The following is a 45,539-nucleotide window of genomic DNA, read 5'->3' as shown; positions in this document are numbered from 1 at the left end:
ATCATTTGGTGTCGTTAAGTTCCTATTTGAATTAGTAACTCACCGTCAAACCTTTGACTTTCCAAAGCTTTTTTCCTATGGCGGTTTCTCACAACTCATTTAGGACTGCTATATATAGCCATGAGGGGGATTATGGTCAGACAATTGACATGATTTACAACTGGTTTTGGTTTTAATAAACCCATTTTTTATAAACCTAACCTTTAATAATTAAGCGATTATCAACTTGTCTGTTATTATTTTTAATGGATTTGAAAAGCCAACAATCCATCTGATTAAGAAAAACTATTATTAAAAATTCTTTAAGCGAGGGGAAACTGAGACAAATCCAGACCAAAATATAGTAGAAGTATCTCGTTGCAAGGGGGTTAAAATTTTGCTCTGCTGATAGTGGCAAAAAAGCGTTATAGTGCTTCTCGATTGAGTCAACTACACTCAATGTCTAACTTCCAACAGAGTTCCCGGAATCGAGCAAGGGGCTAACTTCTAAGCCTCTCTCTGATTCCAAACAAAGAGCAAAAGTGTACTGTATACAAATGAGAACTGCTATATTATTTTTCTTTTATCTAAAGTGACACAAAAGAACTACTCACTGTACTTATAGTCTCATAATACCCGCAGAATATTTGTTTTCCGACATCTGGAGAGCGAGAAATAATCACAAGGAAATGACGCATGAACGCCTTTGAGTTCGAGATTACCATTCAGAGCAAGTCAGGTGTTAGTAGCTGGCCTATTGTTGTCAGGTGTAAGCAACCGGACGGACTAACTATCCATTCAAAAGAAACCCTACAGCTAAGTCAGGATAACTTTCACCAACTCACCCAACAGCAAGAAAACGAGAAAGAATACGGTACCTTACTAGGCAAAGCCCTGTTTCAAGGGGAGGTGCGCGAAACATTTATTCGTGCTTTATCCAAAAGCAGCCAGGACTCCCCCTTGCGAATTCTGCTCTCGATTGAAGCGGCTGAAAATGACGAACTCAAAATATTGCATTGGGAAAGGCTGTGCGCCCCGATTGATACTGACGGAAGTTGGCATCTTTTAGCCCGCGATCAGCGCGTTCCCTTTTCCATTTATATTCCTACTATTATCGATCGCCGCTTTCCCCCGATTGGACGGCGTGACTTACATGCCCTTGTACTAGTAGCAAGTCCCTCGAATATCGGCAAGTTTCAATTAGCACCTTTTGATGTGGAAGCTGTTTTATCCGGAGTCAAGGAAGCGCTTGGTGAAATTCCTCACGATATTTTGGCAAATAATGTTGCAGGTGCTATCGGACCCCCGACGCTACAAGAACTTTCCACGCAACTAATCAATGCCAAAAAACCATACACATTACTGCACTTTGTCGCCCACGGCAAGCTACTTGATAACGGAGAAACTGTTCTGTATTGGGCAAAAGCCGACAATCAAGTTCTGCCAATTACTGGAGAAGAATTACTCTCAGAGCTAAAGAATATTGGCAATCATCAAAGGAGTTTACCGCACTTTGCCTTCCTCTGTACTTGCGAGAGTGCCGATCCTAGAGCAGAAGCAGGATTAGGTGGATTAGGTCAAAGATTGGTGAGAAATTTGGGAATGCCTGCTGTAGTAGCGATGACTCGCAAGGTGAGCGTAGAGACAGGCTTGGCTCTAGGACAGAACTTTTACCGACGACTGAGAGAGTCCGGAGAAGTAGACATAGCGCTACAACAGGCAACAGCCGGACTGGGAAAGCGCCACGACATTACGGTTCCGGCTTTATTTAGCCGTTTGGGTGGGCGTCCCTTATTTAGCGATCGCCTCGACAATCGGGATTTAACAGACGAGGAAATCGAGTATGGGATTGCGAAGCTAAGCAAATTCCTCGCAGAACGCGCTCCTAATGCCTCCGTACTCAAGCAGCGGTTTAAAACGCAGGTAGAGACGCTCAAAGATACCCAAGGAGCCGAGTCACGCACCGCCCGTGAAGAGCGCCAGCAGGCAATATTAGAGATCGATAACTTGTGCGATCAAGTTCTGGAAATTAGCTTTGATGCTCTCTCCGCTTTGGGTAAGGAACCACCACCCTATCAGGCTGAGTGTCCTTTTCCGGGTCTATCTTCCTTTGCTGAGGAACAATTCCACAAGTTCTTTTTTGGGCGCGATGAGCTGATTAGAGACTTACAAAAAGAACTGGCGAAGGATAATTTCTTAGCGGTTATCGGTGCTTCGGGCAGCGGCAAGTCATCCGTAGTGCTAGCAGGACTGATTCCGAAGCTGAAAGAGCAGGAGCCAAGCCTACAGTCGGTTCGTATCACGCCAAGCAACGAGCCGCTGAAACAATTAGAAATCCTGTTAAAGGTATCCCAACAGCCTTCGGTACTGGTGGTAGACCAATTTGAGGAACTGTTCACCCTTTGCGAGGATAAAGCCAATCGCCAAGAATTTATCGACAAGTTGTTACACCTTGCCGAGCGGCGGAAGGTTGTAATTACGATGCGGGCGGACTTTTTAGGAGAGTGTACCTTCTACCCCGAACTGAGAAAGCGGATTGAAACCCGACAAAAATTGGTTGGACCGATGGAACCTGCGGAACTGATTACAGCGATGAAGATGCAGGCAGATAGGGGAGGGTTGCGCTTTGAAGCTGGTTTGAGCCACTCGATTCTCAATGATGTGCAAGGAGAGCCTGGGGCAATGCCACTGCTGCAATATGCGTTGCAGGAACTGTGGAAGCGGCGGCGGGGGCGCTGGTTGTGCGATGAGGAGTACCAATCTATCGGTAGAGTTCACCAGGCGATCGCGAAAACTGCCGATGATTTTTACAATAGCCTACCAGCCAAGGAACAAGAGCAAGTCCAGAATATTTTCTTGCGCTTAACTCGCTTGGATAAGAATGCCGTACAGGAAGAGAAGCGACGGGACACCCGCCAGCGAGTGGAGTTAGAGGATCTGGTGCCAAGCGGGAGCAATCTGGCCCAGACAAAGAAGTTGGTACAGCAGCTAGCTGGTGAGGGGGTACGGCTAGTCGTTACCAGTCGGAACAAAAGTACCGGGAAGGAAGAAGTAGAAGTCGCCCACGAAGCTTTAATCCGCTATTGGCCTACGTTGCAGGAGTGGTTAAGCCAGAATCGGAGCGACTTGCAACTGAGAGAGAGCATCAATCAGGCGACGGAGGATTGGTATAACCATAAAGAGCAACCAGACCAAGAAAGTTATCTGATTCATCAGGGCGGACGATTAGAAGACGCCCAAATGCTCTTGCAGCACCCAAAATTTGTGCATCTGAATCAAGAAGAGGCGGCATATGTCAACGCTTGTTTGGAATTGCGCGATCGCATTCGCAAGCAAGAAAGACAACGCAGACATCGCTTGCTTTTCGCTGCGGTCAGCTCAGCTTTTGTCCTTGCAGGATTTGCAATTTTTGCTGGATATCAGTGGCGACAAGCAGAAATCGAGCGAATTCAGGCGTTAAGTGCTTCCTCAGAAGCTAAGTTGGAAGTGGATCAATTAGAGGCATTGATAGGAAGTTTACAAGCTGGAAAAGAAGCTAAGCATCTGTGGATATCAAAAGCAACCTTAATAAACGAAGTCAGGGGCAGGCTGCAAAAAGTAACTTCTGAAGTCAGAGAACTCAATCGCTTAGAAGAGTATGAACGCTCAGTTACAGATGTCAGTTTTAGCCCAGACGGTCAGATCCTGGCGAGTACTGGAGTTGATGGTACAGTTCGTTTGTCAGATTTACATGGTAAAGAACTAATCAAATTTTTAGGGACTAAAGAGCGGATTAGAAATGTCAACTTTAGTCCCGATGGTCGGCTACTGGCAACGGGTGCTGAAGATGGAACGGCAAAATTGTGGGATTTGCAGGGGAGAGTATTAAGAGAATTTCCTAGACAGGAAAAGGGGGTATTTAACATCACTTTCAGTCCTAACGGTCAGATTGTCGCCACTGGTTCTGGGGATGGCATCGTTCACTTGTGGAATTTGCAGGGAAAATTAATCAAAGAATTTCCTGCCCACAATATCGGTAGTAATAAAAAAGTCTGGGGTATCAGTTTCAGTCCTGATGGTAAGACTCTCGCTACTGGTTCTGGAGACCGCACCGCCAAGTTGTGGGATTTGAACGGAAAACTATTAAGCGAATTTAAAGGGCATAAAGATACGGTGTTTAGTGTTAGTTTTAGTCCCAATGGTCAAAAACTTGCTACCGCCTCTAAGGACAGCACTGTCAAGTTGTGGGATTTGAAAGGAAAAGAGTTGAGAGAATTGTCAGGACATAAAGACTGGGTGTTTAGCGTCACTTTTAGTCCAGATGGTCAGAATCTTGCCAGTGGTTCAAAGGACGGTGTTGTTCGCTTCTGGGATTTGAATGGAAAACTCTTGAAGGAATTTAAAGGGCATAACGACTCAGTTAGGAGTGTTATTTTCAGCCCAAATGGCAAGCTTTTGGCAACTGCGGGATACGACAACACTGTCCGCTTGTGGAATTTGCAATATCGCCCGCAGCTAACTGATTTTAAAGGGCACAAAGGGGCAGTGTGGAGTATCAGTTTTAGCCCGGATGGCGAGAGCCTAGCGACGGCTGGAGCTGATGGCACTGTCCGCCTGTGGGATTATTTATCAGGTGAGCAATTGGGGGAATTCAAAGGTCATAAAGGTGTAGTTTGGAAGGTGAGTTTTAGCCCAAATGGCAAACTTTTGGCTACATCAGGACAGGATGGCACCGCTCGCTTATGGAGTTTATTTGGTAAGCAACGGAGAGAATTCAAAGGTCATAAAGGTGAAGTCTTAGGTCTGAACTTTAGCCCGGATAATAAACTTTTAGCCACATCAGGAGAGGATGGCACTGCCCGCTTGTGGGATTTGTCTGGTCAGCAATTAAGAGAATTAAAAGGTCATAAAGGAAATGTACTGAGTGTCAGTTTTAGCCCGGATGGGAGACTTTTAGCGACTTCAGGAGCGGATGGTATAGTCCGCTTGTGGGATTTGTCTGGTCAGCAGTTAAGGGAATTCCCAGCGCATCGAGACTGGATCAACAGCGTCATTTGGAGCAATGATGGTCAGAAACTGGTTACAGCTAGTAGCGATCGCACTGTCCGCTTGTGGGATTTGGAAGGTCATAAATTAAAGGAATTGAAAGGTCATATAGGTGCGGTGCTTAAACTCCGTTGGAGTAACGATGGTAAGCTGCTAGCAACTGCCGGAGCTGATTCAACTGCTCGTCTATGGGATGTATCCGGTCAAGAGGTAGCCGTATTCAAAGGTCATAAAGGTGAAGTCAAGAGCGTCGGTTTTAGTCTTGATGGCAAGCTTCTAGCTACGGGTGGTGAAGATGGAACGGTTAAGTTGTGGCGGGTGGAAGGATTAGATGAGCTGATGGTGAGGGGTTGCGCTTGGGTACGAGATTATATTAACAATCCGAATACGGAACTCGATCCGAAAGAACGTCACGTTTGTGACGGTATCGGCACTGCTAGTAATTTACCAAAATCCAACTGAGACTATGAGCTGTTACTTGAAAGTTTGAAAGCTGCGCGGGAATTTTACGGCACAACTTTTTTCATTTTCATAGTTGCGATATTGGTGCTCGCTGCGATCGCGTTATTAGTTCAATCCCTTCAACACATCCAAAAGGTTGCTAGCTAGTGACATTGCTGTTTGCATTTCGGTGCTATTAGCTGGAGCTTTTTGTACAGTATTGATAAATTGCTCTAGTGATTCAAGTAGTTGATGAAGCTGCTCTGGAGCAGGCTCATTAACTACTTGCTCTTGATTTTCCTGCGCCTCTCCCGACTTATTGGAAGGCAAATGCACAGTTTCAATAGTGGGGCACTCGGCACTCGCATCCTTACTGCTATTAACCACCAGCCGCACTGCTGGATCGCCACTAATCGCATAGTTGCGGGCGTTGTTGTTAGCCGTCCACATACCAGCTAAACTCTGATTATTGGGAGCCGTGCCAAACTTGATCTCTTCTAATTCAACATTCAGGTCAGAAGAAATTTCGGTATCCCGTCTTCATGGCATCTTTGGTTACTCCCCATACTCCTGATATATCAGCTTTTACTGTATAAACAGTCTCTGAATAACAACAGAATATTTGCGGTTCAACATCTACTGAAGAGCAAAAAATAATGGGAGGAGATAACGCATGAACGCCTTTGAGTTCGAGATTACCATCCAGAGCAAGTCAGGCGATAATAGCTGGCCCATTGTTTTAAGATGCAAGCAACTGGATGGGCTAACCACCCATTCCAGCGGAATTCTCCAGCTCAGCCAGGATGACTTTTACAAGCTGACACAACAGCAAGAAAACGAGAAGGCATACGGCATCATACTGGGCAAAGCCCTTTTTATAGGAAATGTGCGTGATACCTTTGTCCGTGCCCTGTCTATGAGTAGTCAGGACTGCCTCTTAAGAATTTTGCTTTCTATTGAAGCTGCTGACAACGACGAAGTTAGAATATTGCATTGGGAAAGGCTGTGCGCCCCTATTGATACTGACGACAGTTGGCAGCTTTTAGCCCGTGACCAGCGCGTACCCTTTTCACGCTACATCCCCACTCCTATCGATCGCCGCTTTCCCCGGATTGGGCGGCGGGATTTGCGGGCGCTGGTGCTGGTAGCAAGTCCCGCCAATATCGGCAAGTTTCAATTAGCACCTTTTGATGTGGAAGCTGTTGTATCGGGGGTGAAAGAAGCGCTGGGGACAATTCCTTATGAGATTTTGGCAAATAATGTTGCCGGTGCTATCGGCCCACCAACGCTACAAGAACTATCTAAGCAACTGACTAACGCCAAGAAGCCATACACCTTGTTGCACTTTGTCTGCCACGGTAAGCTGATTGATCGGGGAGAAACTGTTCTGTATTGGGCGCAAGCCGACAATCAAGTTCTGCCAGTGACTGGGACAGAATTGCTGGACGAGCTGAGCAACATAGGTGGTCGGACGGGCTTGCCTCACTTTGCCTTCCTCTGCACTTGCGAGAGTGCCGACCCAAGAGCAGAAGGGGCATTAGGCGGATTAGCTCAGCGATTGGTACGAGATTTGGGAATGCCTGCCGTCATAGCGATGACCCGCAAGGTGAGCGTAGAGACAGGCTTGGCTCTAGGACAGAGCTTTTATCGACGACTCAGAGAGTCTGGAGAGATAGACACGGCGCTACAACAGGCAACAGCCGGACTAGGAAACCGCCACGACATTACTGTGCCAGCCCTGTTCAGCCGCTTGGGTGGGCGTCCCTTATTTAGCGATCGCAGCGAAAATGGCGAGCTAACCGACGAGGAAATCGAGGATGGCATCGGGAAGCTGCGGGAACTGCTCGCAGAGCGAGCACCTCATGCATCTGTGCTTCAGCAGAGGTTTAAAACGCAGGCAGAAAAACTGAGCAATACACGGGGAGCAGATTCACCGGTTGCCCGTGACGAGCGTCATCAGGCTTTAGAGGAACTCGACAACATCTGTGACCAAGTCCTCGATCTCAGTTTCGATGCTTTGGCAGTAGGTAAGCAACCACCAGAATACAAGGCTGAGTGTCCCTTCCCTGGATTGTCTTCCTTCGGCGAGAAAAAATACCACAAGTTCTTCTTTGGGCGCGATGAGCTGATTCAAGAGTTACAAAAGGAACTGGAGAAGGATAACTTTTTAGCCGTTATCGGTCCTTCAGGCAGTGGCAAGTCATCGGTAGTGCTAGCTGGGCTGATTCCTAAGCTTAAGGAGCAGAACCCCAGCCTACAGTGGGCTTACCTAACACCGGGTAGGGAGCCAGTCAAACAATTAGATAGACGATTAGAAAGGCTATCGAAAGTATCAGAACAGCATTCAGTACTGGTAGTAGACCAATTTGAGGAAGTTTTTACCCTTTGTGAAGATAAAGACGATCGCCAAGAATTCATCACCAGATTGTTAACCCTTGCCTCCCGGCGGAAAGTTGTCATGACGATGCGGGCAGACTTTTTAGGAGAGTGCACCTTCTACCCAGAGTTGAGCAAACGGATTGAAACCCGACAAAAATTGGTTGGACGGATGCAACCCCCTGAACTGATTACAGCGATGAAGATGCAGGCAGACAAAGCGGGACTGCGCTTTGAAGCGGGCTTGAGCAACTCAATTCTCGATGATGTTCAAGAAGAACCAGGAGCGATGCCACTGCTGCAACATGCTTTGCAGGAGCTATGGAAGCGGCGACATGGACGGTGGTTATGCGACGAGGAGTACCAAGCCATCGGTAGAGTCCAGCAGGCAATAGCTAAAACTGCCGATGATTTCTACAATAGCTTGCCAGCTTCTGAGCAGGAGCAAGTCCGGAATATCTTCTTGCGCTTAACCCGTATGGATGCGAGTGCCGTCCAGGGAGAGAAGCGACGGGACACCCGACGGCGAGTGGAGTTAGAGGATCTGGTGTCAGCAGGTAGCGACCTAGCAGTGACCAAGAAGTTGGTGCAGCAGTTAGCTGGTGAAGAGGCGCGACTCGTAGTCACCAGTCGAAATGAAGCGACAGATAAAGAAGAGGTAGAAGTTGCCCATGAAGCATTAATCCGCTACTGGCCGAGGTTGCAAAAGTGGTTGGACGAGGACAGAACCAACCTACAACTGCGGGAGATCATCACTCAGGCAGCACAGGAGTGGAAAAACCATAAAGAAAACAGAAACGATTATCTAATACAGGGAAGACGATTAGAGGAAGCCGAGGCACTATTGAAACAACCCAAATTTTTGAGCCAACTTGAGGCTGAATATGTGAAGGCTTGCGTAGACTTGCGCCAATCACGACGTAATTGGAGGATAGTCCGATGGATAGCTATCCTATTAGCTCTACTAGGCGTGGCAACAGTTAGCATTGGCATAATCATAAAATCTAGTTTGAAGCAGAAAAAAAATGTTGTGTTTGCATATCCCGGACAAACAATTGATGGACGTACACAATATGTATACCAATATCCTGAACGTGGAGAGGGGACTATTAACCAAATTCTCCTAGGCATCAATAATGACAAACGTGCTCAAGCTTGTATCAATGCTGGATCTGTAGTCTCCAAAGGAGATGAATTCTTTAAACTAACAGCGCCGAAAGAGCCAGGAGTTTATTACGTTCGATTCCGGTATGCCCAGGAGTTCGGATGTAATGAAAGGGCAAAAGACTGGTGGACGATGGGCGGTGTTCCTGATGAGAAGACTAATGTTGGGATTATTATAGTGCTTGGTAATCCCCTTAACTTTGCCATCTATCCTCAAATCTTTTATAGCTATTCTAAGAATGTGCCCGATCTAGTCAGCGATGGGGATTTGAGTAGCGGTAAATACATTATATTAGGTGACTTCAAGCTCTCCGGCGATGACGGAAAGACGGGAGCATCCCAAAGGTTTATAGCAGGTTGCGATTATAAACAACCCGTTTTTCACAAGCATCTAAGCCCTAATCAAAGATTAGAAAAAGGTGAGTGTGTGGCTTCAGAAAATAGTTTTTATTACCTTAAAATGCAAGACGATGGAAACCTTGTCCTGATTAAATCAAATGGAACACCTCTGTGGGCAGCTGGAACCAACCCGAACGGTAGTTACACTGTAATGCAGGACGATGGAAATTTAGTTGTCTATGACTTGAATAACAAGCCACTTTGGGCTTCTCATACGAATGGTTCTCCTGACCCTCAACTCTCGGTTCAGAATGATGGAAATGTAGTAATATATCAAAATTCAAGAGGAAAACCCCAGCTTATATGGGAAACTAAAACAGCAGGCAGATAATACTGCGAATGTAATACCAGCGCGCCGGTGTTATGTATCATATCTTCGTTAGCACTGTTTAGGGATCGCTGCTTGTAGTAGGCGCTAAAGTGCGTCAGGGTCAGCATCTAAGTACTTTCGTGCTCACTACGAATCCCCAACGCCGATTGCTCGCTGCTTTCTCCCTATTGGGCGGCGTGACTTGCGGGCATTGGTGCTAGTAGCGAGTCCCTCTAATCTGGGGAAGTATCAATTAGAACCTTACTATCTGAAGAAGCCCAGAATTAATCTCAGTGAGAGCGATCGCCATCTTTGTGATGGTATTAGCACTGCTAGTAGTTCACCCAAAAAGTAGGGAGCGTCAAACCAAAACGAGGACGCAAGTCCTCGTTTTAGTTTGACACTCCCTAACAACTTGAAAGCTGCGTGGGAAAAGTCCCGGCAGCCGTTTACTTAGGTGCGATCGCTATTAACTCAATCCCCTCAACACATTCAATAGATTGGTGGCTATTGACGTTGCTGTTTGCAAGCTTTCGGTATTATTAGCTGGAGCTTTTTGTACGGTATTGACAAATTGCTCTAGTGATGTAATTAACTGCGTCTGAGCCTGCTTCAGGGCAGCTTCATCAACAACTTGCTCTGGAGTTTCCTGAGCCGCCCCCTGTCCCGATTGGTTAGAAGGCAAAGGTACAGGTAGTTGAATAGTGGGGCGCTCAGCAGTGGCATCTTTAGTATTACTGACCACTAGCCGCACTGCTGGATCGCCGATAATCGCATAGTTGCGGGCGTCGTTGTTAGCCGTCCACATACCAGCTAAAGTCTGATTGTTGGGAGTCGCGCCAAACTTAATATCTTCTAACTCAATGTTAAGGTCAGAGGAAATTTCGGCATAGCGCTCGTCAAAATACTCCACTGCCGATCCAACTGGATGACCTTCTAGCAGGCGCTTCACACTACTTTGAAAGACTGCTATCTGCCTGCGAGTATCGCTAGAACCCCGAATATCTGACCAAGAGAAAGAACAGCCCCAAGCTCGATCTATATGACCAATTACAGCTAGGGCACCTCCCTTGGGATGGCTCAGGAGTTTCTGCGGCAAGCGGGCAAGAAACGGATATGGCGCAATATCGGGTCGTTCAGAAAGAAATTGGGAGTGACCGTCGAATTCATCCTTTTGGGGACAGCCAGCACCATAACAGGCAAAGTGAAAAGCAATCATTCCTAAAAGCCGCGCTTGTTCGCCAATATCGTCCCCAGAAAAGTAAAAATCTTCCGGGATCGGCTTTCGCCCCCATTCGCGACCAGGCCAGTCTTGGCACAGTAGTGCCCCTTGGTGGGGTATCTGTCGCGGATCGCCATTGGGAAAACCCATGCCGTGACTTGCGGTGAAAAGCAAACTAGGCGTTTCGCTGCCTCCTAGCAGTTGCCCCAGACGAGCCTTAGTTGCTTCTTCTTTAAGAATCGTTTTCACATTCCAGTTGGAATGTTCCTCGACAACCCATTCAGATAACGGCTGAATCAGGTCTTGAGTGCTGAGATTAGTAGCAGCATCTCCTGGGTTGCATACGCCGAAAAAGGCAGCGCTTGGGGATAAGGATAGGTTGCCAGTTTCCGCTTCTACTACACTGCGAGCGTACTGCGCGTACTCCTGTGGCGTATCAAAATAAATGCGACCTACAGCATACTGAACGCTAAGCTGGGACTGAAAGCGATAGGGAATTGTTACTGGATCTCCGACAATCATCAGGTAGTAAGGCATTTTATCCGGATCGGCTGGACCTGGCCCCACTCCCTGACGTGACAGAAACTTATTTTTTGACTCGTACTGATTTTTTGCTTTGTCGTAACGATAACCTCTAGCACCGCTGTATTCCTGGTAGTAATGCTCGTGCTTTTGAGTTGCTTGTTTTTTACGATGATCTAGTAGCTCGCTAAGTGCCTCTCGGATTGCCGGATCGGCATCGTAAGCGAAGATTACTCCCCAACCTGTTTCAGCGAGGTTTTTTGGGTCTACTCCCTCTATTGGAGCAAAATCAGGCTCTTCTTTTTGTCGCTTTTTGAACTGGATATCTTCTAAACTTTCTGGATCGAACTCTTCGCCTTGGGCGATCTTAGCTACTTGCTCGGCAGTCAAAGGAGGCAGCAAATAATCGCCACTGGCTCCATTAATTCCATTGAAGAATAGCAGGTCTTCGGACATCTCTTTGGTTCCTGATAATTTTGAGCGACTAACACCGCAAGGCTGTTGGATTGACCTTTTTTCCCACTCTTGTGTCGCAAGCACAGACGCATCTGTCTTCCCGCTTGCCTATATAGGCAAGCAGGGTTGGGGAGGTTAGGCGATCGTCCGAACAGTCTTAACGGCTTAACTAAGACTGGCGGTTAACTGCCAGAAACTGCCGACCACAGCACATGGGCTACTTCCGGTTTGGCAAAGTCGTTATGGGCACCAACAAACTTGTCTGTCACGTCATTAATAAACTTGCTGCTTTCCAGGTTGTAGACTTTACCCGGTTTAAACTGATAAGAGGCATCAGAACCGAGCATATTTATGTCTTCTACTGGAAAGCCGTTTCCGCAGAGACCAAAGCAGCCAATTCCGCCATATTTAGGCAAACCACCGGCGGCAAAGTCCACACGACTAAAGACAATCTTTCCAGCTAGGGGGTACATCTTGCCGACTGCATAGTCGAAGTGAGATTGGGTCGTAACAATTGGACCAGCGACTTTACCTTGAACGATGAGTGGATTAAAGTAACCAGGGCGATTGCGTTCGTAGGAAATTTTTGAACAGTAAGACCAGAGAGACATCGCTCCTTGAACCAAGACCAAAGAATTAACTGGCCGGACTAATTTGCCCTGACCTTTTGGACCGGCAAGGGTGGCAGAGACAAGAACGCATCCGAAACTATGACCCATCAGATGGAATCGCACAGTTTCAGGAGTGTTCTGTTGAAGTGCTTTTAACAAGTTGAACCCAGCGCTTTCACCGATTTTGCGAGCGCGGTCTTTCATCGTCCAAAAAGATAGTAGCCGCAGGGGAGTTAGAAACTTATCCCAGTCAAAGCTGCTGCCAGCACTGAAGCTGACGGGTTCTTGGTGACTTGCTTGATAGATGCCTTCCGGATCGAAACCTTCCCAATCCGAACCTGGTGCCCCACCCCCACCTTCGCTACCCAAACCAGCCTCTTGGTTCAACACTTGGTAGGCGTTTACTACCTCTGGCGGTAAGGTATCGGGTTCGCTGTCTTCCAGCCCCTTCCTAAAAATTGTTTGCAGTGCTTGCCGCGCTTCCTCAGTGTTAGCAATGCGTTCAGCATATTCATCAACGGCGCTATCGACAGGATCTGCATCGTTCACGCCAAAAGACACCGAAGCACTTGTCAAATCTTCATTGCCCCAAGGCTTGCTGGGCCAATGCACTCCGATCATTAAGGGACGAAACGGTCGCGCCTGTGTGATTTTTTCGAGATCGGCTGTTTGTTTAGCCATCGCGCCAATCCATTTGTTGTACTGATCTCGCGCTCCGGGAATGTCACCCATCCAGCCGTGGCTCATGATGAATACATCTGTGATTGGTTCGCTAGCAAGTGCTTCCAAGATTTTTTGGCTCATCAACTCGCCATGTTCATCGCGTTCTTTGCCAGATGCATCAAAAGCGATCAGGTAATACTTTAAGGAAGTTCCGGGTACTGTTTCGATTGGCATTTATAAATTCCTCTGCTTAAAGATTTCTCTCCAAAGTTAGGTGCCAAAACCAAAAAACGAACACTACTTGTAAAAAAACTTTGCAGAGTCTTGCTCAGGCAGTCCCTACTTCAGTTAGGATCGATTCAATGGGAAAGTGGTTGTTCAACTTGACTGGTAGTATAAATTGCCGCGCTCCTCGTCCGCTCAGGACAGCCGACTCAACCAGGATGTCGTATCGCCTACCCATGTCGTTAAGTAACTCTGGCTTGGGTGCCAAGTAATACTATTTCACTTTATTAGGACTTACGTACCAGTAACAGAAAAATGAACCGCCTAAGAGTTGTGAAGCGCTCTCTTCGCTTTAGACGCTCTCGTACACGTTGGCGTAGCCTGCGAGCAAGCGCATAGGAATAAGAGTTTGAGAGGTTTTTGCGTCACTCCTGTTTATGTCTAACACATATCCATCTATCGCAATCCTATTTGAGTTTGGAGATGCCAACCCTTGAGATCCCCGACTTCTTTCTCGAAGTGGGGGGTCTCGCCTTTAAGAATCATTTAGAACTGCTATATTACCCCTTTTTAATCGGATTGGGGGAATCGTAAATGTGGCATCAAAACAGTGAATTGGTATTACTCAACAATTCAATTTCTTGACGGTTACTGCTGAAGGTTACTGGCTGAAGAAGCTCTACAGGGTTTGCCAGCCGAATCCACAAAGTAGCAATTTCCCGCCCCGAAATTACTACTTAAAGGAGCCTGAGAATTTTCAGGGGCTTGAATGCATAATTTACCGAGATCCACAGTTCTCCCATCTTCAGTTTGTAGATAGCAAACCGGAATATCTATATTTGAAGCTGGCACGACTGGATAGGGAGAATCTGCCTGTAAAGGGAGGCTAAAAGCTATACCAGGAAACAATGAAATGAGAGCAGTAGATACGGTAGCTGTTAAACGAAAGCATCTGAACATTGGGTTTTCTTAACTTTTAATGGTTGAGTTGATGGGTGAAATATTAGATTAAAAACGGCTAAAAAACTTTGGTCAATGTAAAATTGGAAATCACTCATTACTGTTGCCAATATTTCATAATTCAATTTAGATCGCCATACCTACTTAGCGGGATAAATGTCAATTTTTTAGAGAACGGGTTCGGCAAGTGATGCAATAGGAGCGATCGCTAACACGCCACGCTTTATAGCCGCACCAACCCGGTTTGCATCAAAGCTTGGGTGGTGATGCCTACACCCAAAAGGGCAATGACTAATGCACTCACCGCAGGCAAAATCCTCACAATCCGCATCTGAATCGGTAGCCGATCGAAGAAGCGCTTGCTGTAAACAAGTAGCAATCCCAACCCAGTTAGCACCCCTGCGAGTCCTAAACTAAATGTCAACACCAGCATCAGTCCAAAGCCGATCCGTCCCAGTGCGATCGCGCTTAGCAGCAAAACCAAGGCTGAAGGACACGGCACCAAACCGCCTGAAATACCTAGGGCAAGCAGGTTACGCCAGGTAACGGGCGATCCATCCGCGCCAGGGGGTAAGTGTGAGTGGTCGTGGTGGGAATGCTCGCCGTGGTGATGAGGTTCGTGAGGGTGGTCGTGGTGATGAGGTTCGTGGTGATGAGAATGGTCGTGGTGATGAGGTTTGTGGTGATGAGAATCGTGGCTGTGATGACTGTGGGAATGGCTCTGGGAAGCTGAAAAGCTAGGATGCTGATGTGCAGTCGCTGATTTGTCGCTTTGATGACTCCGCAGGCGGTTGATGAACAAATTGAGACCAATCGCCACCACCATCAAACCGGAGAGGACACTGAGCCAGGGATATAACTGATCGGGCAGGATGTACTGTGAGGCGAACAGCGCGATCGCACCCAAGGCAAACACGCCGGTAGTATGGGCGATTGTCGTCGCTAACCCTAAAAATAGGGCGTGTTTGGGGGTAGCATGGGAACCCACCAAGTACGCTCCCACAATCGTCTTGCCGTGACCGGGAGAGAGGGCGTGCATTGCACCCCACGCAAATGAGCCAGCGATCGCAATCAGCAAGCTTCCCCCACTCAGCCACGCCAAACCAGGCGGCATTAATGAAAATGTCTGGTTTGTGGGGCTGAAGATAAAGTTTTGCACCTGTCCGGAATGCAGAATCGTTGCAAGGCAAGTGGCGGTTGGCACTCCAGGCAGAAATAGATTGTAGTGAATTTGGAGTCCTTGAACCGGCTGAGACCAGTTGTAGGTCAGCTGTAAGCTGCTGTGGGTGCCCGTAGTAACTTTCAAGTTTGGCGGTAGGGCGCTGGTTTCGGATGCGTTAATGGTGAGGGTAGCTTTTTGCTTCTGGTTATCGCTGAGGCGGATGCGATCGCTTAAGAATGTCTGCAACTGAGTTTGATGAGTGCGGACTTCATCGGGTGACAGCTGACTATCCTGGTTGTCATCTGCAAATGCCATCAACCCTGTGGGAAAGGTGAGTGTCATTTGAGTTTCAGTCTCGCCCACCATAATCTCCGCTACTGACAAATCAGCCCAGTGAGAGTAACTGGGGGTAGCAGCAGCGAACCAAAGTAATATCGCTCCCAAAAACGACAGCAGGCTCAGCGTGCCGTATCGATGCCACTTTGCGTTCATTGATTCACCTCGATTGCAGAATTTGAGTTAAGTCTTTGCGATCGCTGTGTCTGTTCGTCAAAAGTCGGGTCGATTTCTTCAGCTTTTTGGAAATAAGCGATCGCTTGGGAATTATTCCCCAATGCCTGCTCGATTGTGCCTGCGCGAGCAAAAATTCCCGCATCACGAGTGCCTCGCCCTAGCGCTTCGGCAACGACCTGCTGAGCTTCCCGCCAGCGTTCCGAACGGCAAAGCGCCCAAGCTAGAGTATCCAGTGTCTCTGCATCGCGGCGGATAGCGACTTCTGCCTGCATTAGGGAAAGCGCTTCCGCGAAGTCCTCGGAACGCCCCCGTTCCAGTAACAGGCGTGCCAGTTCGCGCCTATGTCCAAAAGAAGTGATATTTTGATGCTGGCGGATTAACGCTTCGGCTTTGTCCCATAACTCCTGAGCGCCTGACTGGTCGCCCTGCAAATGCTTCACCCGTGCCATGCCCTGCAAGGCAACGTGATCGAACACATTCTGGTAGGTTGGGGAAACAAAGACCTGGGAGTAATGACGCTCCGCGGCTCGATACTGTCCGAGTCGAGTCTCTAATTCTGCCAGATTGACTAATGCCAAGGGATATCGCGGCAGGATGCGTAAAACTTCCTGGTAAAGTTCTTTGGCAAGTTGATGGTTGCCCCGCTGGAAGTAAAACCGACCCAGCAACGTCCGCGTCCAAGCCGAACTGCCTGTCTCGCCCGGTTCTTCAGCAGCTAGAGCTTGCTGGAAATCTTGAATAGCTGCTGCATCTTGACCTTGTGCAACTTTTACCAAAGCCCTAAGTGTCAAGGAGCCTAACGTGGGAATTTTATCTACTAAAGCATTCGCGACGCGGTTGGCTTCATCCACCTTGCCCATTGCCAAGTTTGATGTAACCAGCAGCGAGAGTGCATCTTCATTTCCAGACTCGGTTTGCAGTACCTGTTTTGCCAAGCGAATCGCTTCTGTGAAGTCATGTTTCGCTTCCGCAATCCGAGCCAGCACCAAAATGGCACCTTGATTATCAAAGGATAAATTAGCGAGCGATCGCTTTGCCGACTGCTCTGCCATGAGATACCAATTAGCATCCCCCGTCGCCCGAGCCATCTTCAGATAGGCTTTGGCTAAGGCGGTTCGATCTAATCCGTCCCCTGGATTTCGCCGAATCCGTTCCTGATAGAAAGCAATTTCCCCTCCCAAAGCGGCGGTGATATTGTCTGAGGGTGATTGGGAAAAGGGATAACGATAAGGAGCGTCGAGTTCAGCACTGGGATTCCACAAACGCCACCCTCCCAAAACTCCGGCAATCGGTAGCGCCACCAAGAGCGGTATCCACCAACGCTTCAGCACAAGACGCCCACTCAACCCACCTTTCAAGTTTTCGGATTTGTAATACTCAGCACGTTTCATGCTTCTGTCTCTAAGCTCGGTTAACCTCTCCCCCAACCCATCCCTTAGTAGGGGACGGGTTTTCAGTGATTCCCCCTCCCCCGTAAAAAAGATTGATTGGGCTTCCCTCTCCTCTTGGGAGAGGGTTAGGGAGAGGTGAGAAGGAGGTTAGATTTTCATCACTGATAATGTACGCAGTTCATCACTCCTGACCTAGTTGGGTAAAGCCAAATAGGGGAATGCGGGTTGTAACGGCTTGTGTCCTTGTGCTGGATTACCAGGTGCGCCGTCGTAGGACACGTTATCACTCGTAACCTTCCCCTCGGTGACGACGCTTAAGGTGATGTCGATGACATCATCTTTTATCAAGCGACCCCGAATCGGACTACCTTTGGCATTCAGGGCGTTGGCGTATCCGCTGGGTCCCCTGGTGTCGATTCGCATCACGTCTGGTAGAAAGGCACCCAACAAGGCGTTCGCTCGTTGCTCGGTATTCCCAAAAGCTAACAGCGTCTTTTTCGCTTCCCCGACGATTGGCCCAGCGATATTCGCAGCCGGTTGTTGACCCGCCAGAGCAGCAGCTTCAAAACCAGGACTAACGGTGTTTAGGGCGTTCAGGAAGTCGTTTGTGACGACTAGACCCTCGTTGATCGCCGGTCGAGCTAGTCGCTCAAACTGAGTAAATTTGCCGTTTGCTCCGGGCACTGAAATGGTTTCCCAGACATCAAAAGTCGTTGCGGAGGTTGAGCCTTGTAAGAATTTAATCGGTACCCGGACTGCGATCGCGTTGACGTTGTATCCTTTGGTAAAATCAACAGCCTGTTCGGGCGGACGGAACCCAGAAACTGCGGGACCGATGCCAAGAAAAGCAGCGCGAACCCGAAAATATTGCTCAACGTCGAAGAAGAATGGATCTTCCCGGAGTCCCGCAAATACGGCTAAGTTAGCGCCACCGCCGGATACCTGATTAACGATTGGCGGCGCACTGGGGTTGGGATTCAGCGGGGTGGTGCGGAGGTTCTTGGTTTGGAGAACAATTGCACCGTCCCGGATAGCGGTCATCGTGATGGTTTGTTGGCGATTCGCATCCGGTGGGCTAAAGGTGAATTGTAGAACTACATCTTCCTTACCCGTGGGAGTGGCATCATTATTCCCCACCCGCGACACTTTGAACTCGTACTTCGCTCTGGTACTGAAGTAATACTGCTGACGCGCTAGCGATCGCGGGTTCGTATTCATAATCAAGACCAGATCGTTTTGAGACGCATTCGGGTTCTGATCTTTTTCCCGGAATACAAACAGGTCAGTTAAATTAAGGTTGCGTCCCTTGGCATCTACCTCACCATCATCATGGTCAGAAGCTTTGAGATAGAGAGGTGTCATCCCAGCGATCAAAGCTAATCCTAAAACAAGTACGCCCAAACCGATTGGGTTTCTTAAACCAAAGCGACGCGAAGGTTTTTTGGGGGAAGTCGCAATTTTGTTGAGAGGAGCCGCAGTTTCTTTCACAGGAACACAAGTTTTTTGCTTCATTTCAGTTTTTCCTAAAGATGTATCCATTCAGTCACTTAATTGGCGCGGAATGGGGAGGTTTATCTTCTTTTGAATTGCTAGGCTTCAAAGAAGTACGGCTCAGAGCTGGTTATGGATTCTTCCGAAAGTTAAAAATCAATCTTTAACTTGTTTTGGCAATTCTATTACCACTAAATTTTCGCTCTTTCCCTAACCTCTGCATTGAGGAAATCGCAATTATCAAAAATACAGTGATAAAACAAATCCCTGTTGGTTTATTGGCGTCCCACCAACAAAGGCACGATTGCACCTTTCCTCAATAACCAACCAGAAAATGCTGGGAACTCAGCTAGTGATTTTTTGTTTTTTTCTATTGTTTTTCACATGAGAAACTGCGCCTAAAGTACCCAAAGCTAAAATGCCTAATGTTCCAGAGGGTTCGGGAATGCTTGCCGTGCTACTTTCAGAGCTAGTTGTAACTCCGGTTAGTGCGATCGCGTATCTTCCAGTAGTAGCGCTCTTACCTGTAAAGCCGCTCAAGGAAAGGTTTCCACCCGAACCCATCGGTTCTAGAGTTCCATCCGCTCCAGCCGAGAAAATTTTCCCAGATGCACTTACAGGATCGTAACCAGAGCTAGCAATCGCTAAATAGTAAATACCAGATTGAGCGGGAGAAAACCCACCTGAGGATAAAACTGATTGTGAATTTAAGCCGGGGATATCGTCATTTCCATAAATGCCCTTACCAGCCGCATCAAACAAGAATAACTGCGGATCTTCAAGCAGCTCGGTCGGGGTACCTAAAACATTATCAACTGGGAGTCCTACCAGCGTATCTAGGTTAATTGTTGTCGCCGAGAATGTCTGTCCTCCGGTCAGAAAAATTTGGAATAAGTCAGCATCATTATCAGAAAGTGTCCCAGTAATAAACTCTAGTATTTGCGACCCTGATGGGATAATTTTTGCTGTATTTAGAGTCTTCCCAGCATCACTTTTCTCTGTGAATGTGGCAGCTTGGGCATAAGCTGATGATAACCCTGTAACCAGTACCGATATGGCGGTTATCTGCGCTAGTTTTTTCATTGGCGGCTTCTACCTCAGTGGAATCGGAAGGATTCCCTTTTTGATTTCTTGACTAAAAAAGATACGGCGATGGATTGGTTATGGATTGTTTTACAGCTCAATATATGTCTCAAGATAGAGAATGAAACTAGAAGCGCGAGTCAAAGAAAAGCAAAATCCAGCAGGCATTTCTTGCTCTTGGTTCTGAAAAACGCCTTAGATATTTCTGTTGAGCCTGTAACTTGACTCATCTGTAAATTTGCTTTAAAAATCTATCTCGTGATAGATACAAACAAATAATTGGGTAGCAAGATTAGTGAAAAATGGGGAACACATTTGCCCAATTGAAAAGAAAGCGATCGCAAGTGCAACACTCACATCACCCGCCGTTGCATAACACCGATGAGCGATCGCCCCTGCTATCAGAGAGTCGTGGGATGTCAGATGGATAATTGTTACAGTGGTTAAAATCTGGTGTAACTATCGTCGCGTACTCTCATTTTGTCCCGTAAAAAATCCCGCAATCAAATCCAAAGCAGCCAAAAGGCGCATCCCCTCAAGCGTCTGATTGACTATGGACGCAACTATCGTGCCCAAATTTGGCAGGCGACTGTTTGCTCAATTCTCAATAAAATTTTTGACTTAGCCCCACCCGCCTTGATCGGTGCAGCGGTGGATGTGGTGGTGAAGCAACAAGACTCGCTAATTGCACAATTTGGCGTCAAAGATGTTTTTTGGCAACTCCTGATCCTAAGCTTCCTCAGCTTCATTATCTGGGGACTGGAATCTATCTTTGAGTACGCCTATGCCCTGCTTTGGCGCAATCTAGCCCAGAATATTGAACACGACTTGCGCCTCGATGCCTACAGCCATATCCAAGAGCTGGAACTGGCTTATTTTGAAGAGCGCAGCACTGGCGGTTTGATGTCTATCCTGAATGACGATATCAATCAGCTGGAACGCTTTTTGGATCGAGGAGCGAATGAAATCCTCCAAGTAGCGACGACGGTTGTAATTATTGGCGGTGCCTTCTTTATTCTGGCTCCCAGTGTGGCTTGGATGGCGATGCTGCCGATGCCGTTTATTCTGTGGGGTTCGATTGTCTTTCAACATCGCCTTGCTCCCCGCTATGCCGAGATTCGAGAAAAAGTCAGTCTGCTCAACAGCCGCCTCTCGAATAATTTGAGCGGGATGACGACGATTAAAAGCTTTGTCACGGAAGACTATGAAGCGAACAGGATGGCAGTCGAAAGTGAAGCTTATCGACAAAGTAACCGGAGAGCGATCGCCCTCTCGTCAGCTTTTGTCCCCTTGATTCGCATCATTATTTTAATCGGGTTCACGGCAACGCTGTTAATCGGCGGGATGGACGCAGCTGCTGGCAGATTGTCTGTGGGTACTTACAGTGTATTGGTATTCCTAACCCAGCGGTTGCTCTGGCCTTTGACGAGATTGGGAGAAACGCTCGATCAATATCAACGGGCAATGGCTTCTACAAATCGGGTGATGAATCTGCTGGATACACCGATTGCGATTCATTCGGGACACATTTCCTTACCCGTCGCTTCAGTGCGGGGTGAAATGGAATTAAAAGATGTCACTTTTGCCTACAATGGGCGAAATCCAGTCATTCAAAATCTCTCTTTACATATTCCCGCAGGTAAAACAATCGCCATTGTCGGTTCTACTGGATCGGGGAAGAGTACCTTAGTGAAACTGTTACTGAGGTTGTACGAAATTCAGTCGGGAACGGTGACATTGGATGGGATTGAATTACGCGATTTGAAATTAAGAGATTTGCGTTCCTGTATTGGTTTAGTCAGTCAGGATGTCTTCTTATTTCACGGCACGGTGAAAGAAAATATCGCCTACGGCAGTCCTGATGCAACTGAAGCTGAGGTAATCGAAGCGGCTAAAATTGCCGAGGCTCAAGACTTTATCTTGCAACTTCCCCAAGGTTACGACACGATTGTAGGTGAGCGGGGACAAAAGTTGTCAGGTGGGCAAAGACAGCGGATAGCGATCGCGCGTGCCGTTTTGAAAGATCCGCCGATTCTGATTCTGGATGAAGCCACCTCCGCCGTAGACAATGAGACAGAAGCAGCCATTCAGCGATCGCTCGAACGAATTACCGTCAATCGCACCACGATAGCGATCGCTCATCGCCTCTCCACCGTCCGCAATGCTGATTGTATCTATGTGATGGAACAAGGCTTCTTAGTAGAGCAAGGACGACACGAACAACTATTAGAAGACCAAGGAATTTATGCCAGCCTTTGGAAAGTGCAGACAGGCATCAAAAACGGCAAAAATTAGCAATTAGATTTAAAATAAATGGCACTAAATTAAGCTGTCTGCTGGGTTTCACTATCGTTCAACCCAACGCTCTACAGCGGTTGCTAAACATCCAAAACTCGGATGAGCCGCCGGTGCTAATTAAACCTAGCACCGAGACTTTTTAGGTTTCTGCGCTGCTGCTCCGTTAACCCAATTCCTTTTCCAAAATTGCAATCTTCTACCACCGCACCTGACCATATTGTCTCATTAAGAGTTGCACCCCTCAAATCCGCATTTCTCAAATCTGCTCCAGTGAAATTGGCAAATAAAAGGTCGGCTTCTAATAAACTGCTTCCCCTCAAATTTGCCCCCGATAAATCACCCCGGATAAAGTTAACGCCATCTAACTTCAAGTTAGATAAATCCGCTCCCCTAAGATTCGGGAACTTCACGCGACTTGTATCTCTAAAAAAATGCATTACGCAAGCTACATTTGCTTCTGTTAATGGCATTTTAGTTAAAAAATCAGCATAACGCGCTATCCCCAAGTCTTTGAGACTCTGCAAACGTTTTTGGGGATTTTGTGCCAGAAATTGAGTGCAAATAAAAAGAAGGTCTTGCGTTGGGGAGTTCAGCATGGCTTCAGATAAAGGAATCTTAAAATTAAACATCTCTGACTTTAGGCAGACAGTTCCACTAACTTTAGGATGATTCCAGAAAAGAAATTTTCCTTCTCACGGTATAAGATGCAGCGGATTCCTCGTGCAAAAATTAGAAATATGAACACACTTGAACGTCTCGAAAATCTCAACCACATCCGCAGACTTAGCCGCCTGATGGATAATGCAATCCGAATCCCAGGCATCGGCTTTCGTATTGGTTTAGACCCAATTATTGGTCTGATTCCAGGTGCCGGAGATATCATCAGCACCGGGTTTTCGGCTTACATCATCTATTTAGCCGCCCGCTTCGGCTTACCGCGTGAAATCCTACAAAAGATGATATTTAATATTGCCTTAGAAGCCACAGTCGGCTCGGTGCCTTTGGTGGGAGACTTGTTCGATGCATACTACAAGTCAAATATCCGTAACTTGGCGCTTTTAGAGCAACATCTTCAGGTGGCTGAACCCGAACTGAATGAAGTTACCCCTCTTCAGACTGTAACGAGCATAAATTGATAGTAACGAAGCCGGAAGGAAGCGCTTCCTTCCGGCTAAAAAGCCATTTAGACTATCGTTCAATCTTGACAGAAAGAATTTTGTCTCCCTGACGAATCGCATTGACTACATTCATGTCTTCAGTTTTACCAAAAACTGTGTGTTGTCCGTCTAAATGAGGTTGAGGAGCGTGACAGATAAAGAATTGACTTCCACCCGTATTGCGCCCTGCATGAGCCATTGATAGACTTCCTGCCTGATGCTTATTGGGGTTAATTTCACAGTTGATTTTGTAACCTGGACCACCTGTTCCCGTTCCCTGCGGACAGCCGCCCTGAATCATAAAGTTAGGGATGACTCGGTGGAAATTAAGACCGTCGTAAAACCCTTTTTCAGATAAGTCAACAAAATTTTTCACCGTGTTCGGTGCATCTTTGTCAAACAGCTCCAAATTGATTGTGCCTTTGTCGGTTTCCATAATCGCGCGAGTCATAGTTTCTCCTTTTCTAATCCCTTCGGATGATTGATTGATGTGGCTAGGAATATGCCACAAACAAACTATATTAGAACAAAAACACTCTATCTTTACTTTATCTAATTTTAAAACTGTAATCCTTTGACGCTGCTACAGATTTACTGTTCTGACGCATCTAGCTCGAAGCATATAGCACAAGTGGTACGCTCTATGCGAGTGTCACCTAGCCATCAAAAGCTTTTGTATAATAAGTTTATTTATCACCTGCTTAGGTAGCTTAGGGTCATGGTAGGCACTGGAACCAAGCTCACACTACAAGACTTTCTGGCTTTGCCAGAAGGGGATGTAATCTATGAATTTATAGATGGTCAGGTAGTGCCTAAAGTGTCTCCAAAATACTTTCATTCAACTGTACAGTTTGCTTTGATGGTTCTGATTCGTGCCTGGTGCAAAGGGCGTGGACGAGTTGTTCAAGAGTGGGCGGTGCTGTTGAAACGGAATGGTCAGGATTGGGCACCTGTACCTGATGTAACGTACATCTCTTCTGAACGGCTACCCGCTAGTTGGAAGCGTAACGAAGCCTGTCCTGTGGCTCCTGAACTGGCAATTGAGATAATGTCTCCAGACCAAACTATAAAAGAATTTGAAGACAAGGCTAAGGACTACTTTGATACTGGGGTGTTACGAGTTTGGATTGTAGATCCTGAAGCCATAAGTATTAGAGTTTTTTCTCCAGATAAAACAAGTCAACTCTACACTGATAGCGCACCAATTATAGATTCATTATTTCCTGGATTGGAAATCACACCAAAACAAGTTTTTGAAGAAGCAGAAGTACTTTAATTTTAAGTAGCGATCGCTAAACTAAGAAATATTGCTTATTTCGGGCTTTGCCACCAGTCTTTTAAATAGCGCTGAAGCTGCCTCAATACTTTGGTTATCCTCTAAAAATCTGAAAGCAGAAGCAGCTAAATAAGACGGATTTTGCTCAAAAGCAATCCAACGCCGTCGCAAAGCCTCAGCCGCCGCGCCAGTCGTATTCGATCCAGCAAAAATATCGAGGACTGTATCTCCTGGATCGGTGAGGAAGTTAATAAAAAACCTCGGCAGTTTTTGCGGAAACCGCGCCGGATGTGCAGCAATTCCAACGGCTTTGCAAAGTTGAATGTATCGAGAATTGCTTTCACTATTAGGAATTTGCAACAAGTTAGAGGGAATGGCACCGCCGTTATTAGTAGCAAAACCCGATCCAATATCGTGACCTGAAGGACGTGCTTTGGGTTTATAGTATTTTTCAGGATTCTCGTGTAGCTTTTTCATTCGTTCCGAATAAGGAACAAGTACGTTACTCACATTCGCTTTAGGATAGTCAGTTTTTGACAACCACCAGACAGTATTGACAGAATCCTTCGCGCGGATCTTACGTTTATTCACCCATTCAATCGGCGAAGGTAACTTAGAAGGGTTGTGCCAAAAAAACTCCTCAGCTAAGCGAAAATCTAGCTGATCGCAGAGTTTAATTAAAATCCGGTAATTGTAGAGCGATCGCACTGGACGTTTACTTTGATAAGCACCACCCAGATCGATGACAAAACTTCCCTGCGGTGATAATACGCGATGCACTTTTCGACAGAAGGCAAATAGCCAATCGATATAGGCTTCTTGCTCAACATTTCCATAACTTTTTTCGCGTAGCAAAGCAAATGGAGGAGAGGTCATTACTAGATCGATTGAGTCAGATTCAAGGCAGTCTAGCAATTCAAGCGAATCACCAATATAGGCAGCGCCGTAATTTGTAGCGTACAAAGGTTTCTTTAGATTCATCGCTGCCATTTTTCACGAATACTTTCAAAACAAATTGTATAATTAAATCAATTATCAGCAAATACAAGCTCTTTATAGCTTGTATTACGTTATAAATAACATAGGCGTAAAGTAAGAGGTCACAATATGAACAGAGATAATCCAAAAAAGGGAAATAATCAGGAGAAAAATATTGCCTCTCCTTCACCTAGCGAACCAAAACAGGTTCCTCACACGATTGATATAGATGGGAAGCGTCCAATCGCGCCAGATAATATTCAGATTGAAGACACTCTTGACGTAGATGGACACCGACCGATTACCTCTAGTAATCTTCAGTTTGAGGACACCCTTGACGTAGATGGACACCGACCGATTGATCCAAGCGATATTCAGGTTCGTGAAACCGTGGACATTGATGGAAAGCGCCCAATTACTTCAAATGATTTTCAAGTTCAGGGCACTGTTGACGTAGATGGGCACCGTCCAATTGGCTCTAGCAATCTTCGGATTGATGAGACAATGCATATAGCTGGAAACCGCCCAGTTGCTTCAAATAATCCGGACGATCTTGATATTACAAACGATTACATGGATTAGCCTTTATAGGCTTCTTTTTACCCTTTTCATCTACCGTGCTGCATTAAAAGCCATCTGCCAGAAATCCTGCTCTAATTCAGCCACCTTTAAAAAGGCTTCTTCGGCTTGATGCTGAACGGTTTCTGACGCAGTTTGCAGCACTTCATCTGCTTGCTGTTCCAAGAGTTTTACATATTCCGTAAAACCTGGATTTCCCCAGCGGTCGGCAAACTCAGCATAGGGATCTGGCATGACTCCTGGTAATTGCCAACCTTGATTGTAAGCAAGCTCAATTGCCCATAGTGCTGTCGCTTGAACTGGGTGTGGCATTGCCGAAAGACTGTGCATATAATCACAGTATTTTGTGCAAGTTGGTTGTTTTTGGGTATTGAGATTCAATTGTCGTTGAGAGGCTTTTGCTTTGAACCAGTTGAGTTCCTCTTTCAGTGCGACTAATCCACTCAGAATGACATCAAAATGAGCGGGCGGCGCAACTGCCAAAATTTGTGCCACCATCCGTGTGAACTCTACTACAAAAAGATAATCTTGTACCAGCCAGGTGTTAAATTGCTGCGGCTGAATGGTTCCTAATTTGCACTGCACTAGGAAAGGATGCACCGTTGCTTGGTGCCAAACTTGAGTATGTTTTTGAAGAAGTTGTTGACAGCTTAAGGTCATCTCTATTTTAGATTGTGGATTCGCAGTTTATTGAGATATTGAGTATTAATACTTAATTTTAGTAGGTTTTAGCGATCGCCTTTTTGTTTAATTTCTTAACTTTAGACCGAGCTAATTTTCAGACTTTAGAGAGAGTTATTCTCCACGGTTTTTTATCCACATTGAGTATAGAGCGTTAACGATACAACGTTACAAAACTATAAGCAAAAGTGTACTTACAACGCAACCTCTCATAGAGGTAATCTTTCGACTTTGAAGGCGTAAATACCATGTTTCAAAGTGTAAAAATGATGCTAAATTTGTCCAGCACACAATTTTGTCTTGCCAAAGTTCCAGTGGCTCCGAGTGGGATTCAAGCCGCGAATACCCCCATAAAAGAGGCAACACTTGTTTTTTCAAGCCCACAGTTTTTTGTTGCCTTGATTGCCGGAGTATTAATGGCCTTTGCTTTCCAATTTTTGTTAACTAATTTTTCTATTGCTGCTGGGATTTCATCCGCAGAGAATCCCTTAGATGCGGATGATGATGATACAGAGACTTGGGGCGAAAAAGTTCGTAGCATTGAATCTAAGGTAGGAATTTGGACATTATTGACGGTCAATATTGCCATATTCATTGCTTGTTTTCTGGCGGTGAAGCTGACTCTGATTAGCAGCGTCATTTTAGGTGCAATCACTGGCGTCGTGATTTGGTCAGCTTATTTTTTGCTGCTCCTTTGGGTGAGTTCTACGGCGGTGGGTTCCTTAGTTGGTTCGGTCGTGAACACTGCGGGTTCAGGGATGCAAGGGGTGATGGCTACAGCCAGCACTGCGCTTGGTGGGAGTGCGATAAATAGGCAGATTGTTTCTACTGCTGAAGCATCCGCCGCCGCCGTTCGCCGGGAATTGAGTTCGTCTCTCGATCCGGATAGCTTGCGAGAAACAATTAAGGATTACTTTACAGATTTGCAACTGCCAAAGCTAGACATCAATAAGGTTCGCAGCGACTTAGAAAAGTTACTTAGCGATGTTGATGTGAAATCTATTGCGGGGAATGACGTTTTACGCAATGTCAATCGCCAGACTTTTGTGGATTTAGTGAGTAGCCGCAGTGATTTCTCTAAGCAGGATGTTAATCGGATTGCGGAGCAATTGGAAGTTGTTTGGCAGAAGGTATTAGGTCAACAACAGGGAACAGAAAAACCAACGGAAACAGATCCGCAGGTTGAATTACTCAACTTTCTGAAACAAGCCGCTCCAGAGGAGTTGAAATCTAATGAGCTTTCTGCCAAGCTTTCTCAACTTGTTGGAGTTGGACAAGGCAAATCAGAGCGCAGTCATGGCAATGGCTTGATGGAACACTCCATGCAGTTGGGTGTAACTGCGTTACTGGGAGAAGTCATGAAGCGGACGGATCTCTCCGATTTAGATGTGGAAAAAATTTCCAGCCAGTTGCAACATTTGAAAGAGCAAGCAACTGAACAAGCTAAAACGGTTGGGACAAAAGTTGCCGATAAGGTGCCTGCGCCATCTTTTAGCACGATTAAGGCGGATGTAGAAAACTACTTGCTAAATTCCAAACCTTGGCACTTGAACCGAGCAACGATTAAGCAGGAATTTAGAGAAGTTATTTACGATTCGGATGCAGCTCCTGGAAAAGTTCGGCAGCAGATAGAGCAATTGAATCGGGACTATTTTGTGAGGGTGTTGGAAGCACGGGGTACTTTCACCTCCGAGCAAGTCGCGGATATTGCCGAGCAGATGGATAGTATTCGGCAGGAAGTTTTTGAAACCGTCCAGGGTGCGGAATCTCAAGAACAGTCGCAAGACCTTCGCGATCGCGTCGAACATTATCTGCACTCGACGGGGAAGGAAGAACTAAACCCAGAAGGCATTGAGCGCGATTTCAAAGCACTTCTAGAAGATCCGGATGCTGGAATTGATGCTTTAAGCGATCGCCTCTCGCAATTTGACCGCGATACTTTAGTGCAACTCCTCTCTCAACGGGAAGACTTGAGTCAAGAGGAAGCCGATCAACTCATCGGTCAGTTGGAAAGTACGCGCGATCGCGTCTTGTCTCAAGCTCAAGAATTGCAAGATCGCGCTAAATCTGAAGCCGAAGGACTGTGGCAAAGGGTAGAATCCTATCTGCGCGATACTCACAAAGAAGAACTGAATCCTGAAGACATCAAGCGAGAGTTGCAAACGCTTCTCAATGACCCTCAGGCAGGACTTGCCGCACTCCGGACGCGACTTTCTCACTTTGACCGCGATACGCTGGTGCAATTGCTCAAGGGACGCGGCGATCTGGGCGAAGAACAGATCGATGGCACAATCCATCAGATCGAATCGGTGCGAGAGACTATTCTGCACGCACCGCAACAATTAGCCGGTCAAGCGAAGGATCGCTACGACCAAGTGACGAACCAGATTGCTGAGTATCTGCGAAACACCAACCTGGAAGAACTCGATCCGCAAGGCATCCAGCAGGATTTGGCAAAACTCCTGAATGACCCGAAAGAGGGAAGTTTGGCCCTGAGAGAACGGCTGTCTCACGTCGATCGGGAAACCTTGGTGAAGCTGCTGAGTCAACGAGAAGACTTAAGCGAAGAGCAAGTCAATCGGGCAATCGATCGGGTGCAAGAGGCGATTCACAGCATTGTCAAAGCCCCGCGCCGCTTGGCAACCCGTGCCAGAGACACGGTTCGGAATTTCCAAACCGATTTGGAAGATTACCTGCGGAACACTGACAAAGAAGAACTCAACCCGGAAGGCATCAAACGCGAGTTGCAATTAATGCTCAACGATCCACAAGCCGGGTGGAAGAATATTCGCGATCGCTTCTCTCATTTCGACCGTTCTACCTTTGTTGCACTCCTATCGCAACGGGAGGATATTTCCGAGGAAGAAGCCAACCGGATTGTCGATCAAATCGAATCGGTGCGCCATCAATTTGTCGAACAAGCGCAGAATGCCCAGCATAAAGTGCAATCGGTGCTTGACGGAGTTTTTGGCAAAATTCGCAATTACTTCAACTCCCTGGAGCGTCCAGAACTCAATTACGAGGGTATTAAGCGCGACTTCCGGAAACTCTTTGACGATCCGCAAGCTGGATTTGACGCGATGCGCGATCGCCTCTCGCAATTTGACCGGGACACGTTGGTGGCGCTGTTGAGTTCCCGTGAGGATATTTCTGAAGCGGATGCCAACCGACTCATCGACCAGATTGAAGGGGTGCGCGAGAGTACGATACACCGCGCTGAACGCTTCCAGCAGGAAACGAAACGACGCATCAAAGACCTCAAGCACAAAGCGAAGCAGCAAGCTGAGGAAACCCGAAAATCCGCTGCAACCGCTGCTTGGTGGCTCTTTGGAACCGCGCTAACTTCCGTAGCAACCGCAGCGATCGCTGGAGTCATCGCTGTATCCGGTTTCGCTTTCTTTAGCTAAAGCTTTAACGATTTCCAAGCAAATTAAGCCTCCTTTTCAGGAGGCTTTTTCTTATATTTTGCATCCGGCTCAATACTTTCTCTGGAAAAGCTTGAGATTTCCCAAGTCATCGCCGCCGGTTTGTTCGATTGATCAAACCGAGAGCGGCTGCCAAGAGAGCTGAGCCGATAATTGACCAGATAATCGGGAAGGATTTCCCTCCAATATTGAGGGCAAATATCACCGGAAGATTAAACTCTTTGGCTACCCACAATCCAATGTATGCACCGATAATCCCGACAATTATCGAGAGTAGACAGCCCCCTGCCGAGTAACCCACTAACGCTTGCCCAGTGCCGCCGCAGAATGCAGCAATGACCAACAATACCAGAAACTCGATCGGCGTCATTGTTCCTCCAGTACCGGAGTGATGGAACTGCTAATAGGTTCGCACAACTGGGTGCTTTTTCAGGAAAGTTGTGAATTCAGAGCGATCGCTCTCTAAAATCTCATTCATGGCTTGCTCCGACTCCAGCCAACCGGCAACTTCCAGATTTAAACTCAAGGGGAGCGCTTTTGTACCATAGATTTATTAGCCCATCCACTTGGATAACTTATAGTCATGGTAGGCACCGGAACCAAACTCACATTACAGGAATTTCTAGCTTTACCTGAAGGAGATGTAACCTATGAGTTTGTAGATGGTCAGGCAGTGCCTAAAGTGTCTCCTAAGCTTTTTCATTCTGTACTACAGTCAGCTTTGTGGGTTCTCATTGGTGCCTGGTGTAAAGGACGAGGACGAGTTGTTCAAGAATGGGCAGTGCTGTTGAAACGTCATGGTCAAGACTGGGCACCTATACCCGATTTGACTTACATTTCTTACCAACTCCTACCCGCCAGTTGGAAGCGGAACGAAGCTTGTCCTGTGCCTCCCGAACTGGTGATTGAGATTATCTCTCCAGACCAAACCCTGAAAGGATTTGAAAATAAAGCGAAAGACTACTTTGACGCTGGTATTTTAAGAGTCTGGGTTGTAGATCCTGAAGCGATGAATATCCGGGTATTTTTCCCAGATGGATCGAGTCAAGTCTACACAGATACGATGCCCATTGTGGATACCCTGCTTCTAGGTTTGGAACTAACACCCAGACAGATTTTTGAACAAGCAGAACTGATTTAATGGTTCCACTGTTACAGATGCGATCGCTCTCATGATGAATCACTACTTTGCCACAGTTGCCCGTGGTCTAGAACCTATTGCTGCTGCTGAACTGGAACGTTTAGGGGCAAAGGAAGTCCGTCCTGATTTCACTGGAGTGCATTTTGTTGGCGATAAAGCAATGCTATACCGGGTGAATCTCTGGGCAAGGACAATTTTTCGAGTCCTAGTCCCCATCCATGAATTTGCCTGCTATGACGCCCAGATGCTCTACCGGGAGGTGCAAAAAATCTCCTGGCTTGACTATCTACATCCCAACAACACCCTAGCTGTGGACTGTACAGGAGGCAATCAAAAACTTAACCACACCCACTTCACGGCTTTACAAGTTAAAAACGCCATCGTAGACCAACAGCGTGACAAATCAGGTCACAGGTCTAGCGTTGATACCGAAAATCCAGATGTGCGGATTAATGTCCACATCCATCAAGACCGTTGTATTTTAAGTTTAGACAGTTCGGGTACCAGTCTCCACCGCCGGGGATATCGACCCGCAATGGGGCTGGCTCCGCTTAAGGAGACTCTAGCGGCTGCTATCCTCGACATGGCAGAGTGGGATGCGAATCTTCCCTTTTTAGACCCGCTCTGTGGCTCTGGAACTCTCCCCTTAGAAGCGGCTTTAAAAGCTTTGAATATTGCCCCCGGATTATTTCGGGAAAAGTTTGGCTTTTTCAGCTGGCTGGATTTTGACGAACATCTGTGGGACCAGATATGGGCGGAAGCCGAAAACAGCGAAATCTCAGACTTAAAAGCACCAATTTGGGGGAGCGACAAAGACCCTGATATCCTAAGCCAAGCTCACACGAATGCCCAACGGTGCGGCATTGCAGATAAGCTAACGTTTACGCAAACCGAATTATCCCAATTGGAAGCACCCGCAGACAGCGGCGTTCTCATCTGTAATCCGCCCTACGGAGAACGTCTGGGAGATGAGAGAGAATTGGGCGAACTCTACAAAATGCTCGGTGATGTTTTCAAACAACGCTTCAAAGGTTGGACTGCCTTTGTTTTGACCGGAAACAAAGAGTTATCGAAAAGAGTAGGACTCAAAACATCTCGTCGCATTCCTGTTTATAACGGTTCTTTAGCGTGTACCTTGCTCAAGTACGAATTGTATTAGAAATTAAAGCCAGCGGAGCATCGAAAGCATTCATCTTTCTCCCCGATTCTGTTAAGACTCAATCTCAGCGAGTTCCATCCAGCGTTCAGTCGCAGCATCAATAGCCTGAGTTAAAGTTTCCACCTTTTGATAGAGTTCCCCAACTTGGGCGACTTTACCAGGAGCCGCATTATAAAGCGCTTTCTCTGCCTCAGCTTTTTCGGTTTCCAATTGAGCAATCTTGCTTTCAAGTTTCTCAAACTCGCGCTTTTCCCAAGTTGAAAGCCTACGCCGTTTGTTGTTATTGTTACTAGAGGGTTGTGGCTCTGCTGGACGTACTTGGGGCTGCACTGACTTTGAGCTATCCTTAGCATTGGCAGCTTCGCGCAATGCTGCTTCTTCTTCGGCTTTCTTGTAGTCCAAGTAAACTGAGTAATTGCCTGGATATTGGCGCAGATTGCCACCCTCTTCAAAGGAAAATATTTTGTCTACGGCGCGGTCGAGGAAGTAGCGATCGTGGGAGACACAAATCATACAGCCGGGGAAATCTTCTAGATAGTCTTCTAAGACCGCTAAGGTTTGAACATCTAAGTCATTGGTTGGTTCATCAAGGATGAGAACATTAGGCGCACTCATCAAAACGCGCAATAGAAATAGGCGACGTTTTTCTCCACCAGAAAGTTTATGAATCGGGGCATATTGTTGATTGCCAGGGAATAGAAAACGCTCCAACATTTGGGAAGCCGTAATCTGAGTGCCATCGGCAATTTTGAGATATTCTCCAACTTCTTTAATGTAGTCAATCACTCGCAAATTTTCATTCAATGCAGCGAGTAATTCTTCAGAGTGTTGGTTAAAATAGCCAATGTGAATGGTAGAGCCAATGTCAACGCTTCCAGAATCCGGTTGAACGCGCCCGGTGATAATATCCATCAAAGTCGATTTGCCTGCACCATTGCCCCCGATGATGCCGATACGATCTTCGGGACTAAATGCATAGGTGAAATCTTTGATTAAGGTGCGCCCATCGTAGGCTTTAGAAATATTAGTTAAATCAATAACTTTTTTGCCAATCCGACGACTCAGAGTGGAAATATCGACTTTGCCCTGAGTTTGTTTAAACTCAGTTGCTTGCATCTCGTGGACGCGATCGATCCGAGCCTTCTGCTTGGTACTCCGGGCTTTTGGTCCTCGCTTCAACCATTCCAACTCTCGGCGAAGGACTCCCTGATGTTTGCGCTGACTGCTGACAGCAGACTCTTCAGCGAGGGCTTTTTTCTCTAGATAGTAGGAATAGTTACCTGCGTAGGTGTAGAGGTCGCCTCGGTCGATTTCAAGAATTCGGTTGGTGACGCGATCGAGAAAATAGCGATCGTGAGTGATGAGTAGAATTGCTCCTCGATAGCGGTTCAAATAACTTTGTAACCACTCAACAGATAGAGCATCTAGATGGTTGGTTGGTTCATCCATCAACAACACTTCGGGTTCCGAAAGCAAAGCGGTTGCCAAAGCAATTCGCTTGCGATAGCCGCCGGATAGAGTAGCAATTTTGGCGTTAAAATCTTCAATTCCTAGCTTGGTGAGGATGATTTTGGCATTTGTCTCCAGTTCCCAAGCACCAGTAGCATCCATGCGTTGCATGACCGTAGAGAAGCGGGACATGAGCTGGCTATCTTCTCGATTGTGAGCCAGTTTATCTGACAGTTCTTCATATTCGCGGACAAGGGACATTTGCTCCCCGCTATCAGCAAAAACTTGCTCTAGAACGGTGAGATTTTCATCTAAGTCGGGTTGCTGAGGTAAGTAAACAATCCGTACTCCTGAGTTGACTAAAAGTTGACCGCCATCAATCGGTTCTAGTCCGGCTATCATCTTCAACAGCGTTGATTTTCCAGAGCCGTTGGTGCCGATTAGTCCGACTTTATCTGTGGGATCTAGGCTAAAGTTGGCATCTTTTAAAATTTCTTTGATACCAAAGTCTTTTTTAACTGATTGCAGTGTAAATATGCTCATCTTATTCTCAACTTTGTTTGGAGGGAGTAGGTGTTGCCCGTGAGTTGCCTAAATAGAGGGCGAAGCATTTGGGAGCGGAATTTCTTGGAGTGTGTTTGGGTTTATCCCCCGAATGCTTCGCCCCTACAAAACCATCTATGTAGGGGCGAAGCATGAGCATAACTGAGCGTAACGATGTGTTAGCTGGCAACCCTTAATTTTATTCGCTCATGGTTCGCCTTCTTAATTCTGAAGAGGCGAATCTACCCCCTAAAACTATTGAGGGGCAGTTGCATCCTGAAGATTACCCAGGTTGAACAGGAATGGGATACTGCTATTAGAGTCACCACCCGTGACGAGAACTTTTGGCATTTGGGAACCTCCTTGTCTCCACGCTTCGATCGCTTCTTTCTGAAGAACTAGCCCGCCCCCTTGTTGCTTTAAGGTTTCAGCTAGGAGTCGTTGAGCCTCAGCTCTACCTTTAGCACGATTGATGTCTGCTTGGGCTTCTTGTTCAGCTTCTTGCGCCACATAAACTGCTCGTTGCGCCCGCTGTTCGGCAATTTGTTTCTCTTCAACTGCCCTCGCAAACTCAGGGGAGAAAGTTAGGTCAACTACACTAGTATCTAGCACGATAATTCCGTACTTATCTAACCGTTGACCCAAGGCAGTATCAAAGTCTTGTTTCAGTTCCTCTCTTTTAGTAATTGCTTCTTCAACGGTTCTCCTAGCCGCTGCTACTTTAAAGGATTCCTGAGTCTGCGGTGCAATAATTTTTGACACGATATTCTCTAAGGTTCCTTGTTTCCTTCTCACCTCAACGACTTGGATAGGGTCGAGGCGAAAGTTGATGGCAAATCTAGCAGAGAGATCCTGTAGATCCTTGGTAGAACTCTGTGCCGGAACTTCAAATTTTTGCACGGTCAAATCATAGATGTCTACAACTGAGATCAGTGGGGGTTTGAGGTGGATGCCTTCTAGCACGGCTCCATCTCTCGCTTTCCCTAAGATGCTGATGACTCCTGCCTGACCTGGGTTAATAATTACAAAAGAATTGAGACTAATAAAGAGGACTAAGGCAGTGATAATCCCTAGGATTGATAATTGTAAATTCTGCGCGTACTGATTTTTCAAGAGCCGATCTCCTTTTGTTTTGGTGTGACTCAGGGGTTATGGTCTGCTACCTCTACTTCTGTATCACCCTTCTCCACGGTAAACTAAAACTCATGTTTACCCGTTTTCTACCATCCGCAGCCCAAGCGCTGACAGAATCCACCTCGATAGCCCTAGCAGAGAGTATCGAGCAGACTGCGATCGCAACTCCTCTCTCGCAACAGGCGATCGCTACCACCTACGTTCATCAGGGTAGCGGCGGAACGCCCATCCTGTTGCTGCATGGCTTCGATAGCTCTATATTCGAGTTCCGTCGCCTCCTACCACTGCTGGCAACCCAGAATGAAGCGTGGGTTGTGGATTTGTTGGGTTTCGGCTTTACCGAACGACCGGCTGGACTCCCGTTTAGCCCAACAGCCATTAAAACCCATCTCTACTACTTCTGGAAAACGCTGATTAACCAGCCAATCGTTCTCGTGGGAACTTCAATGGGGGGTGCAGCGGCAATTGATTTTACCCTCACCTACCCGGAAGCGGTGCAAAAGTTGGTGTTGATTGATAGCGCTGGTTTCGCTAGTCCCCCCAACATCGGCAGGTTGTTGTTTCCTCCCATCAGTAACCTGGCGACTTCATTTTTGCGAAATCAGAAAGTGCGCGATCGCATTTCACGCAGTGCTTATCACGATCAAAGCTTTGCCTCCCTCGATGCCTTACGGTGTGCGGCGTTGCACCTGGATCTCCCCAATTGGCATGATGCCCTGATTGCCTTCACCAAAAGCGGGGGGTACAACTTTTTGAGCGATAAAATTGCCCAAATCGACAAGCCGACACTGATTCTGTGGGGAGAGTTTGACAGGATTTTAGGGACGGCTGACGCAGAGAAATTTAAAAGAGCGATCGCGCTTTCTCAACTCATCTGGATCGAAAATTGCGGTCACGTTCCTCACTTGGAACAGTCCCAAATTACCGCCCAGCATATTCTAGAATTTTGCTAAATTTTTAGCTTTTCCTTCTTCTTTCCCTTTGACTTAATCGCCCTCGATTCAATCGTAAACTCTGGAATCTCTTGGAGTTGGTCTTCACACAAGCTGTACTGCTCGCAAACCAAACTCAGGCGAAACCCTGAACTGGTGACTTGATTCACTGAATGAGTTAAATCGCCCTGAAAATCTAGCAACGTGTTGGCTTGCGGGCGGACTTGTCCTACATTGCGCTTCTGGCAGCGTAACACTAACTCTCCTCCCATCAAATCCCGTGGCACTTGAACATACAGGACACTCACCCTGGCTGGCGGTTCGATACTCTTGCAGTAAGAGCGCAGACTACGGTCAATGTGAGGATCGACGCGGGAACCCTCCTTCAGCATCAGGGGATTGAGATAGAAAGCATTACACGTTGAGTGCAAAGCCACGTTGAGATAAGGTTTGAAAAAGGGAAAACTTCGTTCAACTTCGCTCAAGCCCGAACGCTGGAATACAACCGAAAATCCCTTAGTGCAGATAAAGTCGCGGTTCAAGTTGTTAACCGCAAAATAGGGACAAGCGAGAATCTGCCCCTGCAATTCGCTGAGGTAGTCAGGCTCAAAAACTTGGTGTTGTAGACGGTAGTAGCTCAAGAAACTCTCAGAAAATGAAATGTCCTTTTGTTAGTTGTATCGCTTGTTGCACCTTGTTGTGTACATTCCACCGCCCCATCCCGACTATTTCAAAATTAAGTAAATTATTTTTACAGAAATGAGCAAATCAGCCATTTAGGAATTAATAGGTTTACTCTACTTTGTATCCATCATTGTTTCAGGGAAATGGTGCGACCATGATGCTGAACACATACAAAGTAGAAGAGTGGGATGCCAAGCTGTTTCTGAACCGCTGCGCTAAAGCACATCACCGTCAAGACACTCTCCTCTACCTTGCTGTTAGCAATGATTGTTCCCACCTGGAAAACTTAGCCACCGAATTTCAAAATAATCTTCATGGCTGGGTTGACAGCGACAAGCCGATTTTATTAGGCGCGAACGACCTGAGTATCATTGTCAACTGCTGCCAACAAAGTCCCATCGGTAAATTGCTGCCTGGTGCCCTCTACGTTCATGTGTCAGCACTTTCTCAACTCGACCCTCTGCTGAGGCTCTACGAGGGCTATGCCAGACGAACGGTGGGACATATTGATGGCGCTACCCTAATTAAATTCAACATCGAGCAGCCTAAAATCTCTTACTTGTTTTATCCTGACTTTGATACCGACCCTCATCCCGCCTTGCAAGCTAGCATTCAGATTGATGTTCGGGACGGGAGTTCAACTTACCGAGACTACAGTACTAGCGACAATCCCCCTGTCCTCCACCGCAAAGAAACCTTTGTCACCCCCGATTATCCCCACTACGAAAAATTCGCCAACCTCACTCGGCAAGAAGAGAAATTGCGGCTTTTAGACAAAACCCGTGGCATTGGAACGCTTCGGGGTTGGTTAGAATGCTTACAAGATTATGGTGTCGAAATCCAGGGTCATCAAGTTATTCGGCGGCAAGTTGTAGAGAACTTACATCCAACCTCTCTACATTCGACACTGCCTAAAATAGAGCGTCACAAAGCTGCAATTGCTCGTAAAAATCTTTCTCGCCCCGTGCGTCTCGCTTTAGAAGCTGGCTTATTTAGTGAAGATAGCACTTTCTTTGACTATGGTTGCGGCTACGGAAGCGATATTCAGCACATAGCGGAAAAGGGCTACACCAGCGCTGGATGGGACCCTTATTACTCTCCGGATACCCCCCGCACCACCGCTGATATTGTTAATCTCGGTTATATCATCAATGTTATTGAACGCACAGATGAGCGTCGAGAAGCATTATTAAACGCCTGGGAGTTAACAGAAAAAGTCCTAATTGTTGCTGCACTGGTTTTAATTGATGACCGAGGAACGGGTCAACTTGCCTACGGCGATGGGGTGATTACTCGCCGCAATACTTTTCAGAAATACTACGAACAGGAAGAACTGAAAATTTATATTGACCAGGTTCTTAATGTTAATGCGGTGCCAGTTGCATTAGGCATTTACTTTGTTTTCCGAGATGAAAGGCTTGCCGAAGCTTACCGCGCCTCTCGCTTTCGTTCTCGCGCCACAACTCCCAAAGTTCGTGCCAACATCAAGCGATTTGAAGATTATCAGGAAATGCTGGCACCCCTAATGGCTTTTGTCACCGAACGCGGTCGTCTGCCAGTCAAAAATGAAAAACCAGAATTAGAAAATTTGAGGACTGAATTTGGTGGTTTTCGCCGTGCCTTTCAGGTCATTTTACAAGCAACTGACCAAAAAGAGTGGGATGCGATCGCTCAAAAACGCCGCTTAGACCTTTTAGTTTATCTCGCACTAGGCAAGTTCAATCATCTCAAGCTCAAACAAATATCACCAGAAGTCCGTAACGATATCAAATGTTTATTTGGTAGCTACGACGAAGCCTGGGAATTAGCTGAGGAAATGCTATTTAGTCTAGGCGATCCCGGTGTGATTGCCCACTGCTGTCAACAAAGCTTGGTTGGCTGTACCACTGGTTTTAAGCACACGCCTCTCTATCCTAGTTCCTTCATGGTTCATGTTTCAGCTTTTTCCGAACTCGAACCGTTGCTGCGCCTCTACGAAGGCTGCGCTAGTCGTACAATTGGACGCATGGATGAAGCCACGCTAATTAAATTTCACACCTATAAACCAAAAGTTTCATATTTGTTCTATCCCAATTTCGATACTGATCCTCATCCGGTCCTGCACACCAGTATGCAAATCGATCTGAGAGATTTGAGCGTCAGCTACCGGGATTACGAAGATGATGTTAATCCACCAATCCTACATCGAAAAGAAACTGTTATTACCCCCGATTATCCGAATTATGAGAAGTTTTCCCGACTCACTCAACAGGAAGAAGACTGGGGGCTTTTAAATGATGAGCGGACTATTAAAACGCTTAGAGATTGGCAACGATGCTTAAAGGCAAACTGCCTAGAAATAGAAGATTATTGTCTTTGCTGGCGTAAAGACGCCGATCCGATTCGGGTGCAGGAATTAACAGCAGTTCGTGAAAAAAGGAAAAATACAAAAGTAACATCTTTTTAAACGCAAAGAGCGCAAAGGTTAACCCTGATGTACTCAAAGATTTTTGTTTTCTTTCCTTGGAGTAACTTTGCGCTTTCCTTGGCAAAACTTTGTAGTTAAAAAAAATTCATTAATTTCAATTCAAACTAGCTTCACAATTCTTTTGCTAACTGAATCCAATGTTCAATTCCCTTTTGTGTTGGTTGCCCCGATGCTGTGAAGGTTCTGATGTCTCTCTTGTGTTGAAAACCATAACTGATATGAATTGGTTTATCTACTCCATAAAAGTATAGAGAATCAAATGGTAATTTTTGACTTAATATCCAATCGATAACGCGATCGCTATCTGAACCAACGATCAAAAAATCGCAGGCAGCGCCTAGTCGTTTACAGTAATATTTACCATTCTTGTTCATTTCATGCGCCATGTGCTGGTCTAGTTCCGGTGCAACTCGACCATTTTTATGACCTGTCGCCGAATCTTTTTTATCTAGGTATCTTTTTAAGTCCTTGGAACAAAAGCCATAAGTTAGGTGAAAATCATTAACGCCGAAATAGTCAATTATTGGATCTAAGATAAGTTGATTTAGCTTTTGTAGTGCAGGCAGCGTTTCTTCTGGATTTTGGGGAAATGGATAAATTTTGGATGCGTACTTTTGATAAGTCTGGGTACAGGTGCAAAAATCCTCTAAAGTAAGGTATTTTCCTAGGGAAACTTCTTTCATCGTTGAGGAACTATAGTGCATCAAGAGTACAATAAGCTGGTACGCGATCGCATTCCCGAAATCATTCACCAAGCAGGGCGAGAGTGTGAAGTAGAGGTAATGACAGAAGCAGCGTATCACCAAGCATTGCGAGATAAACTCATCGAAGAAGCGCAAGAAGCTGCTGAAGCTACTGCTCAAGACTTAGTGAAAGAACTCGCTGACCTATACGAAGTCATCGATGCCTTGCGTGCAGCTTGTCAAATAGAGCGTTCCTCAATTTTGGCAGAACAAGAAAAACGACGTTCAGAGCGAGGTGGCTTTGACCAGCGCTTTCGATTATTGTGGACTCAGTAGCCGCGAAGTCGATACGGTAGAGGTATGGATAACCCGCTACACCTGCTAGACATCGCCGAGTCTTATCTAAGAAAATCGGTTGCACCATTAGCCACACAGATAGATGGCAGCCCAGAAGCACTACGAGAGGCGCTTAAAGGACTTGGCGAACGTTTTTTACTGGCGTTGCGAGTTCCCCAAGAGTGGGGTGGTTCCGAAGTCAGTGAACAGACTTTTCGGACTTTTCAAGAGCTAATTGCAAGATATTCCGGTGCTTTGGCATTCTTGCAGACTCAACATCAAAGTGCCGCTGGGATGCTTGTCGCCAGCAAAAATTGTTCTCTTAAATGCCAGTATCTTCCCCGTATGAGCAACGGGCAGATTTTAGTCGGTGTCGGCTTCTCTCAATTGCGGCGGCAGGGCGACCCAACTGTGAAAGCCTTTCCGGTAGAAGGGGGATATCATCTAGAGGGACAAGTGCCTTGGGTTACGGGCTGGGGCTTGTTTCAAGAGTTTATTGTCGCCGCAACACTCCCCGATGGGGGCGCAGTCTTTGGCATTGTGCCCTTTGTTACCAAGTATCAGGAGATGGGGGGTGCAATTACATTTACCCAGCCAATGCAACTGGCAGCAATGACCTCAACCAATACCGTCACTGCAAATCTTACCAGTTGGTTTTTGCCTCAAGAGCGTGTTGTCTCTATCAAGCCTGCGGGTTGGATTCACGAAAACGATTTGAAGAATGTCCTTCACCAAGGCTTTTTTGCTTTGGGATGCGCTAGAGCTGGACTTGATATTCTGGAAGCTGCTGCTCTAACCAAGCCTAACGCCTTTATTTCCAAAGCTTTTAAGTCACTCGACCGGGAACTCACCGCCTGTAGCACTGCCATCAGACATCCCTCTAAACCCTTTGCAGATCGTCTGCAAATCCGAGCTTGGGCAATTGATTTAGCTGTGCGGTGTGCCCATGCTGCCGTTACCGTTTCCCGTGGTGCCGCCAACTACAGCCACCACGCAGCACAGCGAGTTTACCGCGAGGCACTGGTGTTTACTGTTTCCGGTCAAACCACGGCTGTCATGGAGGCGACGCTCAACAGGTTGGTGCGTTCAGAATCCGCACTTTCTCTCAGCACTGAGGAGACTCAGCCTGGGACCGACAAACAGCAACTTGAAACTTATTCCTCATCCGATTAATCTATGAATCGCCAAGAAGTTGAAGCTAGAACGATTCTGATTGCTTTGACAGGTTCCAGGGGCTACGGTTTAGCGACTGAAACCTCAGACTATGACTATCGCGGTATTTTTGTGGCAACTAAGCCTTATTACCTGGGATTTTCTCAAATTGAACAAAAGGATAGAGGTTGGACAGAAGAGCCTGGAGAATTTTCTTATCTGACTAAAGATACTTGTATTTATGAGCTGAAAAAATTTTTAGAACTGTCTGCCGATAACAACCCAAATATTTTAGAGCTTCTCTGGTTCAAAGATTATGTTCTTTTAACTGAAGTCGGTAATACCTTGAGACGCTATAAACAGATGTTTCTGTCAAAAAAGGTGAAGCACACTTATGCGGGATACGGTTATGCCCAAATAAAAAAATTAGAGTCTCACCGCCGCTGGTTACTCGAACCACCAACCAGAAAACCTGAGCCAGAAGACTTTGGATTAGAACCTGCCCAAGCGCTGACGGTGGGCGAAATTCATGCGTTTCTAGAATATCTCTACTTGTTAATTAGAGGCCGAATTCAGTTTTTGGAAGAAGGGCAGGAACTTTATAATTTGCTAACTGCCAAAATTGATTTTAAGGGGGTATTGAAGCAATACGCTTTACCAGAAGAACCGCTGGAGTACACCCGGAAACTTACCGGCAGCTCGGAAGAATTTATTAAACTGCTGCAAAAAAGCCAGCAGTATCAAAACGCCCGCCGAGAATACGATAACTACCAACAATGGAAAAAAAATCGCAATCCAGCACGGGCAGCGATGGAAGCTAAAGTGGGGTATGACTCTAAATTTGCGATGCAGGCTATCCGCTTATTAAGAACAGGTATCGAAATTTTAGAGACACAAACCTTAATAGTCGATCGCCGGGAAACCGGCGATGCACGGGAATTGCTAGCCATTAAAAACGGCGAGTATCGCTATGAAGAAGTCATGGCGATCGCTAACAATTTGTACAAAGGACTCGATGAAGCCTACGCTAAATCTACCCTGCCTAGAAGTGTAGATAGAGAAGCAATTAATCGACTTTGTATTGATTTAGTGGCAATGCAAGGGTGGTAAGGCTAATAGCGGACAACGTTTTGTCTTTTGCAAATTTGGCTTTTACTTTGTACCTTGTACCTTTTTTTGCCACTGGTCAATTGCCTTCTGGGCAGTCGTATAGGTAGGTGTGTCTTTCGGGACTAAAGCCGCTGTCTGAATGGCTTCTTTAAGCCTTCCATCAGAGGCGCGAGTCTGCGCTGTCTGATAAATCGTTTTGCTCCACTGGGCAATTAACTGTTGTGCCTCGGTATATCCAGGCTGATCGGGGGGTACTTTGCGAACAGCGGCGATCGCGCGAGTGTAAGACGAAGCTTGTCCGGGTTGAATTAATCCTTGAGCAGATTGGAGAAGGATTTTGTTGGTTCGCTGTTGCTGTGCTTTTTCACGCCAGCTGGCGATTGCTCCTTGAGCTTCCTTATAAAGGGACTGATTATCCTCTGGAACCAGTCGTGCCGCCGCGATCGCCTTATCAAACTGCCCTTGTTTTGCCCGCCCGTTAGCTAAATCCAGAATCACACCGCTCCAGCGTGCAATGTCTTGCTGTGCCTGTTCGTAGAGAGGTTCGCCTGGTTTTATTTTCTGGGCTTCTGCGATCGCCTGACTAAACTGAGAAGCTTGATTTGGGACGATCAAAGTTCTTGCTCTATCCAACACCGCTTGATTCGCCCCCGCTTGGGTCTCGGTGCCCCCCACTGCATTCTGGGATTTGGAACCTGAAGAAGCTGACTGTAACGATACAGCAGCCGGTGTGGTGCTGCCAGGAGCGGCATCCGTTGAAGTATTTATTGCCTGCTGACCAATAAATGCGGCTCGGTTACGGAGAAATACCCCCCCGATCAATGCCACTATCAGTGCGATACCACCGCACCACAAAAGTAGATTCAACCACCAGGGTGTGTCATCTACAAGGGTAGTAGATGACACACTTGTCTGGGGGACGATAGCACCTTGACCAATCCCTGAGCGGATGCCGGAAGGGTTATAGTTTGTCTCCGATCCTTTAGAAGTCTGCTTCTGGGTCAAGGCGGCTGCACCAGCTACGTTATTATGCCCCACCATACCCGGAGTAGCCTCCTGACGATCCATTCCGACGTTGTGCATACCAGAAGTGGAAGCTACTGGAGGTGTATCTGAAGCTAAGGTCGCATTCCAGTTCATCACTCCGTTCGGGAGGAGCGTTGGGAGTTTGTAGTTACTTGCCGAAGAGGGTATTGCACTCAAGGGTATCTGAACGGGTCGCCAGTGGTGTTCGCTCAACTCAGGCAGGTGCGATCGCAGATAACGCTCCAGACTCTCCAAATTCTTGCCTTGGTTATATCGCAGTCCTTCTAGCAGTACTGCTGTAAATAATCCATGACCCAGTGAGGACGCTTCGTAAGAAAATTGATCAACTTGGCAGGACAGGACTGTGGCAATACCCATTGTTTGGGCTAATTCCAAAGTTTGCGCCCCTACCTTTGCACCTGCTTGACCGCCCTGACTGCGGTTTATATCTAGCAGCACCAAAATATTTTTAGCCGCCGACTCTTTGAGAGTGGTAAAGAGCGATCTTACAGATATACCAGTTTCCGCTATTTCATCTGGGTCTCCTTGACTGGGCATTAGGTAATCCTCCCCGTCGAAGGTTACTCCATACCCACTGAAAAAGAACCAGAGCGAATCATCGACGTTTACTGGCGCATGGCACCACTCATCAAACCAATCCAGCAGGTTTTCCTTAGTAGGGTAAGTTGACTGATCGCTAATCGGCGGTGAGGTGTCCGTTAACAGCAGACACTCGTCTGCTGACCATCCAGCTTCGTCAACCAGAAACTGCCACAGCGTCTGTGCATCCGCTTGGGCATAGCTTAGAGGCTGGAAAAACTGATATTGATTGATGCCAATTGCGATCGCCCAGTGATTTGCCATGACCCATGCCCCAGATATCTATTAGAGAGGGTAGCCCAAAAATAGCATTTACTAACAAGCAAACTACAGGAAACGGCTTCTTTTGGCAATTGCACAGTGGAAACAAAGCAGTTTGCATTAGCTCAATCCTATAATAAAGGGTCGCTCTTGAAGAGCGACCCTTTATTATAGTCAATCTAACTAAAAATCAACCTGGCACTGAGCTATTTTCCCAGGCAGTCACCCACCGAGTATCTTCGCCGCAGTTGCGTTTCACCTCCGAGTTCGGGATGGAGTCGGTGTGGTTCCACAACGCTAGTAGCACCAGGAAAGAATGTGAGGATGAACCCTCAATACTGCATAGTAACGTTAGTTTAGTTTTAGGAGTTGAGGTCAAGCCCTCGGTCTATTAGGACGCTTCGGCTGCATACATTGCTGCACTTCCACCTGGCGCCTATTTACAGGTGTTCTTCCTGTGACCTTACTGGATTAT

The 45,539-nt window shown here is 46.7% G+C and carries 34 protein-coding genes and 2 rRNA genes (1 of these 36 only partly in view); 15 read left to right on the top strand and 21 right to left on the bottom strand.

Annotation, left to right across the window (positions count from 1 at the left end; all coding sequences use genetic code 11):
• The first annotated feature begins 675 nt into the window (after window positions 1-675).
• A complete protein-coding gene (locus tag NDA03_RS25100; RefSeq protein ID WP_348239488.1) occupies window positions 676-5,466 on the top strand; it encodes a CHAT domain-containing protein in 4,791 nt (1,596 codons plus the stop codon).
• A 105-nt stretch (window positions 5,467-5,571) separates the two neighbouring features.
• On the opposite strand, the gene NDA03_RS25095 is transcribed toward NDA03_RS25100, so the two are convergent.
• The gene (locus tag NDA03_RS25095) at window positions 5,572-5,895 is read right to left on the bottom strand and encodes a hypothetical protein (protein WP_190411515.1); all 324 of its coding nucleotides are present in this window, start codon (window positions 5,893-5,895) and stop codon (window positions 5,572-5,574) included.
• Window positions 5,896-6,118: 223 nt separating this feature from the next.
• On the opposite strand from NDA03_RS25095, the gene NDA03_RS25090 reads away from it, so the two are divergent.
• Entirely contained in the window at window positions 6,119-9,715 is a 3,597-nt protein-coding gene (locus NDA03_RS25090) for a CHAT domain-containing protein (RefSeq protein ID WP_190411514.1), read from the top strand.
• Window positions 9,716-10,163: 448 nt separating this feature from the next.
• On the opposite strand, the gene NDA03_RS25085 is transcribed toward NDA03_RS25090, so the two are convergent.
• From NDA03_RS25085 to NDA03_RS25055, 7 genes are all read right to left on the bottom strand, one after another.
• On the bottom strand, window positions 10,164-11,894 hold the full coding sequence (locus NDA03_RS25085; protein ID WP_190428103.1) for a hypothetical protein: 1,731 nt from the start codon (window positions 11,892-11,894) through the stop codon (window positions 10,164-10,166).
• A gap of 182 nt (window positions 11,895-12,076) precedes the next feature.
• Window positions 12,077-13,402, bottom strand: a complete 1,326-nt coding sequence (locus NDA03_RS25080; protein ID WP_190428043.1) for a hypothetical protein — start codon at window positions 13,400-13,402, stop codon at window positions 12,077-12,079.
• 639 nt (window positions 13,403-14,041) lie between these two features.
• Window positions 14,042-14,353 (bottom strand): hypothetical protein, encoded by a 312-nt coding sequence (locus tag NDA03_RS25075; protein WP_348239487.1) that lies wholly within the window; start codon window positions 14,351-14,353, stop codon window positions 14,042-14,044.
• A gap of 223 nt (window positions 14,354-14,576) precedes the next feature.
• Entirely contained in the window at window positions 14,577-16,007 is a 1,431-nt protein-coding gene (locus NDA03_RS25070) for a sulfite exporter TauE/SafE family protein (RefSeq protein WP_348239486.1), read from the bottom strand.
• On the bottom strand, window positions 16,004-17,419 hold the full coding sequence (locus NDA03_RS25065) for a tetratricopeptide repeat protein (RefSeq protein ID WP_348239485.1): 1,416 nt from the start codon (window positions 17,417-17,419) through the stop codon (window positions 16,004-16,006). Before NDA03_RS25065 ends, NDA03_RS25070 begins: the two co-directional genes overlap by 4 nt.
• Window positions 17,420-17,611: 192 nt before the next feature.
• Complete coding sequence (locus NDA03_RS25060; RefSeq protein ID WP_348239484.1) at window positions 17,612-18,931, bottom strand: DUF4331 domain-containing protein; 1,320 nt, start codon at window positions 18,929-18,931, stop codon at window positions 17,612-17,614.
• A 324-nt stretch (window positions 18,932-19,255) separates the two neighbouring features.
• Window positions 19,256-19,993, bottom strand: coding sequence for a DVUA0089 family protein (locus NDA03_RS25055; protein WP_348239483.1), 738 nt, complete (start codon window positions 19,991-19,993; stop codon window positions 19,256-19,258).
• A gap of 302 nt (window positions 19,994-20,295) precedes the next feature.
• Here NDA03_RS25055 and NDA03_RS25050 point away from each other — a divergent pair, with 302 nt between their 5' ends.
• Window positions 20,296-20,424 (top strand): hypothetical protein, encoded by a 129-nt coding sequence (locus NDA03_RS25050; protein ID WP_277879351.1) that lies wholly within the window; start codon window positions 20,296-20,298, stop codon window positions 20,422-20,424.
• Window positions 20,425-20,473: 49 nt separating this feature from the next.
• Window positions 20,474-22,288, top strand: a complete 1,815-nt coding sequence (locus NDA03_RS25045) for an ABC transporter ATP-binding protein (protein WP_348239482.1) — start codon at window positions 20,474-20,476, stop codon at window positions 22,286-22,288.
• Window positions 22,289-22,404: 116 nt separating this feature from the next.
• Here the strand turns inward: NDA03_RS25045 and NDA03_RS25040 are convergent, their stop codons facing one another.
• Entirely contained in the window at window positions 22,405-22,887 is a 483-nt protein-coding gene (locus tag NDA03_RS25040; RefSeq protein WP_190429368.1) for a pentapeptide repeat-containing protein, read from the bottom strand.
• Between the two features lie 141 nt (window positions 22,888-23,028).
• On the opposite strand from NDA03_RS25040, the gene NDA03_RS25035 reads away from it, so the two are divergent.
• Window positions 23,029-23,427 (top strand): DUF4112 domain-containing protein, encoded by a 399-nt coding sequence (locus NDA03_RS25035; RefSeq protein ID WP_190411506.1) that lies wholly within the window; start codon window positions 23,029-23,031, stop codon window positions 23,425-23,427.
• Window positions 23,428-23,479: 52 nt separating this feature from the next.
• Here NDA03_RS25035 and NDA03_RS25030 read toward each other — a convergent pair whose 3' ends face one another.
• On the bottom strand, window positions 23,480-23,899 hold the full coding sequence (locus NDA03_RS25030; RefSeq protein ID WP_190411505.1) for a peptidylprolyl isomerase: 420 nt from the start codon (window positions 23,897-23,899) through the stop codon (window positions 23,480-23,482).
• Window positions 23,900-24,166: 267 nt separating this feature from the next.
• Here NDA03_RS25030 and NDA03_RS25025 point away from each other — a divergent pair, with 267 nt between their 5' ends.
• The gene (locus NDA03_RS25025) at window positions 24,167-24,724 is read left to right on the top strand and encodes a Uma2 family endonuclease (RefSeq protein ID WP_348239481.1); all 558 of its coding nucleotides are present in this window, start codon (window positions 24,167-24,169) and stop codon (window positions 24,722-24,724) included.
• Window positions 24,725-24,745: 21 nt separating this feature from the next.
• Here the strand turns inward: NDA03_RS25025 and NDA03_RS25020 are convergent, their stop codons facing one another.
• Window positions 24,746-25,705, bottom strand: coding sequence for a site-specific DNA-methyltransferase (locus NDA03_RS25020; protein ID WP_348239480.1), 960 nt, complete (start codon window positions 25,703-25,705; stop codon window positions 24,746-24,748).
• A 126-nt stretch (window positions 25,706-25,831) separates the two neighbouring features.
• On the opposite strand from NDA03_RS25020, the gene NDA03_RS25015 reads away from it, so the two are divergent.
• Complete coding sequence (locus NDA03_RS25015; RefSeq protein WP_348233281.1) at window positions 25,832-26,284, top strand: hypothetical protein; 453 nt, start codon at window positions 25,832-25,834, stop codon at window positions 26,282-26,284.
• A 30-nt stretch (window positions 26,285-26,314) separates the two neighbouring features.
• On the opposite strand, the gene NDA03_RS25010 is transcribed toward NDA03_RS25015, so the two are convergent.
• A complete protein-coding gene (locus NDA03_RS25010; RefSeq protein ID WP_348233282.1) occupies window positions 26,315-26,941 on the bottom strand; it encodes a TenA family transcriptional regulator in 627 nt (208 codons plus the stop codon).
• A 269-nt stretch (window positions 26,942-27,210) separates the two neighbouring features.
• On the opposite strand from NDA03_RS25010, the gene NDA03_RS25005 reads away from it, so the two are divergent.
• Window positions 27,211-30,369 carry an MFS transporter gene (locus NDA03_RS25005; protein ID WP_348239479.1) on the top strand — a complete coding sequence of 1,053 codons (3,159 nt, stop codon included), beginning with the start codon at window positions 27,211-27,213 and terminating at the stop codon, window positions 30,367-30,369.
• A gap of 106 nt (window positions 30,370-30,475) precedes the next feature.
• Here the strand turns inward: NDA03_RS25005 and NDA03_RS25000 are convergent, their stop codons facing one another.
• Window positions 30,476-30,757: a hypothetical protein gene (locus NDA03_RS25000; RefSeq protein WP_190429356.1), complete on the bottom strand. Its 282-nt coding sequence runs from the start codon at window positions 30,755-30,757 to the stop codon at window positions 30,476-30,478.
• Between the two features lie 30 nt (window positions 30,758-30,787).
• Entirely contained in the window at window positions 30,788-30,913 is a 126-nt protein-coding gene (locus NDA03_RS24995) for a hypothetical protein (RefSeq protein ID WP_348239478.1), read from the bottom strand.
• Between the two features lie 57 nt (window positions 30,914-30,970).
• On the opposite strand from NDA03_RS24995, the gene NDA03_RS24990 reads away from it, so the two are divergent.
• Window positions 30,971-31,528 (top strand): Uma2 family endonuclease, encoded by a 558-nt coding sequence (locus NDA03_RS24990; RefSeq protein ID WP_348239477.1) that lies wholly within the window; start codon window positions 30,971-30,973, stop codon window positions 31,526-31,528.
• Window positions 31,529-31,562: 34 nt separating this feature from the next.
• On the top strand, window positions 31,563-32,687 hold the full coding sequence (locus tag NDA03_RS24985; RefSeq protein ID WP_348239489.1) for a THUMP domain-containing protein: 1,125 nt from the start codon (window positions 31,563-31,565) through the stop codon (window positions 32,685-32,687).
• Between the two features lie 51 nt (window positions 32,688-32,738).
• On the opposite strand, the gene NDA03_RS24980 is transcribed toward NDA03_RS24985, so the two are convergent.
• Window positions 32,739-34,679 (bottom strand): ABC-F family ATP-binding cassette domain-containing protein, encoded by a 1,941-nt coding sequence (locus NDA03_RS24980; RefSeq protein ID WP_348239476.1) that lies wholly within the window; start codon window positions 34,677-34,679, stop codon window positions 32,739-32,741.
• Window positions 34,680-34,934: 255 nt separating this feature from the next.
• Window positions 34,935-35,792: a prohibitin family protein gene (locus NDA03_RS24975; RefSeq protein ID WP_190411495.1), complete on the bottom strand. Its 858-nt coding sequence runs from the start codon at window positions 35,790-35,792 to the stop codon at window positions 34,935-34,937.
• Window positions 35,793-35,884: 92 nt separating this feature from the next.
• Here NDA03_RS24975 and NDA03_RS24970 point away from each other — a divergent pair, with 92 nt between their 5' ends.
• Window positions 35,885-36,766 (top strand): alpha/beta hydrolase, encoded by an 882-nt coding sequence (locus tag NDA03_RS24970; protein ID WP_348239475.1) that lies wholly within the window; start codon window positions 35,885-35,887, stop codon window positions 36,764-36,766.
• Here NDA03_RS24970 and NDA03_RS24965 read toward each other — a convergent pair.
• Entirely contained in the window at window positions 36,763-37,386 is a 624-nt protein-coding gene (locus tag NDA03_RS24965; protein ID WP_348239474.1) for a 2OG-Fe(II) oxygenase, read from the bottom strand. The two genes, NDA03_RS24970 and NDA03_RS24965, sit on opposite strands and share 4 nt — an antisense overlap.
• Before the next feature lie 197 nt (window positions 37,387-37,583).
• Here NDA03_RS24965 and NDA03_RS24960 point away from each other — a divergent pair, with 197 nt between their 5' ends.
• Window positions 37,584-39,875: a DNA phosphorothioation-associated putative methyltransferase gene (locus tag NDA03_RS24960; protein WP_348239472.1), complete on the top strand. Its 2,292-nt coding sequence runs from the start codon at window positions 37,584-37,586 to the stop codon at window positions 39,873-39,875.
• A 131-nt stretch (window positions 39,876-40,006) separates the two neighbouring features.
• Here the strand turns inward: NDA03_RS24960 and NDA03_RS24955 are convergent, their stop codons facing one another.
• On the bottom strand, window positions 40,007-40,579 hold the full coding sequence (locus NDA03_RS24955) for a hypothetical protein (RefSeq protein WP_190411492.1): 573 nt from the start codon (window positions 40,577-40,579) through the stop codon (window positions 40,007-40,009).
• A 15-nt stretch (window positions 40,580-40,594) separates the two neighbouring features.
• On the opposite strand from NDA03_RS24955, the gene NDA03_RS24950 reads away from it, so the two are divergent.
• The 3 genes from NDA03_RS24950 to NDA03_RS24940 are packed head-to-tail and all read left to right on the top strand — an operon-like array spanning window position 40,595 to window position 43,177.
• The gene (locus NDA03_RS24950) at window positions 40,595-40,915 is read left to right on the top strand and encodes a nucleoside triphosphate pyrophosphohydrolase (RefSeq protein ID WP_190411491.1); all 321 of its coding nucleotides are present in this window, start codon (window positions 40,595-40,597) and stop codon (window positions 40,913-40,915) included.
• Window positions 40,916-40,939: 24 nt separating this feature from the next.
• Complete coding sequence (locus NDA03_RS24945) at window positions 40,940-42,088, top strand: acyl-CoA dehydrogenase family protein (protein ID WP_190411490.1); 1,149 nt, start codon at window positions 40,940-40,942, stop codon at window positions 42,086-42,088.
• Between the two features lie 3 nt (window positions 42,089-42,091).
• Complete coding sequence (locus tag NDA03_RS24940) at window positions 42,092-43,177, top strand: nucleotidyltransferase domain-containing protein (RefSeq protein WP_190411489.1); 1,086 nt, start codon at window positions 42,092-42,094, stop codon at window positions 43,175-43,177.
• A 42-nt stretch (window positions 43,178-43,219) separates the two neighbouring features.
• Here NDA03_RS24940 and NDA03_RS24935 read toward each other — a convergent pair whose 3' ends face one another.
• The 3 genes from NDA03_RS24935 to NDA03_RS24925 all read right to left on the bottom strand — a co-directional run.
• Complete coding sequence (locus tag NDA03_RS24935) at window positions 43,220-45,067, bottom strand: caspase family protein (RefSeq protein WP_190411488.1); 1,848 nt, start codon at window positions 45,065-45,067, stop codon at window positions 43,220-43,222.
• Between the two features lie 190 nt (window positions 45,068-45,257).
• A 5S ribosomal RNA gene (rrf, locus tag NDA03_RS24930) occupies window positions 45,258-45,375 on the bottom strand.
• Between the two features lie 60 nt (window positions 45,376-45,435).
• A 23S ribosomal RNA gene (locus NDA03_RS24925) occupies window positions 45,436-45,539 on the bottom strand; it runs 2,784 nt beyond the window's last position.

This window comes from Trichocoleus sp. Lan (assembly GCF_039961855.1).
Classification (GTDB): domain Bacteria; phylum Cyanobacteriota; class Cyanobacteriia; order Cyanobacteriales; family FACHB-T130; genus FACHB-T130.
This window is presented reverse-complemented; position numbering and strand designations above follow the sequence as displayed.

Bases quoted from the DNA above. Each gene is read 5' to 3' on its own strand.
- NDA03_RS25100 (WP_348239488.1), top strand. From the start codon at position 676: ATGAACGCCTTTGAGTTCGAGATTACCATTCAGAGCAAGTCAGGTGTT.
- NDA03_RS25095 (WP_190411515.1), bottom strand. From the start codon at position 5,895: ATGTGGACGGCTAACAACAACGCCCGCAACTATGCGATTAGTGGCGAT.
- NDA03_RS25090 (WP_190411514.1), top strand. From the start codon at position 6,119: ATGAACGCCTTTGAGTTCGAGATTACCATCCAGAGCAAGTCAGGCGAT.
- NDA03_RS25085 (WP_190428103.1), bottom strand. From the start codon at position 11,894: ATGTCCGAAGACCTGCTATTCTTCAATGGAATTAATGGAGCCAGTGGC.
- NDA03_RS25080 (WP_190428043.1), bottom strand. From the start codon at position 13,402: ATGCCAATCGAAACAGTACCCGGAACTTCCTTAAAGTATTACCTGATC.
- NDA03_RS25075 (WP_348239487.1), bottom strand. From the start codon at position 14,353: ATGTTCAGATGCTTTCGTTTAACAGCTACCGTATCTACTGCTCTCATT.
- NDA03_RS25070 (WP_348239486.1), bottom strand. From the start codon at position 16,007: ATGAACGCAAAGTGGCATCGATACGGCACGCTGAGCCTGCTGTCGTTT.
- NDA03_RS25065 (WP_348239485.1), bottom strand. From the start codon at position 17,419: ATGAAACGTGCTGAGTATTACAAATCCGAAAACTTGAAAGGTGGGTTG.
- NDA03_RS25060 (WP_348239484.1), bottom strand. From the start codon at position 18,931: ATGAAGCAAAAAACTTGTGTTCCTGTGAAAGAAACTGCGGCTCCTCTC.
- NDA03_RS25055 (WP_348239483.1), bottom strand. From the start codon at position 19,993: ATGAAAAAACTAGCGCAGATAACCGCCATATCGGTACTGGTTACAGGG.
- NDA03_RS25050 (WP_277879351.1), top strand. From the start codon at position 20,296: ATGGGGAACACATTTGCCCAATTGAAAAGAAAGCGATCGCAAGTGCAA.
- NDA03_RS25040 (WP_190429368.1), bottom strand. From the start codon at position 22,887: ATGCTGAACTCCCCAACGCAAGACCTTCTTTTTATTTGCACTCAATTT.
- NDA03_RS25035 (WP_190411506.1), top strand. From the start codon at position 23,029: ATGAACACACTTGAACGTCTCGAAAATCTCAACCACATCCGCAGACTT.
- NDA03_RS25030 (WP_190411505.1), bottom strand. From the start codon at position 23,899: ATGACTCGCGCGATTATGGAAACCGACAAAGGCACAATCAATTTGGAG.
- NDA03_RS25025 (WP_348239481.1), top strand. From the start codon at position 24,167: ATGGTAGGCACTGGAACCAAGCTCACACTACAAGACTTTCTGGCTTTG.
- NDA03_RS25020 (WP_348239480.1), bottom strand. From the start codon at position 25,705: ATGAATCTAAAGAAACCTTTGTACGCTACAAATTACGGCGCTGCCTAT.
- NDA03_RS25015 (WP_348233281.1), top strand. From the start codon at position 25,832: ATGAACAGAGATAATCCAAAAAAGGGAAATAATCAGGAGAAAAATATT.
- NDA03_RS25010 (WP_348233282.1), bottom strand. From the start codon at position 26,941: ATGACCTTAAGCTGTCAACAACTTCTTCAAAAACATACTCAAGTTTGG.
- NDA03_RS25005 (WP_348239479.1), top strand. From the start codon at position 27,211: ATGTTTCAAAGTGTAAAAATGATGCTAAATTTGTCCAGCACACAATTT.
- NDA03_RS25000 (WP_190429356.1), bottom strand. From the start codon at position 30,757: ATGACGCCGATCGAGTTTCTGGTATTGTTGGTCATTGCTGCATTCTGC.
- NDA03_RS24990 (WP_348239477.1), top strand. From the start codon at position 30,971: ATGGTAGGCACCGGAACCAAACTCACATTACAGGAATTTCTAGCTTTA.
- NDA03_RS24985 (WP_348239489.1), top strand. From the start codon at position 31,563: ATGAATCACTACTTTGCCACAGTTGCCCGTGGTCTAGAACCTATTGCT.
- NDA03_RS24980 (WP_348239476.1), bottom strand. From the start codon at position 34,679: ATGAGCATATTTACACTGCAATCAGTTAAAAAAGACTTTGGTATCAAA.
- NDA03_RS24970 (WP_348239475.1), top strand. From the start codon at position 35,885: ATGTTTACCCGTTTTCTACCATCCGCAGCCCAAGCGCTGACAGAATCC.
- NDA03_RS24960 (WP_348239472.1), top strand. From the start codon at position 37,584: ATGATGCTGAACACATACAAAGTAGAAGAGTGGGATGCCAAGCTGTTT.
- NDA03_RS24955 (WP_190411492.1), bottom strand. From the start codon at position 40,579: ATGAAAGAAGTTTCCCTAGGAAAATACCTTACTTTAGAGGATTTTTGC.
- NDA03_RS24945 (WP_190411490.1), top strand. From the start codon at position 40,940: ATGGATAACCCGCTACACCTGCTAGACATCGCCGAGTCTTATCTAAGA.
- NDA03_RS24940 (WP_190411489.1), top strand. From the start codon at position 42,092: ATGAATCGCCAAGAAGTTGAAGCTAGAACGATTCTGATTGCTTTGACA.
- NDA03_RS24935 (WP_190411488.1), bottom strand. From the start codon at position 45,067: ATGGCAAATCACTGGGCGATCGCAATTGGCATCAATCAATATCAGTTT.